The organism is Rhodopseudomonas sp. WA056 (genome assembly GCF_010906995.1).
In the GTDB taxonomy this organism is placed as follows: domain Bacteria; phylum Pseudomonadota; class Alphaproteobacteria; order Rhizobiales; family Xanthobacteraceae; genus Rhodopseudomonas; species Rhodopseudomonas palustris_G.
The window spans coordinates 1-57,671 of sequence record NZ_QPFS01000011.1 but is presented as its reverse complement, the minus strand read 5'-3'; the positions used below and the strand labels follow the sequence as shown (position 1 = coordinate 57,671).

Sequence of the window (57,671 nt, the reverse complement as noted above, 5' to 3'; positions counted from 1 at the left end):
TCAGATCGCCGGGCGCCTGCGGGCCGATCGGCCTGCCCTGATCCGGCTTGTCGGGATTGCCGGCAAACACGTTGACCGGGTTGAGCTGCAGCCCGACGTCCTGCGCCAGGCTCTTGCGGTTCGACAGCGCAATACGGAACGGCAGCCTGGTCTCGTTCGGGCCGCGATACAGCTCCTTGTGGCGGATCGGCCAGGTGATCTCGACGCCGGGATGGAACGCACCACCCGAACAGGCGTCGAGCGCGGCGCGTGTCATCGCCTCGGGGCGTAGTTCGATCGGCAGATCGTCGAGGAGGCGGACGGCGTCGGCGCTCTTGTCGGCGTAGTCGGCCTCGAACTTGCCGTCGGCCCACAATTCCAACACGCGGTATTGCGGCCGAGTCAGTGCCAGCCAGGAATGCGCACTGTCCTGATAATTGACGCCGTCGCCGAGCATGATCGGAATGGCGTGATTGCGCTGGTCGGTGCCGTCGGGCCTACGGAAGGCATCGAACACCTTCTTGCGCTCGGCCCTCGCCTCCGCGCCCGGCTTTGCCAACGTCTCGATCGTCGCCGGGTCCGACAGATCGCCGATGTCGTTCCACGCCGCGCCGAGGAACGAGGCTGCGGCAACCCACTGCATCGTGCCGGCACGGCGCAGGATCGGCAGCACGTCGCGGCGGAACGACACTTTGTCGGCCAGCGGCTTGATCTGACCGAGCGCGACCATCGCTTCGTGCGCGGCGTCGTACAGGGTCACGATAGGCTCGAGCTGCGGCGCAAATTTCGGCCCGCAGCACACCACCCAGGCTGGATCGCAATCGAGCTTTTGGCCGTCGACGGTGACGGTCGCCTTGACCCAGCCGTCGGCCCAATCGTCGTGCCAGCCGTCATTGTTGGTGAAGTCGCGCACCGGATTCTGCGGCAGGGCGGTGCGTGAAACGCCGTCGGCGGCGAACACCAACAGGCGCCCCTTGTCGTCGGTGCGCAGATGGCCGAGCGAGACGTCGAGCGTCTGCCAGAACCGGCCCTTCATCCGATACTTGTCGTCGCCGCCCTTGGAGTTCGTCGAGGCGCCGGCGATCTCCAGCTTGCCGGCGTCGATGCACAGCATCGCTTCGCGCTTGTCGGCGGCGATGAAGGCGTTGCGCTGCGCGCCGGGGACGCCAGGCGCGCTGTCGCCGCGATCCATCGCGTTGATGAAGCCGTACCAGGCCGCCTTGGTATTGGCGACGTGCACGCTCCAGGTCACGCCGTCGGCGGCATCGAGTTCGCGCACCACCCGGCCCTGGTCGTCGTAGCCGAACAGGCGGAAGCGCTGCACCTGTTTCTTGATCCGTCCCTGCTTGTCCTTGAAGCCGCCTTCGGGCTCGTCGAGCAGGCCCGGCACCTCCGGTGCCAGAAACCAGTCCTCGGCATTGCCGACGCGGGAGAAGCCGATCGCCGGAAAGATCGCGACCTTGGCGATCTTCGCCCCTTTCGGCGCCGCCGGTTGCGCGTGCAGGGAAGAGATTGCCGCCTTCGCCAGCAACGGCCCACCGAGGCCGACGGCTGCAGCTCCAAGCAGAAAATCGCGGCGCTTCATGGTGATCCTCCCCTGATCGTTCCGCCCTTGGAGAGGTATTCACTTGCCGCCCCTTAAAGCGCACTTAATTCTCACACGCAAATACCGCGCGGTAGCGTACCGCGCGCTCTGCACTTCTGACGGAATGTAAAGTTTGAATCAGATCCGATGGAGCTCAGCCGTCGACCGAAGCCGGCTTCAGCTCCACCGACTCGCCGCAGCCGCACGCTGAGATCTGGTTCGGGTTGTTGAACACGAACTGCGCCTGCATCCTGTCGGCCTTGTAGTCCATCTCGGTGCCGAGCAGGAACAGCACCGCCTTCGGATCGACCATGATCTTGACGCCCTTGTCTTCGATGACTTCGTCGTTCGGCTTGACATCGTGAGCGTACTCGACCGTGTAGGACTGCCCGGCGCAGCCGCCATTCTTGATCCCGACGCGCAGGCCGAGAATCTCGCTGTCGGCGCGGCCCATCAGTTCCTTGACGCGACCGGCCGCCGCGTCGGTGAGGCGCATCACTTGAGGCCGAGGACGTGCCGTAGCCATGGTGTTTCCCACTCCTGTTGCCGGGCCTGCCCGGAGACGTTCGCCGCTTCACCGGCGACCAGCCGGACCTTCAGATAGTTACGCAACCGCCACTTCGAAAGGTGCTACCACCTCGCGGTAGGATCGGGCCTAATGAATCGGCCAGACACCCGGCGTCACAAGTTCCAACAGATGGCGATCGGGATCACGGAAGTAGATACTCGACCCGCCGCGCGGCCACTCCGTGCGGCCTTCGATCTCCACGCCATGCTCCGTCAGGCGCGCTTCCCATTCGCCGAGCCGGTCGCGATCGACCGACAGTCCGATGTGGACAGGTCCGCTGCCATCATGCGGCGGGATCGTGCCACCCGGCAGATGGACCGTCTCCAGCGTGCTGCCCCGCTTGAACAGCAGCAGCACGTTGCGGCTGCCCACGTCGAAAGCACAAAACCGCTGATCGCTCGTCATCGGACTCAGCAGCAGGACGTCCTGGTAGAAGCTTCGGGCGCGATCGAGGTCGTCGACATACAGCGCCGTTTCGATCACTCCGTTCAGACGCAGACCCAATCCGTCCTCACCACATATTCAGCACGAGCCGGGCTTCGTCGCTCATCCGCTCCGGCGTCCACGGCGGCTCCCAGACAATGTTGACGTTGACCACGCCGACACCGGGCACGCTGGCGACCGCGTTCTCGACCATGGTCGGCAGCTCGGCCGCAGCCGGACAGTTCGGCGTCGTCAGCGTCATGTCGAGGTCGACGGTGCGGTCGTCCTTGATCTCGACTTTGTAGATTAGTCCGAGCTCGTAGATGTCGGCGGGGATTTCTGGGTCGAACACCGTCTTCAGCGCCGCCACGATCTCGGTGCCGAGCCGTTCGGTCTCCTCCGGCGGCAGCGCCGAAACGGTCTGCATGTTGGCTTTGGCTTCGATCGTATCGGTCATGCGAACAGATCCCGCGCCTTGATCAGCGCACTGACGAGTTGGTCCACTTCCTCACGGGTATTATACATGCCGAACGACGCACGGCACGTCGCAGTGACTTGGAACCGCTCCAGCAACGGCATCACGCAATGGGTGCCGGCCCGGACCGCGATGCCCTGCCGGTCGATCACCGTGGCGACGTCGTGCGGGTGCGCGCCCTTCATTTCGAAGGAAATCACCGGGCCTTTGCCCTTGGCGCTGCCGATGATCCGCAGTGCGTTGATCTCGCGGAGCCGATCCTCGGCATAGGTCAAAAGATCGTGTTCATGGGCGGCGATCCGCTCCTTGCCGATCGAATTGACGTAATCGATCGCCGCGCCGAGTCCGACCGCCTCGACGATCGCCGGCGTGCCGGCCTCGAATCGATGCGGCGGATCGCCGTAGGTCACCCAATCCTGCGCAACCTCGCGGATCATCTCGCCGCCGCCGTTGAAGGGCCGCATCTTGGCGAGCACATCGTACTTGCCATACAGCGCGCCGATCCCGGTCGGGCCGTAGATCTTGTGGCCGGTCATTACATAGAAATCGCAATCGATGTCCTGGACATCGATTGCGAGATGCACCGCCGCCTGGCTGCCGTCGACCAGCACCGGAATTCCGCGGGCATGGGCGATCCTAACGACGTCCTTGACCGGAACGACCGTGCCGAGCGCGTTCGACATCTGGGTGATCGCAACCAGCTTGGTCTTGGCGGTCAGCAGCTTCTCGAACTCGTCGAGCAGGAAGTTGCCTTCATCGTCGACCGGCGCCCACTTGATCACCGCGCCCTGGCGCTCGCGCAGGAAGTGCCACGGCACGATGTTGGAATGGTGCTCCATGATCGAGAGCACGATCTCGTCGCCCTCGCCGATGTTCGTCGCGCCCCACGACGACGCCACCAGGTTGATCGCCTCGGTGGCGTTGCGGGTGAAGATGATCTCTTCGGGACGCTTGGCGTTGAGCAGATGCTGCACGCGGGTGCGCCCGCCCTCATAGGCCTCGGTGGCGGCGTTCGCGAGATAGTGCAGGCCGCGATGCACGTTGGCGTATTCGCTCTCATACGCCTGCGTCATCCGCGTCAGCACTTGACGCGGCTTCTGCGCCGAGGCGGCGTTGTCGAGATACACCAGCTTCTTGCCGTAGACCTCCAGCGACAGCGCCGGAAAGTCCTCGCGGACGAGGTCGACGTCGTAGCTGCCGTTGCCGACCGCCGGATGCGTACTCATCGCCTCGCCTCCAGCCAGCGCACCGCAGCGGCGGTCACCAGCTCACGCAAATCGTCATCCGCGATCGCTTCGATCGCCTCGCCGACGAACGCCTGGATCAGCATCGCCTCGGCTTCCTTCTGCGGCAGGCCGCGGGCGCGCAGATAGAACAGCAAGGAATCGTCCAGCGCGCCCACCGCGGCGCCATGACCGCAGGTGACGTCGTCGGCGAAGATTTCGAGTTCCGGCTTGTTGTCGACCTCGGCCTCGTCGGACAGCAGCAGCGCCCGGGTCATCATCTTGGCATCAGTCTGCTGCGCCGGCTGCCGGACATTGATCCGCCCCTGGAACACCGAGTGACCGCGATCGTCGCACACCGCGCGAAAGCCCTCGCGGCTGACGCAGTCCGGGACGTCATGGTTCATCACCAGCGTGGTGTCGGCATGCTGCTTGCCGTTGAGCAGATTGACGCCGTTGGTCTCGACCTTGGAATGCGAGCCGGCGACCGTCACCACCGCCTGATAGCGGCTGACGAGACCGCCGGTAGTGATGCCGAACGCGTTGAAATGTGCGTGCGCGCCGACCGAAACCGTCGCCGAGGTGATGTTGAAAGCCTCGCGGGAGTCTTCGACGATCCGCACGTAGTCGAGACGGGCGTAGTCACCGACCGCAATCACAGCAGCATCGTGAACCTGATAGCTGCCGGCGCCCTCGCCCGCCACGTAGCTCTCGACCACCGTGGCCGCGGCGTCCTTGCCGAGCGCGATCCGCGACCGCGTGAACATCGCCACCGGCGCGCCACCGGAAGCGATGTGCAGGATGTGCAGCGGCCGGGCGAGCGTGGTGCCGTCCGCCACCTCGATGACGACTCCGTCGGTCATCAGCGCGGTGTTGAGCGCCGCCATCGGATCGGCAGTGTCGAGCGACAGCACGCAGTCGTCGCCGCTCTGCAGCGCCTCGCGCAGGCTGCGGATCGATAAGCCGGCTTCAAGGCCGGCAAGGTCCGACAGGCCGGGCGCCAGCGCGCCGTCGACCAACACCAGGCGGCGGACGCCGGCAATCGCGTGCAGGCCGGCGGCGGCCTCGGCGCGGACCAGCGCGGATGCATCGGGCGCAGGCGCAACAGGCAACACCTCGCGCATCGACGCCCGCAAGTCGGTGTACTTCCAATCCTCGATCCGCCGATGCGGCAGGCCGATACGCTGGAAAACGTCGAGCGCCTGGCGGCGCGTCTCGTCGAGCTTACCGGCGACAGGCAGGCGGGCGCCGGCAGCGGCGAAATTATCGCTCGCTGTGTCCGGCTTTTCGGCTTTCACCACTGCGATGTTCATGGCCGTGTCCCGATCGGCGGCCGTCAGGCCGCTGCTTCCTGATACTGTGCGTAGCCGTTGGCCTCGAGTTCGAGCGCCAGCTCCTTGCCGCCGCTCTTCACCACCTTGCCCTTCGACATCACGTGAACGCAGTCCGGCACGATGTAGTCGAGCAGCCGCTGATAATGAGTGATCACCACCATCGCCCGCTCCGGCGAGCGCAGCGCGTTGACGCCTTCGGAGGCGATGCGTAGCGCGTCGATGTCGAGGCCGGAGTCCATCTCGTCGAGGATGCACAGGCTGGGCTGGAACAGCGCCATCTGCAGCACCTCGTTGCGCTTCTTCTCGCCGCCCGAGAAGCCGACATTGACGCCACGCTTCAGCATCTCCTGCGGAATACCGAGCGAGCCGGAGACCTCACGCACCCGCTTGAGGAAATCCGGCGTCGACAATTCGTCCTCGCCGCGCGCCTTGCGCTGCGCATTCAGCGCGGTGCGCAGGAAGTTCATGGTGGCGACGCCGGGGATTTCGACCGGGTACTGAAACGCCAGAAACACGCCCTTGGCGGCGCGCTCGTTCGGCTCCATCTCGAGCAGGTTCTCGCCCTTGAACAGGATCTCGCCGCCGGTGACTTCATAGCCCGGCTTGCCAGCGATGACGTGGCTGAGCGTCGACTTGCCGGAGCCGTTCGGCCCCATGATGGCGTGGACTTCGCCTTGGTTCACGGTCAGCGTCAGCCCGTGCAAAATCTCGCGATCCGCGACGCTGACCTGGAGATTCTTCACTTCGAGCAATGCAGCCATAACGACCTTCCTGTTTGGCTCTCACCCTGAGGATCGGCGGCGGCGCGCGCCTCGAAGGATGAGTTGATATGAGTTTTTCGTTGCGGGTCCTGCGAGGCGGCCGCGGCGCGGCCACCTCGTGAATCTTGCCGGCCTTACCCGACCGAACCCTCGAGGCTGATCGAGATCAGCTTCTGGGCTTCGACCGCGAACTCCATCGGCAGTTGCTGCAGCACGTCCTTGACGAAGCCGTTGACGACGAGGCCGACCGCCTCTTCCTGGCTGAGGCCGCGCTGGATGCAATAGAACAGCACGTCCTCGGAGATCTTCGACGTGGTCGCTTCATGCTCGAACAGCGCTGAGGCGTTCTTGGCCTCGATGTAGGGCACGGTGTGCGCGCCACATTGGTCGCCGATCAACAGCGAGTCGCAGGCGGTGAAGTTGCGCGCGCCGGTCGCCTTGCGGTGGGCGGTGACGAGGCCGCGATAGGTGTTCTGCGACTTGCCGGCGGCGATGCCCTTGGAGATGATCCGGCTCGTGGTGTTGTTGCCGAGATGGATCATCTTGGTGCCGCTATCGACCTGCTGATAGCCGTTCGAGATCGCGATCGAATAGAACTCGCCACGCGAGTTGTCGCCGCGCAGGATGCAGCTCGGATATTTCCAGGTGATCGCCGAACCGGTCTCGACCTGGGTCCAGGAGATCTTGGAATTGGCGCCGCGGCAATCGCCACGCTTGGTGACGAAGTTGTAGATGCCGCCCTTGCCTTCCGAATTGCCCGGGTACCAGTTCTGCACCGTCGAATATTTGATCTCCGCATCGTCCAGCGCCACCAGTTCGACCACGGCGGCGTGGAGCTGGTTCTCGTCGCGCTGCGGCGCCGTGCAGCCTTCGAGATAGCTGACGTAAGAGCCCTTGTCGGCGATGATCAGCGTCCGCTCGAACTGGCCGGTGTTACGCTCGTTGATGCGGAAATAGGTCGACAGCTCCATCGGGCAGCGCACGCCCGGCGGCACGTAGACGAACGAGCCGTCGGAGAACACCGCCGAATTCAGCGTGGCGTAGAAATTGTCCGAGGTCGGCACCACCGTGCCGAGATATTTCTTCACCAGATCGGGATGCTCTTTGATCGCTTCCGAGATCGGCATGAAGATCACGCCGGCCTTCTTCAGCTCGGCCTGGAACGTGGTCGCTACCGACACCGAGTCGAACACCGCATCGACCGCGATCTTCCGGCTCGGCGTGTCCGGTCCGCCCGGCGCCGGCTCGACGCCCTCGAGCAGCGCCACTTCACGCAGCGGAATGCCGAGCTTCTCGTAGGTCTTCAGGATCTCGGGATCGATCTCGTCGAGCGAGCCGATGGTCTTCTTCGGCTTCGGCGCGGCGTAATAATACAGATCCTGGAAGTCGATCTTCGGATAGGACACCCGCGCCCAGGTCGGCTCGGTCATGGTCAGCCAGCGGCGGTAAGCCTCCAGCCGCCACTGCAGCATCCAGTCCGGCTCGTTCTTCTTGGCCGAAATGAAGCGGACGATGTCTTCCGAAAGCCCCTTCGGAGCCTTCTCGGATTCGATCAGGGTCTCGAATCCATAGCGATATTGATCGACGTCGATCTGGCGGACCCGATCGACGGTCTCTTGGACGGCAGCCATATAAACCTCCGCTCACGGTTTCAAGGACCGCGGTGGATCTGCGAAAGACATGCTTACACGATCCGTCACGGGATGAAACCCTCTTAGAACCGTTCAAGCACTGTTTCACGATCCCTTTTAGCTAGGTTGCCCGTGAGCTTTATCCAAGCCTCCAGACAACGATCGATGTCGGATTCGCTACTCCACCAGCCGAGACTGATCCGTATTGCCGATCGTGCAAGTTCCGGACCGAACCCCATCGCCTCCAGAACGTGTGACGGCTGCACCTTGCCGGAGGAGCAGGCCGAGCCGGACGATACCGCGATTCCGGCCAGATCGAAGCCGATCACCGCCGTTTCGGCCCGGAGTCCTAGAACCGCGAACAGCGTGGTGTTCGGCAGGCGCGGCACGCCGGCGCAAACAATCACCCCTTCACCCGCGGAGATGTGTCGCAAGCCCGCCTCGAGCCGTGTTCGCAAACCTTCGATCCGGGCCATGTCGTCCGCCATCGCCGGGAGAGCCGCGGCCGCCGCAGCGCCGAAGCCCGCGATCCCGACCAGATTCTCGGTACCGCCGCGTCGCCCGAGTTCCTGCCCGCCGCCGCGCAGAACCGGCTCCAGTCCGGCGAGCTTCGGGCTCAGCACCAACGCGCCGACGCCCTTGGGCCCCCCGATCTTGTGTGCAGACAGCGACACAAGATCGGCACCGAGCTGCTTGATTCCGAATTGAATTTTGCTGAGCGCCTGGATCGCGTCGACGTGCAGCACGCCGCCCGCTTGATGCACAATCTCAGCCACTTCACGAATCGGCTGAAGAGCGCCGGTCTCGTTGTTGGCAAGCATCACCGACACCAGCGCCGGTCCCCCGTCAGCCAGCAAGGCGCGCAGGTGATCGAGGTCGAGCACCCCGTCGGTCGTCACCCGGATCTGGCCGACGCGGTCGGGCGGGAACCGGCCGCCGCTCAGAACGGAGGCATGTTCGATGGATGAAAGCAGCAACCTTTCAACAGGTTCCGCGCTGGTCCGGAGTTCCGGCATGAGCGCCAGCATGTTGGCTTCGGTGCCGCCGGACGTGAACACCACGTCGCGCGGCGCAGCTCCGACCATGGCGGCAACGTCCGTCCGGGCCTGTTCGAGCAGCCCGCGCGCCGCACGGCCTTCGGCGTGGACCGACGAGGGATTGCCGACGACATCCAACGCCGCCGCCATCGCCGCCTTGGCTTCCGGCCGTAACGGCGTGGTCGCATTCCCGTCCAGATACACTCGATTGACCGTCAAAGCGCTTCATTCCTTGTTCCGGGCCGGACCGCCGCACGCGCGTGTGCATCGCCGCCGGCGGCCACCCTGCTCAATATGCTTGCATTCGGCCCCGCGCTCCATGCTAGAACGCAGCTCCCCGTTTCCGCCGGCCGCCTGCCCCTTCCGCTCTGCGGCAGCCGGCGGCCGTTGCAGGCAGAAACCGCGCGCGCCCGGCGCGCCAGGCCGAATCCCACGATGTCGCGCAAGGATCCCTGATGCCCGAAGTTATTTTCACCGGTCCGGCGGGCCGACTTGAAGGCCGCTACCACCCGGCGAAGCAGAAGAACGCGCCGATCGCGATGGTGCTGCACCCGCATCCGCAGTTCCGTGGCAACATGAACCATCCGATCGTCTATCAGGTGTACTACGCCTTCGTCGCCCGTGGCTTCTCCGTATTGCGGTTCAATTTTCGCGGCGTCGGCCGCAGCCAGGGTTCGTTCGACCACGGCACCGGCGAGCTTGCGGACGCGGCCTCGGCGCTCGACTGGGCGCAGACCATCAATCCGGAAGCGCGCGCCTGCTGGGTCGCCGGGTTCTCGTTCGGCGCCTGGATCGGCATGCAGCTTCTGATGCGCCGGCCGGAGGTCGAAGGCTTCATCTCGATCGCGCCGGAACCGAACCGCTACGATTTCTCGTTCCTGGCGCCGTGCCCGTCGTCCGGCCTGATCGTCCATGGCGAGAAGGACATCGTGGCTCCGGCCAAGGACGTCAACACCCTGGTCGAGAAGCTGAAGACCCAGAAGGGCATCGTCATCGACCAGCAGACCATTCCCGGCGCCAACCATTTCTTCGAGGACAAGATGGAGCCGCTGATGGAGACGATTACCTCTTATCTCGACATGCGGCTCGCCAACGTCCGCTGATCGGACGTACCGCCCGGCGCTAGCGCCGGGCGATCAGTCCGCCGGTCATCGGGAACGCGACGCCGGTCGTCGCCGGATAGGTCAGCGGCAGGCCCTTGAGCCCGCGCGCGGCAAGGAAGGCGAACGCCTGTGCCTCCATCGCGTCGGCCGACCAGCCCAGCGCATCCGCGGTCTCGACCCTCGCGGGTGCCAGCGCTTCGCGCAGCATCCGCATCATCGTCAGGTTACGCGCCCCGCCGCCGGTGACGATCCAACTCTGAGGCGGCTTCGGCAGCAGCGGCACCACCGCCGCGATGGCGCCGGCGGTGAACGCCGTCAGCGTCGCCGCGCCGTCGGCCGCCGGCCAGTCGCGCAGCGCCAGCCCGGCGAAGTCGTTGCGGTCAAGGGATTTCGGCGACGGCCTGGCGAAGAACGGATGCTGCAGAGCGTCGGTAAGCCACGCCTGGTCGATCGTCCCCTGCGCCGCCAGCCGGCCTTCGCAATCGAACGGCTTGCCGAGCGTGCGGAACATGAAGTCGTCCAGCAGCGCATTGCCGGGGCCGGTATCGCAGGCGATCAGCGCGTCGGTGCCATCGATATAGGTGACGTTGGACACGCCGCCGATGTTGACGACGCCGATCGGGCCGTCACGGCCGAGCGACTGCGCCAGCGCGCGGTGATACACCGGCACCAGCGGCGCGCCCTGCCCGCCGGCGGCGACGTCGGCGGCGCGGAAGTCGCACACCACCGGCATGCGGATCGCCTTGGCCAGCGCATCGGCGTCGCCGATCTGCACGGTGAGCTTCTCGGCCGGCCGGTGCAGCACAGTCTGGCCGTGGAAGCCGACGATGTCGATGCTCTCCGGCGACAGCCGGTTCTGCGCCACGAAGGCGGCGACCGCCTCGGCATGGGCGATCGTCACCGCACGTTCAGCCTCGGCGAGCACGCCTGGCCGGGCATCGCGCGCCGTCAGTTGCACCGCTTCCGCGAGCGCCTGGCGCAGCAGGCCGCGCTCGGTCTCGGTGTAGGGCCGGTAGCCCGACGGCCCCAGCGCAGCGACGCGCCGTCCGTCGGTCTTGATCAGAGCGACATCGACGCCGTCGAGCGACGTCCCGCTCATCAGTCCGATCGCCGTCATCATCATGGCACGCGCCTTCTCTGGCCGCTGCGGAATGTCCAACTTGTGTCAAACACCTAGTTCTTATAATGCCACAGGGTAACGCGCTCGAAAGACTTTCCTGGGCGTCGTCGTGCGCGATCTGCGCGATGCGTGAAATAACCGTGATCAGAGACCGATACAGATGACCGCTTTTAAGTCTGATTTTATGAATGTTCTCCAGAGCCGGGGATTCATTCATCAGATTTCCGACCCCGACTCGCTCGATGCGCTCGCGGCGAAGGGCGAAGTGGTCGCGTATGTCGGTTACGATTGCACCGCCGCGTCGCTGCACGTCGGCCACCTGCTCTCGATCATGATGCTGCATTGGCTGCAGGCGACCGGCAACAAGCCGATCGCGCTGATGGGCGGCGGCACCACGCGCGTCGGCGATCCGTCGGGCCGCGACGAGACCCGCAAGATCCTCACCTACGAGCAGATCGACGCCAACAAGGAGTCGATCAAGGGCACGTTCTCGAAGTTCATCAAGTTCGGCGACGGCCACAGCGACGCGGTGATGGCCGACAACGCCGAGTGGCTGACCAAGCTCAACTACATCGAGATGCTGCGCGACGTCGGCCGCCACTTCTCGATCAACCGCATGCTGACGATGGACTCGGTGAAGCTGCGGCTCGACCGCGAGCAGGAGCTGTCGTTCATCGAATTCAACTACATGATCCTGCAGTCCTACGACTTCGTCGAGCTGGCGCGCCGCTACAAATGCAATCTGCAGATGGGCGGCTCGGATCAGTGGGGCAACATCGTCAACGGCGTCGACCTCGGCCGCCGCATGGGCACGCATCAGCTTCACGCGCTGACCTGCCCGCTGCTGACCACCGCGTCGGGCGCCAAGATGGGCAAGACCGCCGCCGGCGCCGTCTGGCTCAACGGCGACATGCTGGCGCCGTACGATTACTGGCAGTACTGGCGCAACACCGAGGACGCCGATGTCGGCCGGTTCCTGAAGCTGTTCACCCTGCTGCCGATGGACGAGATCGAGCGGCTGTCGAAGCTGCAGGGCGCCGAGATCAACGACGCCAAGAAGATCCTGGCCACCGAGGCAACCGCGCTGATGCACGGCCGCGACGCCGCCGACAAGGCGGAAGCCACCGCGCGCACCACCTTCGAACAGGGCGGCACCGCGCAGGATCTGCCGAGCGTCGAGATCAGCCGCGGCGAGCTCGATGCGGGGATCGGCGTGCTGGTGGCGTTTGCCGAGAAGACCGGCCTGGTCGCCTCCAACGGGGAAGCCCGCCGCCAGATCAAGGCCGGCGGCCTCAAGGTCAACGACGCGTCGGTGACCGACGAGAAGATGACCCTGACAGCCACCGACCTGTCGTCGGACGGCGTGATCAAGCTGTCGATGGGCAAGAAGAAGCATGTGCTGCTGCGGCTTGCATAGCCCCATTCGCTAGCTGGCTCTGCTCCTTTCCGGCAAAACCGCGTTCGATACCAAAAAACGTGGTTTCGTTCGGGAAGGATCGCTCTTGGATCACCGTGCCTCGCGCACCGGCCTGTTCATTCTCGGCCTGTGCTTCGTGCTGTCGCTGCTCGGCCGCGGGCTCGGTGAGAGCTTCACCGTATTCCTGCTGCCAATCTCGGCCTCGTTCGGCTGGGACCGCGCCGAGGTGGTGTCGATCTATTCGCTGACGGCGCTGTGCACCGGGCTGGCTTCGCCGCTGGTCGGCCGGCTGTTCGATCGCTCCGGTCCGCGCGCGGTCTATACGCTCGGCATGGTGCTGCTCGGCGGCGCCTTCGTCGTCGCGGCCTACGCCGAGCGGCTGTGGCAATTGCAGATCACGGTCGGCCTGTGCGCCGGACTTGGTATCGCCCTCACCGGCAACGTGCCGAACTCGATCCTGCTCGGCCGCTGGTTCGGCGCAAAGCTGCCGACCGCGATGGCGGTGGTGTATTCGGCGATCGGCGCTGGCGTCTTGGTGATGCTGCCGATCGCGCAGGTGCTGATCGAACGGGTCGGCTGGCGCGAGGCCTATCTCATGCTGGGCGGCGCGATGCTGGTCCTGCTGCTGCCGCTGTCGTTGCTGCCGTGGCGGCGTTTCGCCGCCGGCGCGGACGCCCACGCGCAGCGCCCCCAACAGGATGCGGACGATGACGGCTGGACGCTGCGGAGCGCGATGCGCCACAACGCGTTCTGGGCGCTGTTCGCGACCTTCTTTTTCACCGCGATCGGGATGTATTCGATCGCAGCGCAGGTGGTGGCTTATCTGGTCGACGCCGGCTTCGCGCCGCTGCAGGCTGCGACCGCGTGGGGCTTTTCCGGCGTGGTGCTGGTGGCCGGCATGCTCGGGGTGAGTTGGCTCGACGGGGTGATCGGGCGGCGGCCGTCGATCCTGTTCTCCTATGCGGTCTCGATCACCGGCCTCGCGCTGCTCTGGCTGCTGCAATGGTATCCGAACCCGGTGCTGCTCGGCGGCTTCGTGATCTGCTTCGGCTCGATGATCGGCTCGCGCGGCCCGCTGATCACCGCTACTGCGATGAGTGTGTTCCGCGGCAAGCATGTCGGCACCATCTACGGCACGATCGCGATCGGCAGCGGCCTCGGCTCGGCGTTCGGCTCGTGGTGCGGCGGCCTGCTGCACGACCTGACCCAGAGCTACAACCCGGTGCTCGGCTTCGCACTGGTCAGCGTGGTGCTCGGCATGATTCCATTTCTGGTGGTGCCCGCCCTGCGGGAGCGACAATAAGCCGTTGTAATTGCAAGGCACTCGCAGCCTTCGGTCATGACTTCGCAATCCTCGCGTGGCATAGACCGGGCCATTGGCGGCCTCCCACGCCCGCGATCAGCAAAATGTGTTCGGCGGAATTGCGCTCGATCACATCGCTGCCGCCGCTCTGCCGGGCATCATCGTCCGGTGGGCAGCTCGCGCCGCGGGCTTCGACGTGCCGCGATTTTCCTTCGGAGATATCATGACGACTACAACCATCGCCTCCGCCGACAAACAACCCAGCGAATACGGGGCGCTCGCCGTCACCATTCACTGGGTGATCTTCTTCGCCGTGATCGCGCTCTTCGCCTCGATGAACTACGCGCAGGGGCTGGACAAAGCCGACCCGCTGCGCAGCACGATGTACAATTGGCACAAGGCGATCGGCACTGTGGTGCTGGGCCTCGCCGTGCTCCGGGTCCTGTGGATCCGGATCCACGGCGCTCCGGAGCTGGTGCCGTCGCCGCGCGTCACCGAAGTGATCGCCCGGATCAGCCACGGCCTGCTGTATCTGCTGCTGATCGCCCTGCCCGCCACCGGCGTCGGCATGACGCTGTTCTCCGGCCGCGGCATCGATCTGCTCGGCATTCCGCCGCTGTTTGAAGCCAACAAGGCAGTGGCCGGCGCGCTGCATGCGGCACACGGACCGTTGTTCCTGGCCACCGTGATCGTGGTGTTCATCCACGTCGTCGGCGCGCTGTGGCATCAATACGGCCGGCACGACGCCACCCTCGGCCGCATGGTGCCGTGGCTGCGCCAGCGCTGAGAAGCGCCCCGGCGTTCTACGCCAAAAGACGAGACGATCAGTTGGGCGGCGCCGGGAAATCGGCGCCGCTGTTTTGTCGGCCGGTGTTGAACTCGAAGATCTTGCGCAGCACGCCCGGCGCCATCGCCGAGATCGGATTGACTCGCAGCACCGGCTTGCCCGGGGTGCCCACCACTTCGTAGGTGACGCCGATCAGGCCCTCGTTGCTGCCGCCGCCGAGGAACAGGCCGACGATCGGGATCTGCCCGAACATGTTGTTCAGCCCGTACATCGGCACGAAGGTGCCGCTCATCCGCACCTGGTTGGCGGGGTAGTCGATCGAGCCCTCGATGGTGGCGCCGATCGTCGGGCCCTTCACCACGCCGTCGCGAATGGTGAGCGTGCCGTTCTGGCGGCTGAACTCGGCGCGCAGCCGCGAGAACGACAGTCCCTGCGGCGTGCCGCCCGGAGCGCCGGCCGCGACGCGATCGAGCGCCGCCTCGCCCTTGACGGTGAAGTCGCGGACATTGATCAGGCCTTCCTTCTCGCGCGGTTCGGCTGTCGGCGGCTCGACCGCCAGCGAGAGCTGGCCGCCGTACATCTTCGCGTAGCTGTCGGTGAAGCGGAAGAACGCGCCGGCGTCGTTGGTCTCGAGATAAATCACTTCGCGGCCCTGATTGCGGCCGCGCAGATCGGCGGTGATCGGGGTGTCGCGACCGAGTTTGCCGGTCATGTTGAAACTGCGGATCGCGCCGTTCCGCCGCGTCGTCTTGACCTCGAGGCTACGCACCGCCTCGCCGTAGAAGCCGGCGACCGCACCGAACTTGAGGTCGAGATCGAAATCGATGCTCTTCCCCTTTGAATCTGCGGAGCTGCCCGACAGCGCGGAGCGGATGAAGCCACGGCCGTCGAACACATCTCCGCGCATCACCGCCTTCAGCACGCCGTCGGTGCCGCGGTCCGCCTTCAGCATCGCCTTGTCGCCTTCGGACGGCGAATACACCGGGAAGTTGACGTTGATCAGGTCGCCGTCGGGATCGACTTCAAGAGAGCCCTTGATCAGGGTGCCGCCGCCCTCGACGGTGACGTCGTCGAGCCGGGTCGATTGCGGCTTGCGCACCACGTTGAAGGCGGCCTTGCCGGGCTTGCCCGGCTGCTTGCTCCACCCCGGCAGCAGATTGTCGATCTTCACCGGCGTGAGATCGGCTTCGATCGCGAACTTGGAATCCTGTTCGTTATCGCCGATCTTTCCGTTCAGCTTGACCCCGAGCGGACCCGAGAGACCGCTGCCGAGATCGGCTCCGAGCCGCGCGCGGCTGGCGTCGTCGAGTGTCGCCTGCAGCTTGACGTCGGCGTCGCCGTCGACCGGCTTGCGATAGTCCAGCGCCGCCGCCTGGCCGTTGATCTTGACGTCGCCCTTGACCTGATAGCCCTGGTTGTTGGCGATCACCTTCAGCGTATTGGCTTCGAGCTTCTGCCCCATCGCCACCTTGTCGGCAGAGAATCCGCTGAGGTCGGCGGTAATCGAATAGCTGGTGTCCTGCTTGGTCAGCTCGCGCTGGATCGGCATGCCGAGAGCGACCTGCGCCGAGACGTTGCCCTTGCTGGTGTTGGGATCGATCGGCAAGGCGGCCGCATCGCTGAGCCGGCCGGAGGCAAGCACTTCGGCGACCCCCGGAACCGGACCTTCGAGCTTGAACCTGATCCGCGACGGCGCCGGCTTCGGCGCCAGATCCGGGACCTCGAACAGAATGTCCGACAGCGCGATCTTGCGACCGCCGTCCGTGTCCGCATTGGCCTGATTGATCGCGACAGTCGCCGTGCGGCCGGTCACGCGCACCCGCATGTCGGCATCCTTCACGGTCGGCATGCCATCGACCGGATAGATCGTCGCGCCGCTGCCGAGGATGTTGACCAGCAGCCCCTCGTCCGGAATCGGCGGGCCGCGCCGCGACAGGTTTTTCATCGGCGAGTTAATGGCGATGTCGATGGTCTGGATCGAACCGGCGCGGATGCGGTCGTTCACCCATTCGCGCAGTTCCGGCACGATCAGCACAGGCCACATCCGTTTCAGCGCCGAGACCGACATCGGCGTGCCGGCAAGACCGAGCGTCAGTCGCGGCTCCCCGGAGTAATCGATGCTGCCCGATCCGGCGACGCCGATCTCGCCGTTGCTGACGTCGGCCTGGGTCAGCAGCACGCGGCGATTGGCGCCGTCGAACCGGACACGCACGGCGATCCGGTTGAAGATCAGCGGGCTCTCGTTCTGCGCGCCCGGAAGAACGATGGTGCCGCCGGACAGCCCCAGCCGCCAATCATTGACACTGCCGTTCGGAGGCTCCAGCGACGCCAGCAGCGTCACCCGGTTCGGGCCGGCCAGCACCTTGAACGGCGCGATCAGCACCCGGCGATTGGCATCCCATTCGAACGAGGTTTCGATCTGATCGATCGCCATCGGATAGTCCGGGGTGTCGAAATCGATCACGGTGCCAGCCCCGGCAGTCAGCTTGCCGCGGAAATAGGTCGGCACGCCGTCGCGGCCGACTTCGCCTTTGAAATCACCCGTGAGTGGAAAATCGGCGCTGTAGGTCAGGTTCTTCAGCCGCAGCGCCAGGAGAACGGTGCGGGTCGGCACTTGGTTGGCATGCAGTTCGACCGCGCGTACTCCGTCTTGGGCCGCCCCGACCTGGACTCGCAGCGACCAGGCTTTCGTGCCCTCTTCGCCGATACTCAGCGCCACGCCGCCATGGCTCGGCCGGCGCAGGCTGAGGGAGATGTTCTCGAACGTCCAGCGGTTGCCCCGCTGCTCGTCCTCGACCACGAGACTTCCGTTCTTGAGCCCGATCTCGTTCAGGTTCTGACCATCCAGCCCCGCCATGCTCAGGCCGTCGAGCCATGCCAGCGCGGCCAGCATGCCCTTCATCGGGTCCGAAGAGTTGTCGCTGCCTGGCGCCGGCGTGGCGGTCGCGGACGACGAGCCGTCGGGAGTCATCGGCGTGGCGGCCGGCGGCGTGGATTCGGTGGGCAGCTTGAATTCGGCCGGGCGGCCGGTTGGTGCGACCCCGGTGGCGAGCGGCCGCGCCGTGGCCCCGGTCGACACCGTCACCTGTCCTTCGGGATCAATCCTGATCGCCAGTTCGGCGCCGACCAGCCGCAAACTCTCGGCGCGGAGCCTGCCCATCAGCAACGCCGAGCCGGACAATCGCACCTCCGCCTTCGGCGCGGAGGCGATGACGACATTGTCGCGGTCCCGGACCACGATGTCTCGAATTCGCACCGCGACCCGAATCCGCCCCGCGCGCTCGATCTGGGTGCCGCCGATTTCCACCGTGTTGCCGTGACCGATGTTGTCTTCGATCGCGTCCGCCAGCCACGGCGTCACCATGTCGAGGTTGATCGGACCGGCGCCGAGCCGAAGCCACACCCCGGCGAATCCGGCCACCAGAACCATGCCGACGATCGCCAGGGTCAGCAGCGTCCGCTTCAGCCAAGGCGCCGCGGGCGTGCGGCGGCTCGACCAGTCGTCGATGGAATGCAGGCCGAGGTTGCGACGCTTGAGCAATTTGCGAGCGCGATACCGCGCGTCTTCGTCGTGCTCGTGATCCCACTGGCCGCCTTCGTGCCAGGTGGGGTCGTTGCGATCATGGCCGGCGTGCGGGTCGGACTGGTCCGGCGTCGGATGTTTGGCCATTGCCTCTCGTTGCACGCGCGCGTGGGGAGCCTGTTGGTCGCGGAAAGGATGTGCGCCGTCGCGCAGGATACGCTCCTGTGGCGGCATTGCTGCCTGTCCTCGCTTGAACCTCAACTCGCCGCCGGCCCAGCGGGCCCATTGAACAAACGGGGATGGTCGGTACGCCGAATCCCTGCAACCATACCCCGAGGTCGACGGATTTGCCCAGCAGCGGCGAAATCGCATCGCGCCCGGCGATGATCGATGTTGACCTTTCGAAAGCGACGAAAGGAAGGCGCATGTCCAAGCCGACACCCAAGAAACGGTCCAAGGAGACCGCCGCCAAATCCCCCAAGGCGACGACCAAGACGGCGGCGAACAAGGCTGCGGCCAATTCGCCTGCCGCCAAAAAGACCGCGAGCAAGACCGCTGCAACTGAACCGGCCGGCCTTGCCGAGGGCAGCCAGGCGCCGGCCTTTACGCTGCCGCGCGACGGCGGCGGCAAGATCTCGCTCGCCGACTTCGCCGGCCGCAAGCTGGTGTTGTTCTTCTATCCGAAGGCCAACACGCCCGGCTGTACCCGCGAGGCGATCGACTTCACCCGCCTCGCCGCCGATTTCGACGCCTGCGGCACCGCGGTGCTCGGCGTTTCGGCGGACACGGTGAAGGCGCAGGATTCCTTCCGCGACAAGCATCGGCTGGCGACTCCGCTGCTCTCCGATCCGACCCATGCGATGCTCACAGCCTATCGCGCCTGGGGCGAAAAATCGTTGTACGGCAGAACGTTCGAAGGGATCATTCGCACCACGGTTCTGATCGATGCCGAGGGCCGCGTGGCGCGGGTCTGGCGCAAGGTGAAGGTCGACGGTCACGCCGATCAGGTGCTTGCCGCAGCGCAATCTCTATAGTTTTCATTTTCTGAAAATTAACTATGCGGGGGTCAAATCGCCCCGCGCTTCGATCGGATCCGCAGCCAGCTTCCGGTCAGCGCGGGAGTTCCGATGTCTTACCGTTCCGGCCATCCATCAGCAGCGCTGCATCCTCACGCTCACGACCAAGCCCGCCCCGCGGCGCCGCGCCCGGCACGCCCGCCTCGTCCTGCACAGCGACCGGCGCCGGCGGGCAACAGCTATACGATCGCCCACGCCGGACGTCAGGTGCGGATCGGCCCTGTGCTGTTCTGGATCGCTGTCGGCAGCATCGTGCTGCTCGGCTGCTGGACCGCGGCCACCGCCACCTACTTCACATTCCGCGACGACGTGCTGACCCGGCTGATCGCCCGCCAGGCCGAGATGCAGTACGCCTATGAGGATCGCATCGCCGAGCTGCGGGCCAAGGTCGACCGCACCACCAGCCGGCAACTGCTCGACCAGGAGCAGTTCGATCAGAAGCTCGAACAGATCATGCGGCGGCAGTCGCTGCTCGAATCCCGCGCTGGTGCCCTGAGCGCGCTGCCCGACGTCGCCGTTACGGGGAGCATCAAGCCGGCCCGCACGCCGTCGTTCGATATCGAGACGACCGGCCGGCCGAAGCCCTCGCCGATCAACGACACCGTGATCTTCGTCGCCCCTCCCGATCGCGAAGCGCGGCTGCAATCACGCACGGCGCCGGCTGCGATCGAGCGTGCGCCGACGCAGTACGCCCAGGCCCAGGGCGTCGAGACCGTGCTGACGCGGCTGCAAACGTCGCTCGACCAGGTCGAGAAACAACAGATCGCAACCCTCGGCGCGGTCGAAGAGACCTACGAATCCCGCGCACGGCGGATGCGCGACGTGCTCGGCAATCTCGGCCTCAACAGCCGTTCGCTCGAAGCGTCGGCGCCGCGTGGCGGCGTCGGCGGCCCGTTCGTACCGGTGCGTGCTCCCTCGGCCAACGCGTCGAGCTTCGATCGTCAGCTCTATCGCATCAATATCAGCCGCGCCCAGGTCGACCGCCTCACCCGCGCCCTGTCGCTGGTGCCGTATCGCAAGCCGGTGCTGGGGCAGGTCGAGTTTTCGTCGGGATTCGGCGTGCGCACCGATCCGTTCCTCGGCCGCCCCGCCATGCACACCGGCCTCGACTTCCGCGGCTCGACCGGCGACCCGGTCCGAGCCACGGCGATCGGCAAGGTCGTCAGCGCGGGCTGGGCTGGCGGCTACGGCCAGATGGTCGAGATCGACCATGGCAACGGACTGACGACCCGCTACGGCCATCTGTCGAAGATCATCGCCAAGGTCGGCCAGCAGGTCAGCATCGGCCAGATAGTCGGCGAGATCGGCTCCACCGGCCGCTCCACCGGCCCGCATCTGCACTACGAAACCCGCATCGACGGCGAAGCCGTCGACCCGCAGAAGTTTTTGCGGGCGGGGGTGAGATTGGCGGGAGCGGGTTAGTTTCCAAGCGCCCCCTACAATCGCCTTATCCAAAGATCTCCTTACTTCTGATTAGCTGAAAAGGTCCCACCATTTGAAGGAGGTCTTTCATGCTCCCAGATTTCCAGTACGCAACATCGTATGAAGAGGTCGCCGCTCCTTTTCAAAATGCGGCTAAAAGGCTGATGCTGGAGTACGACCTCGTCGTTGGAATTCCAGAGGAGAAACGGACGCGTATTACGTCCCTTGAATTGTATCTATTTTCGGAGTCATGGCCAGACCCAAACTGCGATCGAGACAACGAACAGCTTAAGTCAGGAACTTGGTACGTCAAACGCGATCGAACAAATGCGAACCGTTCACGTATCGATATTACATGCGGAAATGCGACAAAGGACATTTACTGCGGGCTGCTCGTTCAATCGATCCTTGAGTCAACCGGACCGGGGAGGTCACTCAAGCAGATCGTACGTGGCCGAGTGCCATCCGACGCCAAATGGACCGACGCAGAAATCACGATTCTGAATAAACAGATTTGCGGGAAGTCGATCTTCGATAGTTGGTTGAGATTAGAACCAGCAAAAACGACGCGATCGGACAACGTCGTCTTTAGAGCTCGAGAAACGATAAGCTCCAAGGAGCCTCCATGGGACAGCGCCTTGCAAGCACTGGTAGCGAGCGCCTAGCACGTCCAGCCTACTCCACATCCTCCACCGTCCCCGGCCCCGTCCCGAAGGCGCGCTGCGCCAGGGTCGCGGCCATGAACTCGTCGAGGTCGCCGTCGAGCACGCCGGCGGTGTCGGAGGTCTGCACGCCGGTGCGGAGGTCTTTGACCATCTGATACGGCTGCAGCACATAGGAGCGGATCTGGTGGCCCCAGCCGATCTCGGTCTTGGCAGCCTGGTCGGCGGCCGCCTGTTCCTCGCGCTTCTTCAACTCGATCTCGTACAGCCGGGCGCGCAACATATCCCACGCCTGGGCGCGGTTCTTGTGCTGCGAGCGGCCGGCCTGACAGACCACCGCGACGCCAGTCGGGATGTGGGTCAGGCGCACCGCCGATTCGGTCTTGTTGACGTGCTGGCCGCCGGCCCCGCCCGACCGCATCGTGTCGGTGCGGACGTCGCTTTCCTTGATGTCGATCTTGATGCTGTCGTCGATCACCGGAAAGATCTGCACGCTCGAGAACGAGGTGTGCCGGCGGGCGTTGGAGTCGAACGGCGAGATGCGGACAAGGCGATGTACGCCGGCCTCGGTCTTCAGCCAGCCATAGGCGTTGTGACCGGAGATCTGAATCGTCGCCGACTTGATGCCGGCCTCTTCGCCCTCGGACTCTTCGAGATACTCGATCTTGAAACCGTGCTTCTCCGCCCAGCGGACGTACATCCGCAGCAGCATCGAGGCCCAGTCCTGGCTCTCGGTGCCGCCGGCACCGGCGTGGACTTCGAGGTAGGTGTCGAAGCGGTCGGCTTCGCCGGACAGCAGCGCTTCCAGCTCGCGGCGCGCAACTTCTTTCTTCAGCGCCTTGAGCGCCTCTTCGGCTTCCTTGACGATGCCCTCGTCGCCCTCGGCCTCGCCGAGCTCGATCATGTCGATATTGTCGGTCAGCTCACGCTCGACCTTGCCGATGCCGGTCAGCGCATCCTCCAGCGAGGTGCGCTCCTGCATCAGCTTCTGGGCCTTCTGCGGATCGTTCCAGAGGTTGGGATCCTCGGCGAGCTTGTTCAGCTCAGCGAGGCGGACGGTGGACTGATCGACGTCAAAGATGCCTCCTCAGCAGCCCGACTGACTGCTTGATCTCTTCGACGAGGCGTTCGATTTCTGCGCGCATGGGATCTCTTCGGAAGCGGCGATGCCGCGAATGCTGAGACGCGATTTAACGGGCGACGCGGCAAAGCGCAATCGCCCGTTGGGCTCGAAGCCGCATCTACCCTGGCTGCGTCAATACAGACCGCCGGTGCCAGGGCGGAAAAAACCGCGATCGTCGGGCGGCGCCATCTGCTGCGGCTGCCGGCCGTCGGCGTCGGCGACGCCGATCACCGCGTAATTGTCCGGCGGCGCAGTGCCCGGCTTGAACGCCTCGAGAATGGTGCGGCCATCGCCGGGACCGGCGCGCATCCCGCTCTTGGCATCGACGCGGATCAGCTTGATGCCTGCCGGCACGCGGAACGGCACCGCCGGCTTGTCGGCGAGCGCCAGCTTGAAGAAGTCCTTGGCGACCGGCGCCGCGAGATGGCCGCCGGTGGCGCCGCGGCCGAGATTGCGCGGTTTGTCGTAGCCGAAATAGATGCCGACGACGAGATCGGGCGAGAATCCGATGAACCAGGCGTCCTTCTCGTCGTTGGTGGTTCCGGTCTTGCCGGCGATCGGCTTGCCGACCTCGCGCAGAACCGTCGCGGTGCCGGCCTGAACCACGCCCTCCATCATCGAGGTAATCTGATACGCGGTCATCGGATCGAGCACCTGCTCGCGGCGATCGACGAGCTGCGGCTCCTGCTGGTTCTTCCAGCCATCCGGCGCCTCGCAGCCGCGGCACTCGCGCTGGTCGTGCTTGAAGATGGTGCGGCCGTAACGATCCTGGATACGGTCGATCAGGGTCGCCTTCACCCGCCGCCCGCCATTGGCGAACATCGAATAGGCGGTGACCATCCGCATCACCGTCGTCTCGCCGGCGCCCAGCGCGTAGGACAGATAGTTGGGCAATTCGTCATAGACGCCGAAGCGCTTGGCGTATTCGCCGATCAGCGGCATGCCGACGTCCTGCGCCAGCCGAACCGTCACGGTGTTGAGCGAACGCTGCAGCGCGTTGCGCAGCGTGGTCGGGCCGTAATATTTGCCGGTCGAATAGTTCTCCGGCCGCCACACGCCGACGCCCTGCCCCTGATCGATTTCGATCGGAGCGTCGATCACCACCGTCGACGGGGTGTAGCCGTTGTCCATCGCCGCCGAATACACCAGCGGCTTGAACGACGAACCGGGCTGCCGATACGCCTGGGAGGCGCGGTTGAACTGGCTCTGGTCGAACGAAAAGCCGCCGACCATCGCCAGCACGCGGCCGGTCAGCGGGTCCATCGCCACCATCGCCCCCGACACTTCGGGGATCTGCCGAAGCCGGTATTGCCCCTCGACCACCTTGCCGTCCTTGTCGAGCAGCGGATCGACGTAGACCACGTCTCCCGGCGACAGTACTTCCGACACCGTCCTCGGCGTCTTGCCGCGCGACGGACCAGCCGCAGGCTTGGCCCATTTGACGCCTTCGAGCATCACCAGGCCGGTCTCGCGTTGCTTGGAGACCGCTCCGCCGAGCTCGCGGCCGGGCTGAAAGCCGATGCGGGCGGACTGATCGGACGTCTCCAGCACCACCGCCATCCGCCACGGCGTGACGTCGGCCAGCGCCTTGACGTCGGCGAGCTTGACGCCCCAATCCCCTGCGATCTCGAGCTTGGTGACCGGCCCGCGCCAGCCGCGCGCTTCGTCGTAGCGGACCAGGCCTGCGACCATGGTCTTGCGCGCCTCGATCTGCAGCTTCGGATCGAGCGTGGCGCGCACCGAGAGGCCGCCCTCGTACAGCTTCTTCTCGCCATAGCGATCGAGAATGTCGCGGCGGACCTCCTCGGCGAAGTATTCGCCGGCGAAGGTGTGGGCGGCATTGCCACGGTTGGTCACGGCGAGCGGCGCCTTGCGGGCCTTGTCGGCGTCGGCCTGGTTGATCCAGCCATTCTCGACCAGCCGATCGATCACATAGTTGCGGCGCTCGACCGCGCGGTCGTGGTTGCGGATCGGATGCAGCGCCGCGGGCGCCTTCGGCAGCGCCGCCAGATAAGCCGCCTCGGATACGGTCAGTTCGTTGACCGACTTGTCGAAATACACCAGCGAGGCCGCGGCGATGCCGTAGGCGCCGAGGCCGAGATAGATCTCGTTGAGATACAATTCGAGGATCTTGTCCTTGGAATAGGCGCGCTCGATCCGCATCGCCAGCAGGGCTTCCTTGATCTTGCGGGTGAACGACACCTCGTTGGTCAAAAGGAAGTTCTTGGCGACCTGCTGGGTGATGGTCGAGGCGCCCTGCGGCCGGCGGTTGGTGCCGATGTTCTGCGCATACAGGAGCGCGGCGCGCGCCATGCCCTGATAGTCGATGCCGCCGTGTTCGTAGAAATTCTTGTCCTCGGCCGCGAGGAACGCGTTGATCACCAGCTTCGGCACCGCCTGGATCGGCAGATACAGCCTGCGCTCCTTGGCGTATTCGGCGAGCAGCGAGCCGTCTGCGGCGTGAATCCGCGTCATCACCGGCGGCTCGTAATCCTGGAGCTGCGAGTAGTCAGGCAGATCCTTGGAGAAATGCCAGATCAGGCCCGCGGCAGCGGCCACACCGACCAGAAACACGATCGTGCCGGCCGCGAACAGGAAGCCGAAAAATCGCAGCAGCAAACGCATCAGAAAGTTCCGTTTCATCCAGGGCCGCGCCTTGCGGCGGATGTCCCTTGACCGAGAATGCCGCCGTTCGCAACCTGAGGCGGTTTGCGCCACCGGGCGGGGCCCAAACTGCAATCGACCGCGCGAACCGTGCAGCCTGTCTTATAAGACTTACGCTGTGGCCAAACTAGGGCCCGGCCAGGCCACGTCCCGCACCCGGCGAGGCGGTTTCAGCCCGGCGGGCCGGCCGAAACCACTCGCTTGCTCAGAAACGATTCGATCGCATTCGCCACCGCCCCGACGGTCTTGCTGCGCCATTGCTCGGACAGCAGATGCTGCAGGTCGGCCTTGTTGGAGACGTAGCCGAGCTCGATCAGCACCGATGGGACGGCCGGCGCCTTCAGCACCCGGAAGCCGGCCGATTTCAGCGGACGCTTGTGCATCCGGGTGGTGGCCTTCATGTCCTTCATCAATTGCTGGGCGAATCGATTGGAGAAGGCTTTGGTCTCGCGCTGCGCCAGATCGATCAGGATGTCGGCGACCTCGGTCGGCTCCTCGGTGAGATTGACGCCGCCGATCGCGTCAGCCTTGTTTTCCGCATCGGCCAGCCGCTGTGCCTCCGCATCGGACGCCTTGTCCGACAGGGTGTAGATCGTCGCCCCCTGGGCGTCGCCCTCGCGCCGCGGCAGGGCGTCGGCATGGATCGACACGAACAGCGCCGCGGATTGTTCGCGCGCAACCTTCACCCGGTCGGACAGCGGAATGAAGGTATCGTCGGCGCGGGTCAGCACCACCCGGAATTTGCCCTGCTGCGCCAGCCGGTCGCGCAGTGCGACGGCGAAATCCAGCACGATGGTTTTTTCCGCGACGCCATCGGCAGATTGGGTACCGTTGTCGATCCCGCCATGGCCAGGATCGATCACCACCACCGGACGCGGATCGTCGTGCTCGATCTTGGGCAGCGGCGCGCTGCGAACCACCGTCGCAGTCGTATCGCCCCCCGCCACGCTGGGCCTTAGTTCAGCGACGCTCCCCGCGGTCTGCAAGGCCTGCATGAAACTGCTGCGGTCGATCGATTCGAGATCGATCACCAGCCGCCCCGGCTGACCGTTGGCCGGTTGGAGCACCTCGACCTTGGCGATCTTCGCCGGTCCGGTGAGATCGAGCACGATTCGCGAGCCGCCCGGCATCACCAGCCCGTAGCGGAACGCCTTGATCAGGCCGCGCCCATTTTCCCCAGCCCCCTTCGGCAGCCTGAAATTGATCTGGGGAAGGTCGATCACCACACGAAAAGGGTCCGCCAGAGCAAACGCACGGAGCGGCACTTTGGTATCCAAATCGACGATCAGGCGGGTGTGATTGTCGTCACCGGCGATGCGCGCGTCCGATGCGATCGGAAAACTGGCCGGAATCGGCGCGACACCGCTTGCGCTCGGCTCGGCGAGGGCCGGAGCGATCGCCCCAGACATCAGGCACAGCGATGCTGCAGCGCACGCAACCATCGCACTGAACAAAACAAAATGATTTGCGCGCCGTGCCAAACGAATCCCAACCTCCCGGAAGTCGTTGTACCGCAATAAAACTGCACGGTTAATCGGAGCTTAAGTGCCTCGGAATGAAACCTGCGGGGTGTTGCCAGGCCGCGACGCTCACCTTGCAACCGCCACCCAATCCACGTATGTATTTACTGCTGACGGTCTATACTACCGGTTGTGTCGCGTTCAGCCACTCGGTGCAGCGCCAAGTCCCCGATCCCAAACCCGGAGGATTTTGCGTTTTGCCGGCCCCTCCGAGCCAGCGCAGCGCGCGGCAGGTCAAGGAGTGCCGGCCCAGCCCGAAAGGCGTCCGTCCCCGGGCCCTCTCTCGTACCCGGGACGGTTCAACACTGCATGACCGGCCACATCCGGCTCACCGGCCGAATGCCTCACTCCGGCTTAGCGCCTCGGCGCGGAGCCGGCCCATCAGCAAGACGACACGGCGGCCGATCGAGCCGCCACCTGTTCAGACGGGCCGACGCTTAATGCGCCAGACTGCGATGCCGAAACCGACCCACGCAAAGGCCGCGCCGCCGCGAAGCATTTGCTTCGCCTCGCGCGTCGCCTCGGGTCTTCGACCGGCACGGCACACCGCGATGCGTTTCGGCCTTCCCCTCACCCCCGAATCAGGTGGACCGTCGCGTCTGCCGGCCGCGCTGCTTGCGCGAGCCGTTTCGCGCGCGCTCCGCCGACATGAGTTGAAAAATGGCCAACAAGATGCTGATCGACGCCACCCACCCGGAAGAGACCCGGGTGGTCGTGGTCCGTGGCAACCGCGTCGAAGAGTTTGATTTCGAAACCGCCCAGCGCAAACAACTTCGCGGCAATATCTATCTGGCGAAGGTCACCCGGGTCGAACCCTCGCTGCAAGCCGCCTTCATCGAATATGGCGGCAATCGTCACGGCTTCCTTGCATTCAGCGAAATCCATCCCGACTACTATCAAATTCCGGTCGCCGACCGGCAGGCCCTGATCGAGGCAGACGAACGAGCCCATCGCGAAGCCGAAGAGGAAAGCGAACAGCGCTCGAGCCGCCGCCGCTCGCGCCATCGCAGCCATCGCCGCCGCAACAACGGCGAGAGGGTGCAGAGCGAGATCGTCGAAACCAGTGCCGATCAGCTTGATGCCACGGTCGATCAGCCCGATGCCGTCGTGGAGCACCACGAGGCGCAAGAGACCGACGCGTACACCAGCGGCGAACCGTTGATGCACGAGCTGCCGGCGGGCGAGATCGCCGAGCAGCACGACGCAGACCACAAGCACACCGATGTCGACGCGGCGCCGTCCGAAGCGCCCGCTCCGTCTCCTACGGAGGTGAGCGCTGCGGCCGAGCCCGCCGCTGTCGAACAGCCCGCGGCCGGCGAGGTTCCCGCCTTGTTCGTAGCCGCGGAGGCTACCGCGTCGCACGAAGAAGAGGCACACGGCGACGATCACGCCGAGACCCGCGCCGGGTACGCCGAGGACGCGCCTTTCCCGATCGACGGGAACGACGAAACCGAGGATGGCCACGAGGCGCAAGACGATCACGCTGAGCACGAGCCTGAGACCGACATTGATACTGATTCCGAGACCGAGGCAGGAGCCGAGGACGACGACGAAGAGGACGACGAAGAGGACGCCGAGGAAGACGTCGTCGAGTCGGTCGGCGGCGACGACGTGCTCGAGGAAGTGCCGGAACGCGCCTTCCGTCCGCGCCGGCAGTACAAGATCCAGGAAGTCATCAAGCGTCGCCAGGTGATGCTGGTGCAAGTCGTCAAGGAAGAGCGCGGCAACAAGGGCGCGGCGCTCACCACCTACCTGTCGCTCGCCGGCCGTTACGCTGTGCTGATGCCGAACACCGCCCGCGGCGGTGGCATCAGCCGTAAGATCACCTCGGCGCAGGATCGATCCCGGCTCAAGGAAGTGGTTCAGGACCTCGACGTGCCGGAAGGCATGGGCGTGATCCTGCGTACCGCCGGCGCCGCTCGCACTAAGCCCGAGATCAAGCGCGATTTCGAGTACTTGATCCGGATGTGGGAGACGGTGCGCGACGTGACGCTCAAGTCGCAGGCCCCGATGCTGGTTTACGAGGAAGGCTCGCTGATCAAGCGCTCGCTGCGCGACCTCTACAACAAGGAGATCGACGAGGTGCTGGTCGCCGGCGAAGCCGGCTACCGCGAGGCCCGCGATTTCATGCAGATGCTGATGCCGTCGCAGGTTCGCGCGGTGAAGCTGTATCGCGACGGCCAGCCGCTGTTCTCGCGGATGGGCGTCGAGAGCCAGCTCGACGCGATGTTCTCACCGACTGTGCAGCTCCGCTCCGGCGGCTACATCGTGATCAACCAGACCGAGGCGCTGGTCTCGATCGACGTCAATTCGGGCCGCTCGACCCGCGAGCACCATATCGAGGACACCGCGCTCAAGACCAACATGGAGGCTGCCGAAGAAGTCGCGCGGCAGCTCCGGCTGCGCGACCTCGCCGGCCTGATCGTCATCGACTTCATCGACATGGACGAGAAGCGCAACAATCGCGCGGTCGAGCGCAAGCTCAGCGACTGCCTGCGACAGGATCGCGCCCGTATCCAGGTCGGTCGCATCTCGCATTTCGGCCTGCTCGAAATGTCGCGCCAGCGTATCCGCGCCAGCGTGCTGGAAAGCTCGACCGAGCCCTGCCCGCATTGCGGCGGCTCAGGCCATGTCCGTTCGGTGTCCTCGGTGGCGCTGCAATTGCTGCGCGGCCTCGAAGAGGTGCTGATGAAGGGCGCGACGCACAATCTGATCGTGCGCACCCGCACCGACGTGGCGCTGTACGTGCTCAACCACAAGCGCGGCCACCTGCGCGATCTCGAGACCGGATTCAGAGTGTCACTGTCGGTGCTGGCCGATCCGACCGTCAGCGGACAGCAGTCGTTCGTGATCGATCGCGGTGAACAGGTCCACACGCTGGAGACCGCCAAGGCGCTGCTCGCGGCGCAGATCGCCGCCTCGCCGGCGCCCATTGACGAGCCTGAGGACGACGACAGCTACGAATTCGAAGCCGAGATCGAGACCGACGAAACCGTCGGCCTTGCCGACGAGCAGGCGAGCGAAGCCGGCGACACCGACAGTGAAAACCGCAAGCGCCGCCGCCGGCGCCGCCGCCGACGTTCGGGTGAACCGCGCGAGGCCGCCGAGGCGGGTGCAGTGAGCGAAGACGGCGAGCAGCCGTTCGTGGCCGAAGGCGTCGAACAGGTCGGCGAAGCTGACGAAGGCGACGAGGCCGGCGACGACGACAGCGAGACCGAAGTCCGCGCCGACCAGGGCGAGAACGGCGAACGCCGTCCGCGCCGCCGTGGTCGCCGGGGTGGCCGCCGCCGCCGTGGCACTGCGGATGGCACTGAGGCCGAGGCCGGCGTGGTCGGCTCGATCAGCGACGAGCTGAACGCTGCAGACGAAGCCGAATCCGCCGATGCGGTCGCCGACTTCGATGGCGGCAGCCCGTCGGTGCAGCCGAGCTTCGAACCGGCCGCCGAGACCGAACAGCCGCATCACGTCGCGCCGCAGGATACTGCGCCGTCTGAACCGCAGCATACGGCAGCCGCCGCCCCCGACGCCAGCGACTCGCCGGCCGAGGACGACAGCGCCGCGAAGAAGGCTGCGCGTCGCCGCTCCACGGTGCGCGAAAAGGTGAGCTTCGGCGCCCCGGCCGCCTCCGAGACGACGGCGGAGGCCACAACCGAAGTTCAGCCCGAGCCGACCGCTGAGGCCGAGCAGCCCGCCGCGGCCGCGCCTGTGGCAGAAGCCCCGGCCGCCGAGGCCGCCCCGCAAGCAGCCGAGCAGCCAGCGCAGGAGTCCTCCTCTGCCGCCCCGCGCCGCGTTGGCTGGTGGTCCCGCCGCTTCGGCGGCGGCAACTAAGCCGCCATCAAGACAACAGCTTCAAAAATGCCCGCGCACGCCGCGGGCATTTTCATTTCAGGGATCGGTGATGAGATCCGCGCTCGGCTGCGCTGCATCAGCTTGATGAGCCTTGACACTCCGCTCATCATGCCCGGGCTCGTCCTGGCCATGACCAAGTAAGTGACCAACCGGCCATCATCTTAATAGGTAGCGAATTCTCTGCGACTACCGGGTCGCGTTGTCGGACTAACAGCCCCCCCAAGAACACCGATGCCCGCGGCGAACGCGGGCATCACATGATCAAAATCAAAGCCAGTATTGCAGCGCCGGCGTCAGCCGGTGGTGACGGCCGTCTCGACGTCGGAAGGATCGATGCTGCGATCGAGGCTGGCGCATAGCCGGTCTTTGTCGAGTTCGCCCTCCCACCACGATACGAACACCGCGGCGACGCCATTGCCGGTGATGTTGGTCAGCGCGCGAACCTCGCTCATGAACTTGTCGATCGAGAACACGATCGCCATGCCTGGCACCAGCGCTGGGTTGACGGCCGCCAGCGTGCCGGCAAGCGTCACGAATCCGGCACCAGTGACACCGCTGGCGCCCTTCGAGGTGAGCATCGCCACCAGCAGAATCGCGACTTGGTCACTGAACGACAGCTCGATACCGAGCGCCTGGGCGATGAACAGCGTCGCCAGCGTCATGTAGATGTTGGTGCCGTCGAGGTTGAACGAATAGCCGGTCGGCACCACCAGGCCGACTACCGACTTCGAACAGCCCAGCCGTTCCAGCTTCTCCATCAGTTGCGGCAGCGCGCTCTCCGACGACGAGGTGCCGAGCACAATCAATAGCTCGTCCTTGATGTAGCCGATGAACTTGAAGATGTTGAAGCCGACGAACCTGGCGATGGTGCCGAGCACAAGCACCACGAACAGCGCTGCGGTGGCGTAGAACAGCGCCACCAGGCCGATCAGATTGCCGAGCGCCGCAGGGCCGTATTTGCCGATCGTGTAAGCCATGGCGCCGAATGCGCCGATCGGAGCCGCCTTCATCACGATCGCGATCACGCCGAACACAGCGTGCGCGGCGTCGTCGATCACGTCGCGCAGCCGATGGCCGCGTTCACCGAGCGCCATCAGCGCGAAACCGAACAGCACTGCGAACAGCAACACCTGGAGGATATCGCCTCTCGCGAAGGCGCCGACCACGCTGTCCGGGATGATATGCAGCACAAAGTCGACCGAGCTCATGTGGCTGGCCTGATCGACGTATTTTGCCACCGCGCCGGCGTCCGGCCTGGCGGCGAGACCGTGGCCGACCGGAAACAGATTGCCGACCACGAGGCCGAGGATCAGCGCGAACGACGACACGATCTCGAAATACAGCAGCGCCTTGATACCGACGCGGCCGACCTTGCGGGCATCCTGGATGTGGGCGATACCCGACACCACGGTGCAGAAGATGATCGGCGCGATCACCATCTTGATCAGCTTGACGAAGCCGTCGCCGAGCGCCTTGATCCATTCGTTGGTGGCGAAGTGCGGCGACAGCCAGCCGACCAGCACGCCGACCACGATCGCGAACAGCACCTGGACGTACAGCACCTTGTAGAACGGCTTCGACTTGCCGCTCTGCGGCAGCGCCAGTGCATCGATATCGGTCGTCGCCGACATGGCCATCACTCCACTCGCTTGATGCCTGTCGAAGAATGTGACGTTGCTGACCGACCGCAGGCAGACCGGCCAGCCAAGTCGATTGACTTTGAACCGTCAGCGTTGGCGGTCGAGGATGCGGCGCATCACGGGTAACAAGGTCGCGCCAAGCGCGGACTTGACCAGCGAGCCGGCGAGGAACGGAACCACACCGATCCACCAGGCCTTGGCCACGCCGAGATGCAGACCGAAGGCGAGCCAGGTGAAGCCAAGCGTCAGGATGGCGAGGTGGCCGGCGAGCATCGCCGCGAACAGCTTCGGCACCGAGCGATCGTAGCCGCGTTCGGCGAACCACCCGACCAAGACTGCAGCGACGACGAAGCCGCCCAGATAACCGGCGGTCGGGCCGAGCAGCGGCGCCAGTCCACCGACCGGGCCGGCGAACACCGGCAGACCGGCGCCGCCCGAGGCGAGATAGGCGAGTAGTGTCGCGGCACCGAGCTGCGCGCCATAGGCGGCCCCGATCAGCACCACAACCAGCGTCTGCAGCGTCATCGGTACCAGCGGCAGCGGCAAGTTGACCTTGGCCGACAGCGCCAACAACAGCACGCCAGACGCGACCAGAACGATCGCCCGCAACCAGACAGAGAATCCGCCCGAGTGCTGCGGCCACAAGCGAGCAGCAAGCACTGCGTGGCCGCCGGTGCACGGCGGCGCGGACGAACCGAGCGGCAAGGGAATTCTCCCGGGAGAAATTAGTCGCGGGAGCCTATAGCGACGAAATGCCGCAAAGATCAACCGTTGAAATCGCCAATCCTGTCATGCGGCCGAGATCATCGGCCGAGCCAGGCGGTGATCCGGCGTACCGCTTCGCGCATATCCTCCGCGGACCTGGCATAGGAAAACCGCACGAAACTCTTGCCGCGCACCGGATCGAAATCGATCCCCGGCGTCGCCGCAACCCTCGCCTCTTCCAGCATCCGCCTGGTGAAGTCGTAGCTGTCGGACGTGAAGGCGGAAACGTCGGCGTACAGGTAGAATGCGCCGTCGGCCGGCAGGAACTCGGTCAAGCCGGCCTTCGGCAGCCCTTCGATCAGAATCGCCCGGTTCTCTTCATAGCCGCGCTTCACCGCTTCCATCTCGCCGCGACCGTCGAACGCCGCCTCGGCGGCGATCTGCGACAGCGTCGGCACCGAGATCGCCAGATTCTGCTGCAGACGCTCGACCGGCCGCACCAGGCTTTCCGGCAGCACCATCCAGCCGACGCGCCAGCCGGTCATGCAGAAGTACTTCGAGAACGAATTGATCACCACCGAGTTCGGCGACAGTTCCGCAGCCGTCACCGCGGGGAATGCGTAGTCGAGGCCGTGATAGATCTCGTCGGAGATGAAGCGGATGCCTTCGCTCTCGGCGACGGCGATCAGTTCGGTGAGCGCTTCGCGCGTCATCATCGTGCCGGTCGGATTGGCCGGACTGCCGACCAGCACGCCCTTCAGTGGCGCCTTGCGGTGCGCGGCGAGCAGCGCTTCGCCGGTCAGCGCATGACGCGTCTCGCTGTGCGTCTCGATCGGCACCGGCACGCAGCCGAGCGCATTCAAAATGTGGCGATACGGCGGATAGCCCGGCACCGTCACCGCCACGCGATCGCCGGGCTCGAACAGTGCCAGAAACGACAGGATGAACGCGCCGGACGACCCGGTGGTGACGACGATGCGATCCGGATCGACGTCGCAAGCATAGGTTTCGCGATAATGCATCGCGATCCGTGCGCGCAGCGACGGAATCCCGAGCGCGGAGGTGTAGTCGATCCGGCTGCTGTCGAGCGCCGCATGTGCGGCAGCGAGCGCGGCGCGCGGCGCTGGCGCCCACGGCTGTCCGACTTCCATATGAATGACGTGACCGCCGGCCGCTTCGATCCGGTCGGCAGCCGCCATCACGTCCATCACCATGAACGGCGGTACGTCGCTGCGGGCGGACGCGGTCAACAATCCGCGCGCACGTTGTGTCTTGGTCGCATCGAGCATTGAATTCTGCTATCCCCGCGCGGTCTGTTCGGTGAACCCGCTGCGCGCCGCGCTGCTTCCGTGGTGCCGGGCCGACACAGGAGATACCCGGAATTCGATGCTCGGCCAATGCTGAAGGACATTGCAGTTTTTGCCGGACGGCTATGTCCGTCCGCACGCAAGCACGCCTCGCGGCTGATCGCTGGGCTCACCGCGCTCGCGCTGGCGATCACGCCGGTTCCCACGCTGGCGCAGGCCCCGACGCCGAAGGGGCCGCCGCTGCTGCGCGACACCGAGACCGAACAATTGCTGCGCGATTACACCCGGCCGATCCTGCGTGTCGCGGGACTGGAGAAGCAGAACATCCAGGTCGCGATCATCAACGATCCGTCGTTCAACGCCTTCGTCGCCGACGGCCAGCGCATCTTCGTCAATTACGGCGCACTGCTGCAATCGGAGACGCCGAACCAGCTCATCGGCGTCCTGGCGCACGAAACCGGCCATCTTGCCGGCGGACACCTGTCCAAGCTGCGGACCCAGATCTCGCACGCCCAAACCCAGATGATCGTCGCGATGCTGCTCGGCGTAGGCGCGATGGTGGCCGGGGCCAGTGCGGGACCGAACAGCGGCGCCGGCAACATCGGCGCCGCCGCGATCTCGGCGCCGCAGGAGATGATCCGCCGCAATCTGCTGTCGTATCAGCGTCAGCAGGAAGAGAACGCCGACCGTGCCGCGGTCAAATTCCTCAACGCGACGCAGCAGTCGGCGCGGGGGATGTACGAGACCTTCCAGCGCTTCACCAAAGAAAGCCTGTTCGCGGCGCGCGGCGCCGATCCGTATGCGCAGTCGCATCCGATGCCTGCCGAACGCGTCGCTGCGCTCGCCGAACTGGCACGCTCCAGCCAATACTGGGACAAGAAGGATGATTCGGCGCTGCAATTCCGCCACGACATGATGCGCGCCAAGGTATCGGGCTTCATGGAGCGGGCGGATACGGTGTACCGTCGCTATCCGGCATCGAACACCAGCCTGCCGGCCCGCTACGCGCGCGCCATCGCCAGCTATCTGCACGGCGATCCGCGTTCCGCGCAGGCGCAGATCGACGGCCTGATTCAAGCCCAGCCCAATAATCCGTATTTTTACGAGCTCCGCGGTCAGGCGCTGCTCGAAGGCGGAAAGCCGGCGGAAGCAATCGCTCCGCTGCGCAAGGCGGTGGCGATGACCCGCGGTGCGCCGCTGATCCAGATCCTGCTCGGCCAGGCGCTGGTCGCCAGCAACAACAAGGCCTACACCGACGAAGCAATCCAGATCTTGCGCGGAGCGCTGGGACGCGAGCCGGAAGTCCCGATCGGCTACACCCAGCTTGCGATGGCCTACGGCCAGAAGGGCAACTACGCAGAAGCCGACCTTGCTTCGGCGCAGGCTGCGTATTTGCGCGGCGACGCCAAGACCGCGCGCGACCTCGCTGCCCGCGCCAAGACCCGTTTCCCGGTCGGCTCTCCGGGCTGGGTGAAGGCCGACGACATCGTCGCAGCGAAAATGCCGGGCGCGAAATAATCCGCGGTCGATTGTCGCGCCGCGGCGGATTGTCCCGCCCCTTTGCCTCTGTCACACTCCCCGCGCGGCGATCGGTTCGCTGAGTCCTGCGACCGGATCTCATTTTCTGCTCCTTCGGTCTGCGCGTCTTGCGGGCCGCGCTTGCCAGCAAACAACATCGCTGCACCAACACGGGAGAGACATCCATGACCAAGTCGACGACGCCCTCGGGCGGAAAGCCCCGCAAGTTTCTGACGCGAGCGCTGGCAAGCGTCGCGCTGCTGACGATGTACGGATTGGGGATGATCGCCACGACCGGCGCGGCGATGACGTTGGCCTCGACACCGGCTCATGCGCAACGTGGCTGGGGACGCGGACGCGGACGGGGCGGCGGACGTGGGCGCGGGCGCGGTTGGGGCGGTCCGGGCCCCGGCGCGGCGATCGGCATCGGCATCGGTGCGGCAATCGTCGGCGGCGCCATCGCGGCCAGCCAGGCCGAAGCCGCACGGCAGCAGGACTACTGCGCGCGGCGCTTCCGTTCGTACAATCCTGCGACCGGCACCTACATCGCGAAGGGCGGGCGCGAGATGCCTTGCCCGTAGTCGTGTCGCGATAGGACATCCATCGGGCGGTGCGCGGCATCACGCACCGCCCGATGCTTTTTTGTGCGAGTGCTTTGCAGCGAGTTCCTTGATCCTGCGCTGCGGAATCCCCATCTATCGGGTCTCCATTCTTCGCACGCCCGGCGTTTGCCGGCGCGTTCAAGCACTTCACAGACGCACAGGAGTCCTTCCCCGATGTCCCTCCATATCGGCGATATTGCCCCCGATTTCACCGCCGACACCACCAAGGGCAAGATCTCGTTTCACGATTTCATCGGTGATTCCTGGGTCTTCTTCTTCAGCCATCCGGCGGATTTCACGCCGGTCTGCACCACCGAGATGGGCAAGACGGCGAAGCTGGCGCAGCCGTTCGCTGGGCGTAACGTCAAGCCGATCGGGTTGTCGACCGACACCGTGGACGAGCACCTGAAGTGGATTGCCGACGTCAACGACACCCAGCAGACCGACCTGCAATTCCCGATCATCGCCGATCCGGACCTGAAGGTCGCCAAGCTCTACGACATGATCCATCCGAACCAGAGCGACACCGCCGCGGTCCGTTCTGTGTTCATCATCGATCCGAACAAGAAGATTCGTCTGACCATGACCTACCCGATGAACGTCGGGCGCAACTTCGACGAGATCCTGCGCGTGATCGACGCGCTGCAATTCGCCGACAAGCACACCGTCGCCGCACCGGCCGACTGGCGGCCCGGCGACAAGGTCATCATCCCGCTGTCCGTGAAGGGCGACGCCGCCACCAAGGCGTTTCCGCAAGGCTGGGAAGAACCCCGCCCCTACCTGCGCCTGACCACCATCAAGTAACATAGCGGGCGATCCGAAGGACGCCGGCATTCGTTTTTTCCGGGTGCCGGCGTCTTTGTGTCGGAAGCGGCCGGCCGCCCGTGCCAGCCGACGCGTCCACAAAAACCGCGTATTTGCCGACGAAAAGCGCTATGAAATGTGCGAATCCGCGCAATTTTCCACGATCTGACCGCCGAAGGGATCCGCCCATGCCGTCGCTCCGCCCGCTCGCTACAGCCCTGCTCGCGCTCGCCGTCTTCGGTGCGCCGGCCGTCGCCTCGGCGCAGAAATTCACCGACGAGCAGCGCAGCCAGATCGAGACGATCATCAAAGAGTATCTGGTGACGCACCCCGAAGTGCTGGAAGAGGCCTCGGAAGAACTCGGCAAGCGCCAAGCCGCGGCGCAGGCGGAGAAGCATCAGCAGGCGATCAAGGACAACGCTGACCTGATCTTCAGTTCGCCGCGCGGCGTCACGCTGGGCAACAAGAACGGCGATGTCACGATGGTCGAATTCTTCGACTACAACTGCGGCTACTGTAAGCGCGCAATGGTGGACATGCTCGAACTGATGAAGGCCGATCCCAACCTCAAGGTCGTGCTGAAGGAGTTCCCGGTGCTCGGCCCGCCCTCGGTCGAGGCTGCCCAGGTCGGGATCGCCGTGCGAATGCAAGATCCGAGCGGCAAGAAGTATCTCGACTTCCACCAGAAGCTGCTCAGTGGCCGCGGTCAGGCCGACAAGGCGCGCGCTCTGGCAGCCGCCAAGGAAGCTGGCCTCGATCCCGCCAAGCTCGAAAAAGACATGAACAGCCCGGAAGTGCGCGCCACCATCGAGGAGAGCTTCAAGCTCGCCGAATCGATGGGAATGAACGGGACGCCGAGCTACGTGATCGGCAAGCAGGTGGTTGTCGGCGCGGTCGGCCTCGACACGCTGCACCAGAAGATCAACACCGCGCGCTGCGGCAAGGAGAAGTGCTGAGCGCGATCGGCAGGCGACCGCCATCGCCCAGCCGTCTATTGCAGGCGCTGGACGGTGCATGGTTGGCTGCACGACGCTGACATATCTGTCGCGTAGGCGGACCTAATGGTCAGGCAAACGCCCCCTGGGGCTGCATACGCCTCTGATAAACAGCTCGTTGGCAGTCTCGAACACGGCCTCGGTTTCGACCGCCAGGTAGGATTGCGCCAGTTTCCGCAACACCGGAAACTCGGCGGGGGGCAGTCCCTCGATTTCTGCCACTTCGGCCTCGCTCGCCGGCCTTATGAGCCCGCTGATTTCGGCCGCACATAGACCGATCACGCTTGCGTACCAGGCGAGACAGACGGCAGGAGCTTCGTCGTCGGACACACCGGCATCGGCGAGTGCCCGATGCACCATCTCGATATGCGGAAAGTCCGAGACCCCCGTGTTGAAGAATCTTTGCAGCAGGGGAAACGTGTGAGGATATCGGAGCGCCAGTGCGCGATGATCGCGCGCATGGGTGCGGAGCCGATCCTGCCAGGGCTGGTCGTTGCCGACCGGCGACAGCTTCGCCACCAGGGCGTCTGCCATCGCACGATACACGCCGTCCTTGCTCTTGAAGTGATAGACGATCGCCATCGGATCGCAGCCCACCCTCTCGCCGAGTTTGCGCAGACTGAAGGCGGAGTCCCCGATCTCCTCCATCAAGTTCACGGCCGTATCGACGATCGTTTCCTTCGAAAGACCACGCGGCCCGGAGCTCGCACGCGTTTTGATGTGCAGCTTGGCATCCGCGGTCGACGTCATTCTGCCCATTCAGGATCACCCGTGAAGACAACAGTCAGCCAGCGGTTCGGTCCGTCGTCGCCGACCAGATCTCCGATCTCGTCGCGCAATGCGTCCCACTCGCCGATGGTTCGCGCCGGTGCATCGGCGGGAACGATGAAGTAGAGTTCGATCTCCTTCGAGCGGCCGACACGCGCCACATAGGCGCGATAAGAGACGAAACCGTGCTTGGCGACGAAAGCCGCCGCGACAGTGTCCAAGTGCTTCTTGAGATCGATCGGCGTGACCAGAAAGATGTCTGCGAGCGCATGGCGGACAGTCGAGATCGGAAGCGGAATGATGAGCACACACACCACCGCCAGAACCGCCGGATCGATGTAGGGCGAAATCCACTGCCATGACGTCCCCTGCACCGCCAGACCGATCATGAAGGCGATCAGCAGCGCGGCGCTGATGCCGGCCGACATGATCCAGCCGCGCACGTCGAGGCGAACGAATTCCGATCCGATCTTGCGATTGGCGCGCCATTCGACGGCTGCGATGCCCGCGCATGCGATCACCGTCACGGCTGCGTAAACCAGCGCCGAACCGAATTCCAGATCACGCCCGCCGCTCAGCAGGCTGCCGATGGCCGTGACCAGCGCGTAGAGCGCCGCACTGATCAGCAAGATTCCGTTCAGCCCGAGCACCATCGGCTCGAGGTGCCAGAGGCCGAACGAGAAGCGTTCCCTGAGCTTGCGCGACAGATGATCCGCCACCGCGTAGGAGGTGATCAAGTTGACGACGATCAGCGACAGCAAGCTCATGCCGGCATCGATCAGGGAATACACCCCGTCGAACACGATCGAGAACGATCCCGAGAACAGGCCAAAGCCGATCCCGAGAAACGAAATCGCGAAGGTCACGGCGATCGAGGTTCTCAACACGCCGCGTTCGTCTGACAAATCAAAAATAGAGAGCAGTCCGCTCATGGTTCGCTCGCAGTCCGAGCCGCGCGTCGCGATTTAGCCCTCGGACACGCGCGTCCGCGTATGGTGCAGACGGGTGAAGACCGGCGTTCCGGCCAAGAGCCTGATTGAGGATCGCGAAACGTGTCGCGACAACACCGTCAGCAGCTTTCGCAACGCTGTCAGCCGCTGACGGTCGCCAATTTCTACACTGTAGAGATTACACCCGCAACCGTACGATGCCGCGCTGTCCGGACGCAGAGATGACGGTCTTCCGGCACCTGCCCGGAGGTGAGCAAAGTTGTGCCCGAAAGTCCGGCAACCGCCCGCGTCTCATCATGTTCGGATGCGAATTTCAGCAAGGTCTAGGACGGAAACTCGGTTTCGGCGACGTCGACACGGTCAGCGTGGAGCGACCATTCCGGCAGCCGTTCCTGTTCGCAGAACCGCTGCTTGGCAAGTTCAATCGCACCGTCGCTGTTCTCGGCGTCGACCTCGAGCAGGCCCTGGCAGATTTCCTCGTGACGTCCGTTCTCGCCGAGGATGCCCTTCATAAATCGCACGATGTAGCGAGCCATGACGCCTCCGGTTGGAGACTCGCGGCGCGAAGACGCCTGAACCGCTCACGTGGCTGGTTCAGGCTGACGGGGCCGCGAGCGGATGGATCCGGGAGACAGCGCCCCACTTGCACGGTCGCAAGTCCAGGGTCGCACCGATCCTCACCTTGTTAAGTCTAGTCCGTTTGTGACGGCACGACAAAACAAAACTCCGAGAACACCGGTGCACGGAACTTTCGACCACGCGGGACTGCAAAATCGGACAAGCAAGTGCCCCGACACAGCTTCCGGCCAAACGCGCAACGGCGGACCGCAGATCGAACAGAGCCCGCCGATTGCAAACGATTCCTGCTGGTTGGGCATCCCCCCTCGCCCAAAGCATCAGGCATTTCATCCGCGCCGAGAGGCTGTTCAGGCTTCCCCTCAGCCCCGAGGTTACCTATAACGCCCGCAATCAGGTGAGTTTCGCCGGATTCCGACAGTCGCTGCGGAGGCTTGCCCCGCTCGGCTGGATCAGATTCGCAAATATTGCCGGAATTTTCGATGGCTCAGACGATTTACGTGCTGAACGGCCCGAACTTGAATCTGCTCGGGACCCGTGAGCCGGAAATCTACGGTCGCGCCACATTGGCCGATGTCGAGAAACTGTGCGTCGAGACTGCGGCCGGTTTCGGGCTGGCTGTGGTGTGCCGACAATCCAATCGCGAAGGCGAACTGATCGACTGGATTCATCAGGCCCGCAGCGACAAGGCGGCAGGGATCGTGATCAACGCCGGGGGCTACACCCACACTTCGATCGCCCTGCACGACGCGCTCGTCGGCGTGCAGATCCCGACGGTGGAAGTCCATGTTTCCAACGTATTTGCGCGTGAGGACTTCCGTCACCACTCCTTCATTGCGAAGGCAGCGTTCGCCAGCCTGTGCGGCTTCGGCATCGACGGTTACCGGCTGGCCATCGCCGGCCTCGCCGCCAAACTCGGCACCAGCGCCACGGCCTGACCCCGCCCGCCCGTTCACTCAAGACATCTGGATCGACATATCATGGCCCGCCAGCCTGCAGAGAAACCCGCCGCCGAGCCGACTACCGCACCGGCGACCGACGACAGCAGCCTGATCCGCGAACTCGCGGTGCTGCTGGACGAGACCAATCTGACCGAAATCGAGATCGAACGGGCGGGTCTGCGTGTGCGCGTCGCTCGCAACGTCAGCATCGCTGCGGCGGTCCCGGCTGCTTATGCGTCGGCACCGACCACCATGGCGGTGGCGGCGGCCTCGATCGAAACGGCGACGATCGATCTTGCCAAGCATCCAGGCGTGGTGACCTCGCCGATGGTCGGCACGGTGTATTTCGCTCCGGAGCCTGGCGCCAAACCGTTCATCGACATCGGCAGCCGGGTCTCGGTCGGCGAGACCCTGTTCATCGTCGAGGCGATGAAGACCATGAACCAGATCCCCTCGCCGAAGGCCGGCGTCGTAACCCAGATCCTCGTCGAAGACGGCCAGCCGGTCGAATTCGGCGAACCGCTGGTCGTAATTGAATAGCGAGTAGCGGTTGGCGAGTGGCGAATGAGCGCGGAGGCCGCGCCTCACCTGTTCGCCATTCGCCACTCGCCCATTCGCCTCCTGTTGGCCTCTCAACCTGGCGGCCCCAATGTTTGACAAGATCCTGATAGCTAATCGCGGCGAGATCGCCCTGCGCGTGCTGCGCGCCTGCAAGGAGCTGGGCATCGCCACGGTCGCGATCCACTCCACCGCCGACGCCGACGCCATGCACGTCCGCCTCGCCGACGAAAGCGTATGCATCGGCCCACCGCCGTCCAAGGACAGCTATCTCAACGTCCCGGCACTGCTCGCCGCTTGCGAGATCACCGGTGCCGATGCGGTGCATCCCGGCTACGGCTTCCTGTCCGAAAACGCCCGCTTCGCCGAAATCCTCGCCGATCACAATCTGCACTTCATCGGCCCCAAGGCCGAACACATCCGGCTGATGGGCGACAAGATCGAGGCCAAGAAGACCGCCAAACGTCTCGGTATCCCAGTCGTGCCCGGCTCCGACGGCGCGGTCGGCCCGGATGATGACGCGATGGCGATCGCCCAGTCGATCGGCTTCCCGGTGCTGGTCAAGGCGGCGGCGGGCGGCGGCGGCCGCGGCATGAAGGTCGCCCACACCGCCGACGATCTGGCGCTGGCGATCTCAACTGCCGGTAACGAAGCCAAAGCAGCGTTCGGCGACGCCTCGGTCTATCTGGAAAAGTACCTGCAGAAGCCACGTCACATCGAGATCCAGATCCTTGGCGACGGGCGCGGCGGCGCGATCCATCTCGGAGAGCGCGACTGCTCTTTGCAGCGCCGGCATCAGAAGGTGTGGGAGGAAAGCCCCTCACCGGTAATCAGCGCCGAGGCGCGCGCCCGGATCGGCGGGATCTGCGCCAAGGCGATGCAGGACATGCAGTATCTCGGCGTCGGCACGATCGAGTTTCTTTACGAGGATGGCGAGTTCTACTTCATCGAAATGAACACCCGCATTCAGGTCGAGCATCCGGTGACCGAAATGATCACCGGTATCGATCTTGTGCTGGAGCAGATCCGCATCGCCGCCGGCGGCGATCTGCCTGTGACCCAGGATGAGATCACCCTCAACGGCCATGCCATCGAGTGCCGGGTCAACGCCGAGAACCCGGTGACCTTCCGCCCGTCTCCCGGCAAGATCGCGCGCTACCATCCGCCGGGGGGCCTCGGCATCCGGATCGATTCAGCGGTATTCCAAGGCTATACGATCCCCCCCTACTACGACTCTCTGGTCGGTAAGCTTATCGTCCACGGCAAGACGCGGGGCGAATGCCTGATGCGGCTCCGCCGGGCGTTGGACGAGATGGTGGTGGACGGGGTCGAAACCACACTGCCTCTGTTCCGCGCGCTGGTGCGAGAGCCCTCGATCATCGACGGCGATTACCATATCCATTGGCTCGAGCAGTATCTGGCCTCGGGAGTCCCGCAGGGTTGACGCCGCAGCCTCGTCCATCGGCATAGCTTCGCGCGATCCACCGGCTCGCTTCTGAGCATGGAAGTTAAAGCTCAGTTCCTCGGGAACCGAACGCCTTCGCCCGCGTTATAAAGCGTTTAGAGCTCTGCTTTGTAACACGCCTGGGGGATGGCTTGGTTGGTTTCTTAGGTGCCGGAGACGCGCGGTGACGCCTGAATCCGCGCGGAAGCGCTCTTTTGCCCAGATCACCCTTTTGTCGCTGTCGTTCGCCGTGCTGGTCGCTATCAGCATCGCGTCGGTGTACTGGCTGCAGAAGGCGCGCGAGGACAACGCCTGGGTCGCCCACACCCTCGAAGTCCAGAACCAGATCGCGCTGGCGCAACTGCAGCTCCGCCGCGCAGAAAGCGCCGAACGCGGCTATGTGCTGACCCGCCAGGACGACCTGATTGCTCAATTCGAGGAAGCCGCGTCCGATGTCGTGCCGCGACTGAAGCGGCTTCGCGACTTCGTCGCCGACAATACCGCGCAGGTCCCCTTTATCGACGAGGCGATCGCCTCCGCCACCGCCCGAATTGAACGGTTTCGTCAGGTCATCGCCCTTGCGCAGCAGGACCGGATCAATGACGCCTTGCAGTTGCTGCGCGACATTGATGGCCGCCGTGCCATGGACACCCTGACTTCCGCGCTGACCGCGATGCGCCAGGAGGAAAACCGGCTGTTCTCGGAGCGCACCACTGCCGCCGACCGCAGCCAGGCACTCGCCACCATCATCACCACGACCGGCTCCGGGTTGGTGCTGGTGCTCGCCGGGATGTCGATCTTCCTGGTCCGCCGCTCCGCGCGAGCGCGCGACGAGGCCGAAACGCAGCTTCGTGAGAACAATCTCAACCTCGAATCCACCGTCCAGGAGCGGACCACCGACCTGCGCGAGGCCAATGAGGAGATCCAGCGCTTCGCCTACATCGTCAGCCACGATCTGCGCTCGCCGCTGGTCAACATCATGGGCTTCACCAGCGAGCTGGAAGAGCTGCGCAGCGACATCTTCCGCCGCATCGCCACGCTGAGCCGGGAAGTCGCCGGCAAGCAGAGCGCCGCCAACGCCGACAGCGACGGCGAGCCGGAGCTCGAACCCGCCGACCGCCAGCTCTCCGAGGATTTCACCGAAGCGCTCGGCTTCATCAAGTCCTCGATCGGCAAGATGGACCGCCTGATCAGCGCCATCCTGAATCTCACCCGCGAAGGGCGCCGCCAGTTCCAGCCGGTGCGGATCGACACCCGAGAGTTGATCGAAAACATCGCCTCCACCGTGGCGCATCAGGCCGCCGAGGCCGACGCTCAGATCCGGATCGAACCATTGCCGGAGATCGTCAGCGACCGTCTGGCGCTTGAACAGATCTTCTCCAATCTCATCGATAACGCCCTGAAATATCTGAAAAATGGCGTGCCGGGCGACATCGTGATCCGAGGCCGGCAGAAGCTGGGCTTCGTGATCTTCGAGATCGCGGACAATGGCCGGGGGATTGATCCGAAGGACCACCAGAGAATCTTTGATCTTTTTCGCCGCGCCGGTACACAGGATCGGCCCGGCCAAGGGATCGGGCTCGCCCATGTGCGAGCCCTGGTGCGGCGGCTGGGCGGCACCATGTCGGTTTCTTCCGCACTCGGCGAAGGCTCGACCTTCACCATCACCCTGCCGGCCCGATGGACGGCAAACAAGAGTCAGGAACAGCGCGCATGAGTAACCCTGTCACCATCATCATGATCGAGGACGACGAGGGGCATGCCCGTCTGATCGAGCGGAATATCCGCCGCTCCGGCGTCAACAACGAGATCATCCCGTTCACCTCGGGGACGGCCGCGCTGAATTATCTGTTCGGCAGCGACGGCACCGGCATCGAACACAAGCATCGCGCCCTGCTGGTGCTGCTCGACCTCAACCTGCCCGATGCCAGCGGCATCGACATCCTGCGGCGGATCAAGGAAAATGATCATCTCAAGACGACCCCGGTGGTGGTTTTGACAACCACCGACGACGCGCACGAGATCAAGCGCTGCTACGAACTCGGCTGCAACGTCTACATCACCAAGCCGGTGAACTACGAGAGCTTCGCCAACGCGATCCGCCAACTCGGCCTGTTCTTCTCGGTCATCCAGGTCCCGCAACCCGACGCTCCATGACAGACGCCAAGCCGACCCTGCTCTATATCGACGACGACGAGGCGCTCGGTCGCCTCGTCTCGCGTGGCCTGCAGCGGCAGGGCTTCTGCGTCGAACACGTGCTGAGCGGCGAAGCCGGGCTGGAACGGCTGCGCCAGGGCGGCATCGACGTGATCGCGCTCGACCAGTACATGCCCGGCCTCGACGGGCTGGAGACGCTGGAGCAGATTCAGTCGATTCCCGACCCGCCTCCGGTGGTGTTCGTCACCGCCTCGCAGGATTCCAAGATCGCGGTGACCGCGCTGAAGGCCGGCGCCGACGACTATCTGGTGAAGGACACACAGGGCGAGTTCGTGCCGCTGCTCCAGGTCGCCGCCGATCAGGCGCTGAAGCAGGCGATGGTGCGCAAGGCCCGCGACGATGCCGAGGCTGAAGTGCGCGCCTCGCGCGACCGCTACGCCGCCCTCGCCGCCGAACGCGAAGTGCTGCTGCGCGAAGTCAACCACCGCGTCGGCAATTCGCTGCAGATCATCGCCTCGCTGCTGCATCTGCAGGCATCTTCCAGCAAGCAGGACGAGGTCAAGGCAGCGCTGACCAACGCGATGGGCCGTGTCGCCGCAGTGGCGCAGGTGCACCGCCGGCTCTACACCTCGCACGATCTCAAGAGCGTGATGCTCAACCAGTACCTCGAGGCCCTGCTGGAAGATCTGCGGCGCTCGGCCGAGGGTAACCGGATGTCACGGTTGACACTGTCGGCGGAGCCGGTCGAAACCGATCCGGACCGTGCGGTGGCGATCGGCATCATCGTCAACGAACTGGTGATGAACGCGGTCAAATACGCCTACCCGGAGGGCAAGGGGCCGATCCATGTCGAGCTGAAGGCCGACCGCGACAACCTCGAACTGGTGATCTCCGACGACGGCGTCGGTCTCAACGTCAAGGCCAACCCGCAGTCGACCGGCATGGGCCAGCGCATCGTCAGCGCAATGGCCGCCAAACTGGAAGCCGATGTCGAGCGCGACCCCAATCATGCCGGCACGCGAATGGTGCTGCGCTTCCGCCGCGCCAATGCCGCCGCCGCCCAGGTCGCGCAGGCCGCTCATTGAGATCGCCACGCACCTCCACCCTCAGCGACTGAGAGCGATTGCCGTGCTTCCCTGGACACTGTTGGCCACCGCGCAGATCCCCGGTGGCGGCGAATTGCGGCTGATGCGGCGCGGCGAGGAATTCTCTATCCGTCTGGATGCCAACGAGCTGATGAACAGCCGGCTCGGCGGCTCCGAGGAAGCGCTCGCCACCCTCGCCTGCCAGAAACTCGCCGGGCGTCCCCGGCCCCGCGTCCTGATCGGCGGTCTCGGCATGGGCTTCACGCTGCGCGCCGCGCTGAAGGTGTTCGGCGATGACGCCGTCATCGAGGTCGCCGAGCTGGTGCCCGAGGTGATCGACTGGGGGCGCGGCGCGATGGCCGGACTGTTCGGCGACAGCCTGAGCGATCGCCGCGTCAACATCCTGCAACGCGACGTCGGCGAACTGATCCGAACGGGCGCGGGACGCTACGACGCCATCCTGCTCGATGTCGACAACGGTCCCGAGGGTCTGTCCCGCCCCGCCAACGACCAGCTCTATGACTCGAAGGGGCTTGCGGCGGCGCGTGCAGCGCTACGCGGCGGTGGTGTGCTGGCTGTGTGGTCGTCCGGGCCGGACGACAACTTCACTCGGCGACTGCGGCGCAGCGACTTCGTCGTCAACGAAGTCCCGGTACGTGCCGTCGGCAAGCGCACCGGATCACGGCATTGGATCTGGCTGGCCGTCAAAGGCTGAACGCCAGGGCTTGCCAAACGGCATCGAACGAAAGCCGGTGCCCTAAGACCATTGCCGCCTTGCCATTTTGTCGCACCTCGGGCAGCTTCCGCCGCGCCGCCGACCCTTGCCGGTTCGGCCAGTCCGATATCGGGAAGATGCGCCTTTGAACGTTCAGGCTCTCAGCGGCAAGCTGTTGTCGTCCGCATCGCGGTGGGACGAGGAGGCGCTGGAGGGCGTCCCGCCCGGCACGAGGCTGCCGTGACACCGATCCTGATCTTCGGCATCCCGCTCGATTTCGTCCTGTTCGCGGCTACCCTGGTCGGGGTCGCGATCTTCCACCGCCACACCTTGCTGATCGCGCTGGCCGGCCTGATCACCGTGGTCGGCTACAAGCTGGCGTTCGCCGGCTTCAAGACCGGCGTCGGCCTGTCCGGCCTGGCGCTGCACATGCAGCACGAATGGGTGACGCTGGCGAACCTGTTCCTGCTGCTGATGGGCTTTGCGCTGCTGTCGGCGCATTTCGAGAAAAGCGGCATTCCCGACGAGATGCCGGCGCTGCTCCCCGACGATTGGAAAGGGCCGGTGGTGCTGCTCGGCCTGGTGTTCGTGCTGTCGAGCTTCCTCGACAACATCGCCGCGGCACTGATCGGCGGCATGGTGGCGCGGCACGTGTTCCGCGGCCGGGTCCACATCGGTTACCTCGCCGCGATCGTCGCCGCATCGAACGCCGGCGGGTCCGGCAGCGTGGTCGGCGACACCACCACAACGATGATGTGGATCGCCGGCATAAGTCCGCTCGAGGTCCTCGACGCTTACGTCGCGGCCGGTATCGCACTGGCCCTGTTCGCGGTGCCGGCGTCGATCCAGCAGCAGCGGTTCTCGCCGATCGTCAAGAATGCCCCGAAGGGTCTGCAGATCGAGTGGGTGCGGGTTGGCATCGTAGCCACGATCCTGATCGCAGCCCTCACCGCCAACATCACCGCGAACATAAAATTCCCGGCTCTGCTCGACCATGCGCCGGTGCTCGGCCTCACCGTCTGGGCAGTGATCCTGCTCGCCGCGCCGCTGCGCCGTCCCGACTGGGAGCTGATGCCAGCAACCTTCAAGGGGACGATCTTCCTGCTGGCGCTGGTCACTACGGCCTCGCTGATGCCGGTCGAAGAGCTGCCTGGCGCGAGCTGGCAGACCGCGCTTGGCCTCGGCTTCGTATCGGCCGGCTTCGACAACATCCCACTCACCGCGCTGGCGCTGAAACAGGGCGGCTACGACTGGGGCTTCCTGGCCTACGCGGTCGGCTTCGGCGGCTCGATGATGTGGTTCGGCTCCTCGGCCGGCGTCGCGATCACCAACATGTTTCCCGAGGGCAAGTCGGTGGCGCTGTGGCTGCGCCACGGCTGGCACGTCGGAATCGCGTATTTCGTCGCGTTCTTCGCAATGCTGTGGTTGATCGGCTGGTCACCCGACCTGCCGCACTGAGTGATCGCAGACAGCCTCATCGCAAGCAGTCCCGCGGAGTCGCGCCCTTTCATCGTCGTGCTATGCTTGGTGCATGGCTTCACGCGACTCCGCCGCTTCCGAAATTACCCCCGACGTGCTGCTGCGCGCCTACGCCTGCGGCATCTTCCCGATGGCCGAGAGCATCGACGACCCGTCGCTGTTCTGGGTGGAACCGGACATGCGCGGCATCATTCCGCTCGGCGGCTTCCGCGTCACCTCACGGCTCGCCCGCACGGTGCGGTCGGATGCCTTCACGGTCACCGTCAATCGCGACTTCAGGGCGGTGATCGACGGCTGTGCCGCGCCCCAGCCGGGCCGCGACGACACCTGGATCAACCGCAGGATTCGCGAGCTGTATATCGGCCTGCACGACATCGGCCATTGCCACAGCGTCGAGGTCTGGCAGGACGGCAATCTCGCCGGCGGCCTGTACGGCGTCAGCCTCGGCCGGGCGTTCTTCGGCGAGAGCATGTTCCACCGCGTTCGCGACGCTTCGAAGGTGGCGCTGGTCCACCTCGTCGCGCGTCTGCTTGCCGGCGGCTACACCCTGCTCGACACCCAGTTCGTCACCGATCACCTGAAGAGCTTCGGCGCCATCGAAGTGCCGCGGCTGCGCTACCGCTCGCTGCTCGACGACGCGCTCGAAGGCGAAGCCACCTTCGACGCACTGCCGAGCGATCGGCCGGTGACGGGCGCCGAAGCGCTGGCGGTCATCGCGCGGACGTAACGCATCCTGGTACCCACAGTGAACTGTTCAAGACGTGAGTTCGCGTCGCTCGCCTGACGGTCATTGCTTGACCGTTGCAACCCCGTTTTCTACTAATCGAAGGTAGGCATCTGGGGACTGTCATGCTGAAGAGAACATTGGACCAAACGTCATTGCGTGTCTCGCCGGCTCTGCTGGCTGCAGCTCTTGCGATCGCTGCGATCTCATTTCCAACCCGCTCCGTTGCACGCGATGGCGCTGCCGTGTTCGGCGCGCTCGCTGGCGTCGCCGCCGCAGCGATCATCGCCAACGGCATCGCGCAGCAACAACAGCCGCGGGTCTATCGGTCCGCACGTCATCGGCGGCACGTTTCGCACCGATCGCGTCCGGCGCCGTCTCAGGCATCGATGGCGGACCCGTTCGCCGGCATCGCCGCTTCGAAAACACGTCCGGCCAGAGACTAAGCATCCGCCGCCGGACAAGGGCACCTCCACGAGAGGCGCAGCCATTTTCCAGTGCGAAGGCCGATGAAGCACACAACATTCGCAGCGCGGCTCGTGCACCCGCCCCGCAAAGCTCTTCCGCGGAAGGACATCCTCGCGCGGGCGATCGCTGCATTGATGCTGGTCGGATCGATTGCCTACGCAACGGAAGCCCACTGCGGCGACCTCAACATCGACAAGTCGTTCGGAAAGATCTCGGGCTGGGACGTCGGGTTCAGCAAGAGCGTCGGCGGTTGCCTCGCGGCGGCGACCTATCAGGATCGAACGACGGTCTGGTTCGGCTTCGCCGGCGACAAGCCGAGCGCCTACATCGCCTTCACCAATCCGCGCTGGGCGTCGGTCGAGGTCGATGGCCAGTACGACATGCAACTCGTCATGGGTCGCACCCGCTGGAACGGCGAGTTCTTCGGCTTCGAGCGAAGCAATGAAAAAGGTGTGTTCTCGGGCAACCTCAAGACCGAGTTCATGGTGGAGCTGGCCGAGTCCGGCGGCGTCGGCGTGTTTCTCAATCGGCGCCGAGTCGCAGCGCTGTCGTTGGATGGCTCGCGACGCGCCCTCGAAGCAGTGTTGTCGTGCCAGAAGGCGTTCATGACGGCGCAGAGCGACACCCGCGACGAACCTTCAAAGGATACCAAGCCGAAACGCAATACCAAGAGCTCGGGCACTGGCTTCTACGTCTCGGCGAGCGGCCATATCGTGACCAATCACCACGTCATCGCCGCGTGTTCGACCATCAACGTGCTGCCTCCAGGCGGGGCTGCCGTGAGCGCAACCCTCGTCGCGAAGGACAAGACCAACGATCTTGCGATCCTGAAGACGGCTTCGTCACCGGCGGCCATTCCGGGCCTGCGACCACAGATGCGGCTCGGCGAAGCGGTTTACGTTTTCGGTTTTCCGCTCACCGGCATCCTGTCGACTTCCGGCAACTTCACCGCCGGCGCGATCACCGCTACGACGGGGATGGAAGACGACACCCGGCTTGCTCAGATCTCGGCGCCCGTTCAGCCCGGCAACAGCGGCGGTCCACTGCTGGACAAGTACGGCAACGTCATTGGCGTCATCGTCTCGAAGCTCAATGCCTTGAACATCGCCGCTGCGACAAAGGACATTCCACAGAACGTCAACTTTGCGATCAAAGCCGGTATCGCGACCAACTTCCTCGATTCCAGCGGTGTGCTACCAACGGGCAAGGTGAGCACACGAGAGCTTGCGCCCGAGGCGATCGCCGACCTCGCGAAGATCTTTACCGTTCAGGTGCTCTGCAACTGAGCGGTGAGCGCCTGCCGGCCGTCACAAGCGCTGCCAGTGGCGGAAGTAAGCACAGGCTCACGCGCGACCAACTTGCCAATCGTGCTCTTGCCTTCCTTGCCTGAAGCGGAGCAACGCCGTCCGTAGCTGCTGGCGGCAACGCTGAACCGTTGAACATCAGCGAAATCGCCAGCTCCGATTTCTCGGAGCCTGAGCGCACTTACTGCTGGAAGCCCGGCAGCGGCGGCGGCAGGGAGCGTTGCGGGCGCTGGGGCTGCGGCGCCGGCTGCAGTGATGACGGCGGCTGCAGCGTTTGCTGTGACGGCTGTTGCGGACGGCGACGCTGTTGCGACTGCGAGGCCGGCTTCGGCGGCTCGGGCTGCGCACTGGCGACGTTCGGCGTCTCCGGACCCTTACAGTCGGTCAGCCAGATGTCGTAGATCGGGTGTTCGACGGCATGCAGACCGGGGCTGGCTGCGAACATCCAGCCGGAGAAGATCCGCTTCACTTCGCCCTGCAGCGTGATTTCGTCGACCTCGACGAAGGCGTCGGTATTGGTCGCCTCAGTCGACGGCCGGGTGTAACAGGCGTCGGTCTTCACCCGCAACGCGCCGAATTGCACCGTTTCGCCGATGTCCGCATCGAAGCTTATGGTGCGGCCGGTGATCTTGTCGAGCCCGGTGAAGCTCGCCTTCTTGTTGACGATCTTCTGCGCCGGCGGCTCGGTGACGATCTCGTCGCCGGGCTGCAAGGTCGCCGGGGCCGGCGGCGGATTGGTCTGCGGCGTGCCACGCGGCTGGCGTTGGCCCGGCGGCAGGCCGGGCAGCGGATTGGTCGCGGCCGGCGCATTGGCAACGCCTGTGTTCGGCTCGGCCGGAACCGGCGGCGAAGTCTGCGGGATCACCGTCGAGCCGGGCGGCGGCGGCAGCGGCTGCGACTGCACCGGGCCCGGCATCGCCGAGCCTTGCATGGCGCGGTTCGGCGCCGGCAGCACCCGCCCCTGCGGCGGCAGATCCGGCACCTCTTCCTCCTCGTCGTCGGCAGGCGGCGGCGCGCCACGCGGCACCATGCCCGGCGGCCGCGGCGGCGGATCCGAGAAGATGTTGCCGATCTGCGCTTGCGCGGGAGGCGCAAACGCGATCAACGGGGCGACGATCAACGCCGCAAGACCGACTAGGCTCAGGCTTCGGGACATTCCGCGCGGCTTCAATCGACGAATCAGGCTTGCGACATTCTACAGCTTCGGGCCGCTCGCATTGGCCTTCCGGTTAACACGGGGAATACGGCGGGGAAAGGGCGTGGCCGCTCCGGTCGGCCGGCTGGCTATTGCGAGGAACTCCTGAGATATTGGTTTCAAATCCCGGCGGGCCTGACCGCCGGCGAATAAGCAAGCCCCGGCTCGAACCGGGAAGCACGAGGAAGCCCCATGCCCGCCAAGCTCGATCCCGACGCCGCTGCCGTTTACAAGGCCTTCCAGGACGCCGGCCGCCCCGCCTACGAGACGCTGAGCGCAAGCGAAGCGCGCGCCTACTACTCGGCGGCGCGGCTGGTCAGCAATCCTGAGCCGCCGGAGATGGCGTCGGTCCAGTCGATCACCCTTCCCGGCCCGGCCGGCGACATTCCGGCGCGGGTCTATACGCCGAAAACCCTGCGCCAGGACGACGGCCTGTCGCCGGCGCTGGTGTTCTTCCACGGCGGCGGCTGGGTGATCGGCGATCTCGACACTCACGACGTGGTGTGCCGCGGCATCGCCCATGACGGCGAGCTGCTGGTGGTCTCGGTCGACTACCGGCTCGCGCCCGAGCACAAATTCCCCGCTGCCGTCGACGATGCGATCGCCGCGACGCGCTGGATCGCCGACAACGCCAAAAAGCTCGGCATCGATCCCGAACAGCTCAGCGTCGGTGGCGACAGCGCCGGCGGCAATCTCTCCGCCGTGATCGCGCTGCACGCCCGTGATCACGGCGGACCGTTGCTCGCCGGTCAGGTGCTGATCTATCCCGCCACCGATTTCTCGATGCAGCACCCTTCGCACAGCGAACCGGAGACCAGCGTGCTGTTGACCCATTCGGTGATCCGCTGGTTTCGCGATCACTATCTGGGCGGCGCGCGGGATGCCGACGACTGGCGCGCCTCGCCGGCGCGCGCCGAAACCCTCGCGGGCCTGCCGCCGGCCTTCGTCATCACCGCCGGCGCCGATCCGCTCCGCGACGAAGGCGACGAATACGCCCGTCGCCTCGCCGACGCCGGCGTCCCTGTGGTGCATCGGACCTATCCGGGCCAATTCCACGGCTTCTTCACCATGGGGAAGCTGCTGCCGCAGGCCAACGTCGCGGTACGCGAGATCGGCGACTGGCTGAAGGCGCTTTAGCCGCAGGACGGCATTGACCGGCGTCAACGTGACCGCGCTCCGGCCGTCCGAGGATTTGCGCGGTCAACAGGGAGCAGCGGCGCGCAGGCGCCGGTCGTCACGACGGAATGACTGAACTTGCACGCACGCGCTGGGGCGGCCTTGCCGATCGCAAGGCCGAAGCCAGCGGTTTTTTCCGAACCGAACAGATCGACGGCGTGTGGTGGTTTGTCGATCCGGACGGCGGTCGCTTCCTGTCCAAGGGCGTCGTCTCGGTGCAGTTCGACCATGACAACGTTCAGGGCACGGATCGCCGGCCGTATCGCGAAGCCTGCACGCGCAAATACGGCAGCCGCGAAGCGTGGCGCCGCGTCGCGGCGGACCGTCTCGCCTCCTGGGGCTTCAACACGCTCGGCGCCTGGTCCGAGCCGGAGGTCGCTGGCGCCGGCGCCGTTCCCCTCGCCTCCGCCGCCGGCGTCGTCTATGTCGCGACCGCCTTCGGCGAGCAGCGCGGCGGCTGGCCGCTGTGCGACATCTTCGATCCGGAATTCGAACAGTTCGCCCGCGCCCACGCGCGCAAGGTCTGCACGCCACAGAGTGACGATCCGCACGTACTCGGCTGGTTCACCGATAACGAGTTGCCGTGGGGACCGGATTGGCGGGGCGAAAACGAACTGCTGCCGACCATCCTTCGCGCGATGGACGCGCCCTTCTCGCGCCGGGCCGCGCTGGCGCTGCTGAACAGCCGCTACGACGGCATCGATCAGTTCAATGCGGCGTGGCAATGCACGCTGTCGTCGTGGGACGATCTCGCCGCCGCGCCGCTGCAGCCTCCGCCGTTCAGCCGCAACTTCTTCACCAACGACCGGGCGCAGGAGCATGACCCGATCGCGCGCGGTTACTTCGCCGATTGCGACGCCTTCGCCGGGCTGCTGGCCGAGCGCTATCTGTCGGTCAGCGCCGCCGCGATCCGTGCGGCCGATCCCAATCACCTCGTGCTCGGCGCCAGGTTTGCCTACGTGCCGCCGCGCGACGTCGTCGATGCTGCCGGCAGGTACTGCGACGTGATCAGCGTCAATTGCTACGATCCGCTGCCGGACGCGGTGATCGACGGCTACGCCGACACCGGGCGACCGTGCCTGATCGGCGAATACTCGTTCCGCGGCGACGATGCAGGACTCCCCAATACGCACGGCGCAGGCCCGCGAACGCCGACGCAGCGGGAGCGCGCGGAAGGTTTCACGCGCTACACCACCGCGGCGCTGCGCCATCCGGCGCTGATCGGCTATCATTGGTTCCTGCACGCCGATCAACCGGCGCAGGGCCGCTGGGACGGCGAGGACTCCAACTACGGTGTCGTCACGATCGACGACGACGTCTATCCCGACCTGACCCAGGCGATGACGGCGCTCAACGCCGAGGCCGAACGGATTCACGCCGAGACCGCGCCGGTGCTGGCCTGACCACCGGAGCCGCCGCGATCGTCACGCCGCCTTCGCGGCGCGGCGCAGCGCTTGCGGCGGGTGACCGAAGGCGCGGATGAAGGCGCGGCGCATCCGCTCCGGATCGCCGAAGCCGGTGGCCTGTGCGACCAGTTCGATCGCTTCGCCCGATGCCTGCAGCCGGCTGCGCGCCACCTCCAGCCGCAGCCGCTCCACCGCCTTCGACGGCGTGGTGCCGGTTTCATCCCGAAACGCGCGGGCGAAATGCCGCGTGCTCATCCCCGCCTGCTCGGCCAATTGCTCGACCGTGAGCGGCGTGTCCAGATGTTCGCGCATCCACGACAGCAGTCCGGCGAACCGCCCGGACGGCGCCTGCAGCTCGACCAGCGACGAGAACTGCGACTGACCGCCGGCGCGGCGCTGCGCCACCACCAACTGCCGCGCGACATCGCGCGCGATCGCGTCGGAATAGTCCTCGGCGACGATCGCCAATGCCAGATCGATGCCGGCGCTGATGCCGGCCGAGGTCCACACCTCGCCGTCGCGCACGAAGATCCGGTCCGGCTCCAGCCGAACCTGCGGATAGCGCATCCGGAAGTCGCGGCTACGCCCCCAATGCGTGGTGGCGCGCCGGCCATCGAGCAGTCCGGCTTCGGCCAGCACATAGGCGCCGGAGCAGACGCTGGCAATGCGGCAGCCGCGCTTCGCGGCGGCCTTCAGGAAGGCTTGCAGCCGTGGACACCGCGCCGCCGCGCGAACCCCTTCACCGCCGGCGACGATCAGCGTCCGCATCGTCCGATCGTGGCGCAGGCCGCGCGCCAGCAGCTCGGCGCCTGACGAACTACGCACCGCTCCGGCCTCTGCCGCCATCACTCTGATGGCAGGCGCCAGCTTCGCGTAGCGTGCAGCGATCTCGAACGCCGCGATTGGCCCTGCGGCATCGAGCAGTTGGAAATCCGGATAGATCAGCACGCCGATCATGAAGCGCCTCGCTGAGGGTTTGTCTGAAAACGAGGGAAATATGCCATTTCGGTCAACAGCCGAGCATGCCAGATTGGCTCCGTCAAGCGCTGACGCGCGCCAGGCCGTTTCACGGAGACCAACATGACCACCACGACCATCGGACTGCTGCTGTTTCCGAACCTGACGCAGCTCGACCTCACCGGGCCGCTGCAGGTGTTCTCGAGGTTGCCGAACGCGAAAGTGTATCTGGTGGCCAAGACGATGGCCCCGGTCACCAGCGACACCGCGCTGATGCTGCCGCCGACCATCGACTTCGCGGGCTGTCCGCAGCTCGATGTGATCTGCGTACCCGGCGGCGCCGGCACCGACGATCTGGTCAACGACGAGGACACCCTCGCCTTCCTGCGCCGTCAGGCGGAACAGGCGCGCTATCTCACCTCCGTCTGCACCGGCGCGCTGGTGCTCGGCGCGGCAGGCCTGCTGCGCGGCTACCGCGCCACGACGCACTGGTCGGCGCTGGAGGATCTGAAGGCGTTCGGTGCGATTCCGGAGCGGTCGCGCGTCTGCATCGACCGCAACCGCATCAGCGGCGGCGGGGTGACTGCTGGAATCGACTTTGCGCTGACCCTGGCGGAGCTGCTGGCAGACCGCTCGACCGCGCAGGCGATTCAATTAATGCTGGAGTACAATCCGGCGCCGCCGTTCAACGCCGGTTCGCCGGACACCGCGCCGCAAGAGGTGGTGGCGATGTTAAAGCAGCGGATGCAGGGGGCGCGTCAGCGCCGTGTCGATGCTGTCAAGCGTGCGTCGGATCGGCTGTCACGAGAGAGGCTGCCGGCGGGCTGATCGGCCGCGACAGCGAGACAAATTTCAGGCGCCCGGAGTCCAGGGCTGATAGTCGCCGGTCGCCTTCGGCCGGCGGCCGATCGACAGCGTCGAGCCGGTCGGCCGGTGCGCCAGCGGCGTGCCGGTCAGGTTCGGCTGGTGCGGCTGCATCCACTCGCGCGGCGTGTAGCTCTCTTCGGTCGGCGGCACGTCGACGACGTTGTGCAGCCAGCCGTGCCATTCCGGCGGCACGCGGCTCGGCTCGGCATAGCCGTTGTACAGCACCCAGCGCCGCTCGAAGCCCAGCGTCGGGTCGATCTTGCCGCCCTTGGTGCGGAAGTAGCGGTTGCCCTGGTCATCGGTACCGACCAGCTCGCCGAACCGCCAGGTCCAGAGCTGGGTGCCGAACGTGAAGCCGTTCCACCAGGTAAAAATCCGCAGCAAAAACAGTTTCATCTCGGCCCATCCCTCGGCGACAGCAGTTTCCCTGATGCCACCCGCCGAACCGATTGTCCAGCAGCCGTTGCGAATGCCTGCGAACAAGCCGGAGCAGGTTCCGTAAAATCACCGCAATTCATTCAGCCTCTATACAGCGGGATCTGATCAGCTTTGCTCGACGGCGGCGAGTGACCGGAACGACCGCGATCCGACCGGGTTGAGAGCGAGAGCGGGTGTTCCGGGCAATCCCCGTCGATGGAGCCAAAAAATGATGAATTTTAAGACCTTGACTGCCGTGGCGGCTTTTGTCGTCGCCCTTCCCCTGAGCATCGCCCCCAGTCTGGCGCAAGGACCGGCCGTGGCCTGC

The 57,671-nt window shown here is 65.2% G+C and carries 49 protein-coding genes (1 of these 49 running past the window's edge); 26 read left to right on the top strand and 23 right to left on the bottom strand.

What is annotated here, in order from left to right; translation table 11 throughout:
- From goxA to DU475_RS04355, 9 genes are all read right to left on the bottom strand, one after another.
- On the bottom strand, positions 1 to 1,564 hold the 5' portion of the coding sequence (goxA, locus tag DU475_RS04395; RefSeq protein ID WP_164630894.1) for a CTQ-dependent glycine oxidase GoxA. It extends 401 nt beyond the left edge of the window; 1,564 of the gene's 1,965 nt are visible here — the first part of the coding sequence; its start codon is at positions 1,562 to 1,564; its stop codon lies off the left edge, out of view.
- 154 nt (positions 1,565 to 1,718) lie between these two features.
- Entirely contained in the window at positions 1,719 to 2,090 is a 372-nt protein-coding gene (locus DU475_RS04390; protein ID WP_164630892.1) for a HesB/IscA family protein, read from the bottom strand.
- A gap of 129 nt (positions 2,091 to 2,219) precedes the next feature.
- A complete protein-coding gene (locus DU475_RS04385; protein WP_142882611.1) occupies positions 2,220 to 2,636 on the bottom strand; it encodes a VOC family protein in 417 nt (138 codons plus the stop codon).
- Between the two features lie 7 nt (positions 2,637 to 2,643).
- On the bottom strand, positions 2,644 to 3,012 hold the full coding sequence (locus DU475_RS04380; RefSeq protein WP_013502742.1) for an SUF system Fe-S cluster assembly protein: 369 nt from the start codon (positions 3,010 to 3,012) through the stop codon (positions 2,644 to 2,646).
- On the bottom strand, positions 3,009 to 4,256 hold the full coding sequence (locus DU475_RS04375; RefSeq protein WP_164630890.1) for a cysteine desulfurase: 1,248 nt from the start codon (positions 4,254 to 4,256) through the stop codon (positions 3,009 to 3,011). The genes DU475_RS04380 and DU475_RS04375 overlap by 4 nt, the downstream gene beginning before the upstream one ends.
- On the bottom strand, positions 4,253 to 5,566 hold the full coding sequence (sufD, locus tag DU475_RS04370) for a Fe-S cluster assembly protein SufD (protein WP_164630888.1): 1,314 nt from the start codon (positions 5,564 to 5,566) through the stop codon (positions 4,253 to 4,255). Before sufD ends, DU475_RS04375 begins: the two co-directional genes overlap by 4 nt.
- A gap of 23 nt (positions 5,567 to 5,589) precedes the next feature.
- Positions 5,590 to 6,348, bottom strand: coding sequence for a Fe-S cluster assembly ATPase SufC (gene sufC / locus DU475_RS04365; RefSeq protein ID WP_164630887.1), 759 nt, complete (start codon positions 6,346 to 6,348; stop codon positions 5,590 to 5,592).
- A gap of 134 nt (positions 6,349 to 6,482) precedes the next feature.
- A complete protein-coding gene (gene sufB, locus DU475_RS04360) occupies positions 6,483 to 7,979 on the bottom strand; it encodes a Fe-S cluster assembly protein SufB (protein ID WP_164630885.1) in 1,497 nt (498 codons plus the stop codon).
- 83 nt (positions 7,980 to 8,062) lie between these two features.
- Positions 8,063 to 9,235 carry a cysteine desulfurase family protein gene (locus DU475_RS04355; protein WP_142882607.1) on the bottom strand — a complete coding sequence of 391 codons (1,173 nt, stop codon included), beginning with the start codon at positions 9,233 to 9,235 and terminating at the stop codon, positions 8,063 to 8,065.
- A gap of 236 nt (positions 9,236 to 9,471) precedes the next feature.
- Between DU475_RS04355 and DU475_RS04350 the strand changes: the two genes are divergently transcribed.
- Positions 9,472 to 10,119, top strand: a complete 648-nt coding sequence (locus DU475_RS04350) for an alpha/beta hydrolase (protein ID WP_013502748.1) — start codon at positions 9,472 to 9,474, stop codon at positions 10,117 to 10,119.
- Positions 10,120 to 10,138: 19 nt separating this feature from the next.
- Here the strand turns inward: DU475_RS04350 and DU475_RS04345 are convergent, their stop codons facing one another.
- The gene (locus DU475_RS04345; RefSeq protein ID WP_164630883.1) at positions 10,139 to 11,242 is read right to left on the bottom strand and encodes an anhydro-N-acetylmuramic acid kinase; all 1,104 of its coding nucleotides are present in this window, start codon (positions 11,240 to 11,242) and stop codon (positions 10,139 to 10,141) included.
- A 157-nt stretch (positions 11,243 to 11,399) separates the two neighbouring features.
- On the opposite strand from DU475_RS04345, the gene tyrS reads away from it, so the two are divergent.
- The 3 genes from tyrS to DU475_RS04330 all read left to right on the top strand — a co-directional run bounded on the left by tyrS (position 11,400) and on the right by DU475_RS04330 (position 14,746).
- A complete protein-coding gene (gene tyrS, locus DU475_RS04340) occupies positions 11,400 to 12,656 on the top strand; it encodes a tyrosine--tRNA ligase (protein WP_164630881.1) in 1,257 nt (418 codons plus the stop codon).
- Positions 12,657 to 12,741: 85 nt separating this feature from the next.
- Positions 12,742 to 13,959 carry an MFS transporter gene (locus DU475_RS04335; protein WP_047309442.1) on the top strand — a complete coding sequence of 406 codons (1,218 nt, stop codon included), beginning with the start codon at positions 12,742 to 12,744 and terminating at the stop codon, positions 13,957 to 13,959.
- Between the two features lie 223 nt (positions 13,960 to 14,182).
- Positions 14,183 to 14,746, top strand: a complete 564-nt coding sequence (locus tag DU475_RS04330; RefSeq protein WP_047309465.1) for a cytochrome b — start codon at positions 14,183 to 14,185, stop codon at positions 14,744 to 14,746.
- 37 nt (positions 14,747 to 14,783) lie between these two features.
- On the opposite strand, the gene DU475_RS04325 is transcribed toward DU475_RS04330, so the two are convergent.
- The gene (locus tag DU475_RS04325; RefSeq protein ID WP_164630879.1) at positions 14,784 to 18,503 is read right to left on the bottom strand and encodes a YhdP family protein; all 3,720 of its coding nucleotides are present in this window, start codon (positions 18,501 to 18,503) and stop codon (positions 14,784 to 14,786) included.
- Positions 18,504 to 18,694: 191 nt separating this feature from the next.
- On the opposite strand from DU475_RS04325, the gene DU475_RS04320 reads away from it, so the two are divergent.
- Positions 18,695 to 19,303: a peroxiredoxin gene (locus tag DU475_RS04320; RefSeq protein ID WP_080964223.1), complete on the top strand. Its 609-nt coding sequence runs from the start codon at positions 18,695 to 18,697 to the stop codon at positions 19,301 to 19,303.
- 93 nt (positions 19,304 to 19,396) lie between these two features.
- Positions 19,397 to 20,767: a M23 family metallopeptidase gene (locus DU475_RS04315; RefSeq protein ID WP_047309440.1), complete on the top strand. Its 1,371-nt coding sequence runs from the start codon at positions 19,397 to 19,399 to the stop codon at positions 20,765 to 20,767.
- Between the two features lie 675 nt (positions 20,768 to 21,442).
- On the opposite strand, the gene prfB is transcribed toward DU475_RS04315, so the two are convergent.
- From prfB to DU475_RS04300, 3 genes are all read right to left on the bottom strand, one after another.
- A protein-coding gene (prfB, locus tag DU475_RS04310; RefSeq protein ID WP_155413347.1) for a peptide chain release factor 2 occupies positions 21,443 to 22,574 on the bottom strand; the annotation gives its coding sequence in 2 pieces (ribosomal slippage) (positions 21,443 to 22,504 and positions 22,506 to 22,574; 1,131 coding nt in all).
- A 110-nt stretch (positions 22,575 to 22,684) separates the two neighbouring features.
- The gene (locus DU475_RS04305) at positions 22,685 to 25,177 is read right to left on the bottom strand and encodes a penicillin-binding protein 1A (RefSeq protein WP_164630877.1); all 2,493 of its coding nucleotides are present in this window, start codon (positions 25,175 to 25,177) and stop codon (positions 22,685 to 22,687) included.
- A gap of 209 nt (positions 25,178 to 25,386) precedes the next feature.
- Positions 25,387 to 26,697, bottom strand: coding sequence for an N-acetylmuramoyl-L-alanine amidase (locus DU475_RS04300; RefSeq protein ID WP_164630875.1), 1,311 nt, complete (start codon positions 26,695 to 26,697; stop codon positions 25,387 to 25,389).
- A 699-nt stretch (positions 26,698 to 27,396) separates the two neighbouring features.
- On the opposite strand from DU475_RS04300, the gene DU475_RS04295 reads away from it, so the two are divergent.
- Both DU475_RS04295 and DU475_RS24445 read left to right on the top strand, forming a co-directional pair.
- Positions 27,397 to 30,564 carry an Rne/Rng family ribonuclease gene (locus DU475_RS04295; protein ID WP_164630873.1) on the top strand — a complete coding sequence of 1,056 codons (3,168 nt, stop codon included), beginning with the start codon at positions 27,397 to 27,399 and terminating at the stop codon, positions 30,562 to 30,564.
- Positions 30,565 to 30,591: 27 nt separating this feature from the next.
- Positions 30,592 to 30,726: a hypothetical protein gene (locus tag DU475_RS24445; protein ID WP_283805254.1), complete on the top strand. Its 135-nt coding sequence runs from the start codon at positions 30,592 to 30,594 to the stop codon at positions 30,724 to 30,726.
- 152 nt (positions 30,727 to 30,878) lie between these two features.
- On the opposite strand, the gene DU475_RS04290 is transcribed toward DU475_RS24445, so the two are convergent.
- The 3 genes from DU475_RS04290 to DU475_RS04280 all read right to left on the bottom strand — a co-directional run bounded on the left by DU475_RS04290 (position 30,879) and on the right by DU475_RS04280 (position 34,219).
- The gene (locus DU475_RS04290; RefSeq protein ID WP_164630871.1) at positions 30,879 to 32,216 is read right to left on the bottom strand and encodes a dicarboxylate/amino acid:cation symporter; all 1,338 of its coding nucleotides are present in this window, start codon (positions 32,214 to 32,216) and stop codon (positions 30,879 to 30,881) included.
- Positions 32,217 to 32,312: 96 nt separating this feature from the next.
- Positions 32,313 to 32,870 (bottom strand): biotin transporter BioY, encoded by a 558-nt coding sequence (locus DU475_RS04285; protein ID WP_164630898.1) that lies wholly within the window; start codon positions 32,868 to 32,870, stop codon positions 32,313 to 32,315.
- Positions 32,871 to 33,028: 158 nt separating this feature from the next.
- A complete protein-coding gene (locus tag DU475_RS04280) occupies positions 33,029 to 34,219 on the bottom strand; it encodes a pyridoxal phosphate-dependent aminotransferase (protein ID WP_164630869.1) in 1,191 nt (396 codons plus the stop codon).
- Positions 34,220 to 34,327: 108 nt separating this feature from the next.
- Between DU475_RS04280 and DU475_RS04275 the strand changes: the two genes are divergently transcribed.
- The 4 genes from DU475_RS04275 to DU475_RS04260 all read left to right on the top strand — a co-directional run bounded on the left by DU475_RS04275 (position 34,328) and on the right by DU475_RS04260 (position 38,117).
- The gene (locus tag DU475_RS04275; protein WP_047309435.1) at positions 34,328 to 35,755 is read left to right on the top strand and encodes a M48 family metalloprotease; all 1,428 of its coding nucleotides are present in this window, start codon (positions 34,328 to 34,330) and stop codon (positions 35,753 to 35,755) included.
- Positions 35,756 to 35,940: 185 nt separating this feature from the next.
- Positions 35,941 to 36,336, top strand: coding sequence for a BA14K family protein (locus DU475_RS04270; protein WP_013502764.1), 396 nt, complete (start codon positions 35,941 to 35,943; stop codon positions 36,334 to 36,336).
- A 195-nt stretch (positions 36,337 to 36,531) separates the two neighbouring features.
- Complete coding sequence (locus DU475_RS04265; RefSeq protein ID WP_013502765.1) at positions 36,532 to 37,161, top strand: peroxiredoxin; 630 nt, start codon at positions 36,532 to 36,534, stop codon at positions 37,159 to 37,161.
- 188 nt (positions 37,162 to 37,349) lie between these two features.
- The gene (locus DU475_RS04260; protein WP_164630867.1) at positions 37,350 to 38,117 is read left to right on the top strand and encodes a DsbA family protein; all 768 of its coding nucleotides are present in this window, start codon (positions 37,350 to 37,352) and stop codon (positions 38,115 to 38,117) included.
- 102 nt (positions 38,118 to 38,219) lie between these two features.
- Here the strand turns inward: DU475_RS04260 and DU475_RS04255 are convergent, their stop codons facing one another.
- The 3 genes from DU475_RS04255 to DU475_RS04245 form a co-directional block, all read right to left on the bottom strand.
- The gene (locus DU475_RS04255; protein ID WP_080964221.1) at positions 38,220 to 38,906 is read right to left on the bottom strand and encodes a TetR/AcrR family transcriptional regulator C-terminal domain-containing protein; all 687 of its coding nucleotides are present in this window, start codon (positions 38,904 to 38,906) and stop codon (positions 38,220 to 38,222) included.
- On the bottom strand, positions 38,903 to 39,856 hold the full coding sequence (locus DU475_RS04250; RefSeq protein ID WP_164630865.1) for a cation diffusion facilitator family transporter: 954 nt from the start codon (positions 39,854 to 39,856) through the stop codon (positions 38,903 to 38,905). Before DU475_RS04250 ends, DU475_RS04255 begins: the two co-directional genes overlap by 4 nt.
- Positions 39,857 to 40,197: 341 nt before the next feature.
- The gene (locus tag DU475_RS04245; RefSeq protein WP_013502769.1) at positions 40,198 to 40,410 is read right to left on the bottom strand and encodes a hypothetical protein; all 213 of its coding nucleotides are present in this window, start codon (positions 40,408 to 40,410) and stop codon (positions 40,198 to 40,200) included.
- Positions 40,411 to 40,932: 522 nt separating this feature from the next.
- On the opposite strand from DU475_RS04245, the gene aroQ reads away from it, so the two are divergent.
- From aroQ to DU475_RS04190, 11 genes are all read left to right on the top strand, one after another.
- Complete coding sequence (gene aroQ, locus DU475_RS04240; RefSeq protein ID WP_164630863.1) at positions 40,933 to 41,388, top strand: type II 3-dehydroquinate dehydratase; 456 nt, start codon at positions 40,933 to 40,935, stop codon at positions 41,386 to 41,388.
- Positions 41,389 to 41,430: 42 nt separating this feature from the next.
- The gene (gene accB / locus DU475_RS04235; RefSeq protein ID WP_013502771.1) at positions 41,431 to 41,931 is read left to right on the top strand and encodes an acetyl-CoA carboxylase biotin carboxyl carrier protein; all 501 of its coding nucleotides are present in this window, start codon (positions 41,431 to 41,433) and stop codon (positions 41,929 to 41,931) included.
- A gap of 109 nt (positions 41,932 to 42,040) precedes the next feature.
- Positions 42,041 to 43,393, top strand: coding sequence for an acetyl-CoA carboxylase biotin carboxylase subunit (gene accC / locus DU475_RS04230; RefSeq protein ID WP_013502772.1), 1,353 nt, complete (start codon positions 42,041 to 42,043; stop codon positions 43,391 to 43,393).
- A gap of 184 nt (positions 43,394 to 43,577) precedes the next feature.
- Positions 43,578 to 45,110, top strand: coding sequence for a sensor histidine kinase (locus DU475_RS04225; protein WP_164630861.1), 1,533 nt, complete (start codon positions 43,578 to 43,580; stop codon positions 45,108 to 45,110).
- Positions 45,107 to 45,550, top strand: coding sequence for a response regulator (locus tag DU475_RS04220; RefSeq protein ID WP_013502774.1), 444 nt, complete (start codon positions 45,107 to 45,109; stop codon positions 45,548 to 45,550). Before DU475_RS04225 ends, DU475_RS04220 begins: the two co-directional genes overlap by 4 nt.
- Positions 45,547 to 46,635: a response regulator gene (locus DU475_RS04215; RefSeq protein ID WP_013502775.1), complete on the top strand. Its 1,089-nt coding sequence runs from the start codon at positions 45,547 to 45,549 to the stop codon at positions 46,633 to 46,635. Before DU475_RS04220 ends, DU475_RS04215 begins: the two co-directional genes overlap by 4 nt.
- 43 nt (positions 46,636 to 46,678) lie before the next feature.
- Positions 46,679 to 47,350, top strand: a complete 672-nt coding sequence (locus tag DU475_RS04210; protein ID WP_047309431.1) for a spermidine synthase family protein — start codon at positions 46,679 to 46,681, stop codon at positions 47,348 to 47,350.
- Between the two features lie 240 nt (positions 47,351 to 47,590).
- Positions 47,591 to 48,808: a citrate transporter gene (locus tag DU475_RS04205; RefSeq protein ID WP_164630859.1), complete on the top strand. Its 1,218-nt coding sequence runs from the start codon at positions 47,591 to 47,593 to the stop codon at positions 48,806 to 48,808.
- 73 nt (positions 48,809 to 48,881) lie between these two features.
- Complete coding sequence (gene aat, locus DU475_RS04200; RefSeq protein ID WP_164630857.1) at positions 48,882 to 49,556, top strand: leucyl/phenylalanyl-tRNA--protein transferase; 675 nt, start codon at positions 48,882 to 48,884, stop codon at positions 49,554 to 49,556.
- A 122-nt stretch (positions 49,557 to 49,678) separates the two neighbouring features.
- Positions 49,679 to 49,999, top strand: a complete 321-nt coding sequence (locus DU475_RS04195; protein ID WP_164630855.1) for a hypothetical protein — start codon at positions 49,679 to 49,681, stop codon at positions 49,997 to 49,999.
- Positions 50,000 to 50,062: 63 nt separating this feature from the next.
- Entirely contained in the window at positions 50,063 to 51,307 is a 1,245-nt protein-coding gene (locus tag DU475_RS04190; protein WP_164630853.1) for a S1C family serine protease, read from the top strand.
- A 199-nt stretch (positions 51,308 to 51,506) separates the two neighbouring features.
- Here the strand turns inward: DU475_RS04190 and DU475_RS04185 are convergent, their stop codons facing one another.
- Positions 51,507 to 52,481, bottom strand: coding sequence for a DUF2155 domain-containing protein (locus DU475_RS04185; protein WP_013502779.1), 975 nt, complete (start codon positions 52,479 to 52,481; stop codon positions 51,507 to 51,509).
- 231 nt (positions 52,482 to 52,712) lie between these two features.
- Between DU475_RS04185 and lipP1 the strand changes: the two genes are divergently transcribed.
- On the top strand, positions 52,713 to 53,657 hold the full coding sequence (gene lipP1 / locus DU475_RS04180) for a LipP1 family hormone-sensitive lipase (protein ID WP_047309428.1): 945 nt from the start codon (positions 52,713 to 52,715) through the stop codon (positions 53,655 to 53,657).
- A 107-nt stretch (positions 53,658 to 53,764) separates the two neighbouring features.
- The gene (locus DU475_RS04175) at positions 53,765 to 55,099 is read left to right on the top strand and encodes a glycoside hydrolase 5 family protein (protein ID WP_164630852.1); all 1,335 of its coding nucleotides are present in this window, start codon (positions 53,765 to 53,767) and stop codon (positions 55,097 to 55,099) included.
- Positions 55,100 to 55,120: 21 nt separating this feature from the next.
- Here the strand turns inward: DU475_RS04175 and DU475_RS04170 are convergent, their stop codons facing one another.
- On the bottom strand, positions 55,121 to 56,059 hold the full coding sequence (locus DU475_RS04170; protein WP_164630850.1) for a GlxA family transcriptional regulator: 939 nt from the start codon (positions 56,057 to 56,059) through the stop codon (positions 55,121 to 55,123).
- Positions 56,060 to 56,182: 123 nt separating this feature from the next.
- Between DU475_RS04170 and DU475_RS04165 the strand changes: the two genes are divergently transcribed.
- Positions 56,183 to 56,887, top strand: a complete 705-nt coding sequence (locus DU475_RS04165; protein WP_164630848.1) for a DJ-1/PfpI family protein — start codon at positions 56,183 to 56,185, stop codon at positions 56,885 to 56,887.
- Between the two features lie 24 nt (positions 56,888 to 56,911).
- Here the strand turns inward: DU475_RS04165 and DU475_RS04160 are convergent, their stop codons facing one another.
- Positions 56,912 to 57,322 carry an NADH:ubiquinone oxidoreductase subunit NDUFA12 gene (locus tag DU475_RS04160; protein ID WP_047309460.1) on the bottom strand — a complete coding sequence of 137 codons (411 nt, stop codon included), beginning with the start codon at positions 57,320 to 57,322 and terminating at the stop codon, positions 56,912 to 56,914.
- Positions 57,323 to 57,671: the final 349 nt, after the last annotated feature.

Coding starts and splice junctions, on each gene's coding strand:
- sufB (WP_164630885.1), bottom strand. CDS start 7,979: ATGGCTGCCGTCCAAGAGACCGTCGATCGGGTCCGCCAGATCGACGTC.
- sufC (WP_164630887.1), bottom strand. CDS start 6,348: ATGGCTGCATTGCTCGAAGTGAAGAATCTCCAGGTCAGCGTCGCGGAT.
- DU475_RS04305 (WP_164630877.1), bottom strand. CDS start 25,177: ATGCGTTTGCTGCTGCGATTTTTCGGCTTCCTGTTCGCGGCCGGCACG.
- DU475_RS04260 (WP_164630867.1), top strand. CDS start 37,350: ATGCCGTCGCTCCGCCCGCTCGCTACAGCCCTGCTCGCGCTCGCCGTC.
- aroQ (WP_164630863.1), top strand. CDS start 40,933: ATGGCTCAGACGATTTACGTGCTGAACGGCCCGAACTTGAATCTGCTC.
- DU475_RS04190 (WP_164630853.1), top strand. CDS start 50,063: ATGAAGCACACAACATTCGCAGCGCGGCTCGTGCACCCGCCCCGCAAA.
- DU475_RS04170 (WP_164630850.1), bottom strand. CDS start 56,059: ATGATCGGCGTGCTGATCTATCCGGATTTCCAACTGCTCGATGCCGCA.
- DU475_RS04175 (WP_164630852.1), top strand. CDS start 53,765: ATGACTGAACTTGCACGCACGCGCTGGGGCGGCCTTGCCGATCGCAAG.
- DU475_RS04295 (WP_164630873.1), top strand. CDS start 27,397: ATGGCCAACAAGATGCTGATCGACGCCACCCACCCGGAAGAGACCCGG.
- DU475_RS04275 (WP_047309435.1), top strand. CDS start 34,328: ATGCTGAAGGACATTGCAGTTTTTGCCGGACGGCTATGTCCGTCCGCA.
- DU475_RS04345 (WP_164630883.1), bottom strand. CDS start 11,242: ATGATGATGACGGCGATCGGACTGATGAGCGGGACGTCGCTCGACGGC.
- DU475_RS04185 (WP_013502779.1), bottom strand. CDS start 52,481: ATGTCCCGAAGCCTGAGCCTAGTCGGTCTTGCGGCGTTGATCGTCGCC.
- DU475_RS04195 (WP_164630855.1), top strand. CDS start 49,679: ATGCTGAAGAGAACATTGGACCAAACGTCATTGCGTGTCTCGCCGGCT.
- DU475_RS04215 (WP_013502775.1), top strand. CDS start 45,547: ATGACAGACGCCAAGCCGACCCTGCTCTATATCGACGACGACGAGGCG.
- DU475_RS04265 (WP_013502765.1), top strand. CDS start 36,532: ATGTCCCTCCATATCGGCGATATTGCCCCCGATTTCACCGCCGACACC.
- DU475_RS04320 (WP_080964223.1), top strand. CDS start 18,695: ATGTCCAAGCCGACACCCAAGAAACGGTCCAAGGAGACCGCCGCCAAA.
- DU475_RS04375 (WP_164630890.1), bottom strand. CDS start 4,256: ATGAGTACGCATCCGGCGGTCGGCAACGGCAGCTACGACGTCGACCTC.
- DU475_RS04315 (WP_047309440.1), top strand. CDS start 19,397: ATGTCTTACCGTTCCGGCCATCCATCAGCAGCGCTGCATCCTCACGCT.
- DU475_RS04350 (WP_013502748.1), top strand. CDS start 9,472: ATGCCCGAAGTTATTTTCACCGGTCCGGCGGGCCGACTTGAAGGCCGC.
- DU475_RS24445 (WP_283805254.1), top strand. CDS start 30,592: ATGCCCGCGCACGCCGCGGGCATTTTCATTTCAGGGATCGGTGATGAG.
- DU475_RS04325 (WP_164630879.1), bottom strand. CDS start 18,503: ATGCCGCCACAGGAGCGTATCCTGCGCGACGGCGCACATCCTTTCCGC.
- DU475_RS04290 (WP_164630871.1), bottom strand. CDS start 32,216: ATGTCGGCGACGACCGATATCGATGCACTGGCGCTGCCGCAGAGCGGC.
- DU475_RS04270 (WP_013502764.1), top strand. CDS start 35,941: ATGACCAAGTCGACGACGCCCTCGGGCGGAAAGCCCCGCAAGTTTCTG.
- DU475_RS04250 (WP_164630865.1), bottom strand. CDS start 39,856: ATGAGCGGACTGCTCTCTATTTTTGATTTGTCAGACGAACGCGGCGTG.
- DU475_RS04380 (WP_013502742.1), bottom strand. CDS start 3,012: ATGACCGATACGATCGAAGCCAAAGCCAACATGCAGACCGTTTCGGCG.
- DU475_RS04165 (WP_164630848.1), top strand. CDS start 56,183: ATGACCACCACGACCATCGGACTGCTGCTGTTTCCGAACCTGACGCAG.
- DU475_RS04330 (WP_047309465.1), top strand. CDS start 14,183: ATGACGACTACAACCATCGCCTCCGCCGACAAACAACCCAGCGAATAC.
- lipP1 (WP_047309428.1), top strand. CDS start 52,713: ATGCCCGCCAAGCTCGATCCCGACGCCGCTGCCGTTTACAAGGCCTTC.
- accB (WP_013502771.1), top strand. CDS start 41,431: ATGGCCCGCCAGCCTGCAGAGAAACCCGCCGCCGAGCCGACTACCGCA.
- DU475_RS04160 (WP_047309460.1), bottom strand. CDS start 57,322: ATGAAACTGTTTTTGCTGCGGATTTTTACCTGGTGGAACGGCTTCACG.
- aat (WP_164630857.1), top strand. CDS start 48,882: ATGGCTTCACGCGACTCCGCCGCTTCCGAAATTACCCCCGACGTGCTG.
- DU475_RS04280 (WP_164630869.1), bottom strand. CDS start 34,219: ATGCTCGATGCGACCAAGACACAACGTGCGCGCGGATTGTTGACCGCG.
- DU475_RS04245 (WP_013502769.1), bottom strand. CDS start 40,410: ATGGCTCGCTACATCGTGCGATTTATGAAGGGCATCCTCGGCGAGAAC.
- sufD (WP_164630888.1), bottom strand. CDS start 5,566: ATGAACATCGCAGTGGTGAAAGCCGAAAAGCCGGACACAGCGAGCGAT.
- accC (WP_013502772.1), top strand. CDS start 42,041: ATGTTTGACAAGATCCTGATAGCTAATCGCGGCGAGATCGCCCTGCGC.
- DU475_RS04255 (WP_080964221.1), bottom strand. CDS start 38,906: ATGACGTCGACCGCGGATGCCAAGCTGCACATCAAAACGCGTGCGAGC.
- tyrS (WP_164630881.1), top strand. CDS start 11,400: ATGACCGCTTTTAAGTCTGATTTTATGAATGTTCTCCAGAGCCGGGGA.
- DU475_RS04390 (WP_164630892.1), bottom strand. CDS start 2,090: ATGGCTACGGCACGTCCTCGGCCTCAAGTGATGCGCCTCACCGACGCG.
- DU475_RS04220 (WP_013502774.1), top strand. CDS start 45,107: ATGAGTAACCCTGTCACCATCATCATGATCGAGGACGACGAGGGGCAT.